We start from the raw sequence: 57210 nt of genomic DNA, 5'->3' as shown, positions 1-57210 counted from the left end.
GCATTTGTCGCCATAGTTGGGGCTGTCGAGATGCCCGCTGCGACCGCGCAAGGGCCGGCCCATGTTGGGGTCGTTGCGTGCGAGATAGACGTGCGCAATCCCCTGAAGGTTGACGGCGCCGGGCATTGCTTTGACCCTGACCAGCCAACGCCCTGGCGTTGCCAACGCCCATGGGACAGCGCCGGACATGGAGTCCGTGGATGCATGAGCGGTCGGCGAAACGGCGATTGTCGTCTGCAACTGGGTGCTGCCCGGCGGTCCGGGCACCAGCGAGGTGTTGATACTGACCACCCCGGTCGATGGGGGCGCGACGACTCCCGCGGGTGAAGTCACTTCGATGTCGACATCAGCGAGCGTGATCTGCCGTGGAAACCAGATCTCGAGGTGCGAGTACGACTGCGAATCCGCGGGGACGTACCAGTCGATCGTATGCCCGGTCGCGGTGAGCCCCTGCAGGTTGAATTCCGCGTGAGCCCGCAGCAGATGGCTATTGCCCGAAGGCAGAACGATCCGGAGAGCGTAGTTCTGCGCCTTCTGGCAGATCTTTTCGATAGCGCGTTCAACGAACGAACTGCCGTCATGCGGTCCGGTCTGGGGTCCATAGCTCAGGTTCACAACCACCCGCGTGGCTGGAGGAGAGAGAATTTTTCGCGCATAGGTGAGCACGGCGTGCAGCCCATCGAGGCCAAAATGTTTGAGCCACAGGCCTGTGGGGTCGTCGAGCGCCGCCGGCGGCAACTGCACGAAGGCGATGCCGGTCTGACCGACGAGCGCCGGCAGCGCCGGGCGGTTGTCGATCGGCCGCGCGCAACCTGCTGCGTGACTCATTACCTGGCCGCCGTGACTCGCCATGGTTCGCAGGCTCGGCAATGCTGCGAGCGTATAGGCGTGGTCTTCATCGACGCCCAGCCCCGGAGTGGTTGACGCCGCGAGCATCCCCTTGATCTTGGCCTCCAGGAACGTGGTGCCGTAACTCATCGGGGCGTTGGGGCCCGTGCCACCCTGGTCCCAGATGAATCGCACGCTCGGCGACGATCCATTGTTGGGACGGTAGGCGTAGTGGGCGAAGGGGCAGCCGTCGTCGATGATCCCGATCACCGTCGCGGGGCCATCGTGCTCGATCTCGGGCTCCGGAAAGACCTCAAACGACTCCGGCCCGAAGGGAGCCGCCAACTCGCAGTACACCGCGCCCTGTCCCTGGAGCCTGCCAAGAGCGTTGTCGAGGCTTTTGGGGGCGTCCGCGGGGACATTCACGGTCGCAAATGAGTACCCGACATAGACGTTGCTGCACCACAGGTTCATTGAGGCCAGGGTTGCGATGTCCGAATCGGTGAGGTCCTGTTGGAACTCCACCAGAAGTACCGCGCGCGTGGATATCGATGGGTCGAAGAGGCGAACCGCCGGCCTCAAGGCCCACTGCAGGTAGGCGTCTATCATCAGCCCGGATGAATGGAGGAGTGCCATCGCAATCTCCGGTGCTTACTGCAGGGCGGCCCGCTCCGCCTGACCGTACGTGTAGATCTTCGCGAGCACCGACGACGTGCCGGAAGCAGCAGCCACTGCCACAGGATTGCTGATGGTGTCGCCGATGCCGGTGCTTCCGGGCGTTTCCACGTCTTGCGTGAAGATGTCGAGTTCGAGGGTGCTGCCTATGGCAGGCGGCGGCGCGAAGCTGCGCTCCGTCACGCTCGCCTGCACGCCAAGGCGCGCAAGGATGTATTCGGCAATCGTGTGGCCAAGCATCCGGCCCGCCACGTTGTCCGCCGGGAAGTGCAGGCCTGCGATGACGCGGTTGGTGGCGATGCGCGCGGCTTGCCGGTAGAGTTGCTCGGCCGTAGAGCCGGTGGGGTTCAGATTCAGAATCCCCACGAGAAGCCGCGCCAGCATGAACGCCTGGGTCGCGTGGCCGCTCGGAAACGACCCGTGCCCAGGTGTGGTGAGCATTGGCTGCACCTGGTCCGAATACTGGAATGGTCGCCAGCAGGCCAGCACATGCTTGAACTGCATCTCCAGGAAGACCGTGAACTGGATCGCATTGGAGATCAGCTCGACGGTCCATCGATGGCGTTCAAGATGCAGGCCGGTGATCGAGGCCACGAAGGCGAACTGGTTGTCGATCTGCGAAAGGATTTCCGGCGCCCGTTCGAGCCGTAGTTGGCCCCACGCTTGCACAAGCGGGATCTGGCTGGCGAAGAAGGCGGGGGTGGGCCGGCCCAACGTGAACACCGTGGTGCCGCCGACCTGCATCTGCAGCGTCTTGGACCCGGCAACCGCTGGGTTCACGGGCGCGGAACTGCCGCTCGGCACGAAGCTGATGCCTTGACTGAGTTCCCAGAGAAGCAGTTGCGAACGAACCCAGCCTTCCCACCGCGCGCTGCTGTCCGACCAGTTGAAGCCAGGATCGCCGCGAGTGATGGGCCCGACGGTGGGATTGCTGATGCCATCCGTGCTCGTCGTCAGCGCTGTCGTGACCAGAGGGTTCGCAAACGCATCCGCCAGTGTCGGGGCACATCCGCAGCCTGCGCCGCCACCGCCCCCTCCCGAGCCGCCGCCAAACCCACCGAAGCCACCGAATCCTCCAAACCCGCCGAATCCTCCAAAACCCCCGAAACCGCCAAGTTGAGACATGTCCTTCTCCTTTCTTGTTGAACAGTCCTTCGTTTCTTGTCAGTCCTTGACCCCCGCCATCCGCAAGGCCTCGACGAGCAACCTGAACTGCTCGGGAGCGCGATCTGCGGCGGGATAGCTTTTCTTGAATCGGGTGAGCGAATAGGTCGGATCGAGACGCACCAGCCGCTCCACGGTCGCATGCGCCTCGTCCACGTGCCCCGACAGCGCCTGCGCGATCGCCAGTGCACGGTAGGTCGACGGATGAATCGCATTGCGTTGCAACGAGCGATTGGCGAGGCGGATCGCCTCTTCATAGTTGCCGTTGGCGATCGCCATCGAGGCGGACAGCGATTCGTAGTAGTAGGCGAGCGGATCAAGCGGCGACAGCGCCCGGGCACGCTCGGATGCGGACTGCGCCTGCGGTCCCTGTGCCTCGAACGCATGGATCATTCCCTTGAAGAGCCACGCGAGAGGCTCGTTCGGGTTGTGCGTGACAGCCTCGTCCAGGCGGTTCGCCGCCTTGTCGAAGTCCTTGATCAGATGGCAGTAGACGAAGCCCTCCATCGCCAGGGCAAGCGAGTTCGCAGGGTCGCTGTCGAGCGCGCGGCGGGTCTGGTCCAGGGCGCGCGTGGCATCGTCCTTGAGTGCCGTGGACAGCCCCCGCGTGGCGCACAGCACATACCACTTCGCGAGCCATGCCCGTGCCAGGGGATGACGTTGATGCCGCTCCACCAGGTGCTCCAGCACTTCGCGGCTGCGAACGAAGTCGGCATGCGCCGAGCGGTGCATCAAGGTGATGCCGCCGAGCATCAGCGAATAGCTCGACAGCGTCGGGATCGGCATGGTGCTGATCAACACCAGTTCGCTGCGGAAGATCGCGGCGTTGATCTCGGTCGCGAATTCGTCGATGGTCTCGCACCTGACCATGAACAGGTCCTCCAGGGCCGCGGTGCGGCGTGAGGCCCAGATCACGCGGCCGGATGCGGCATGCGCGAGCTCGGCGCTCATGAGGATCTGGGAACCGGCCGCGTAGTAGCTGCCCGAGAGGACGTAGTCGGCACCGAGACGGGTAGAAAGATCGTCGAGTCCGAGTTCGCGCTGGGCCAGGACACGGGTGGACAGTCGCGAGATCACGCGCAGTTGGTCGGCCTTCGAGAGCTGCGCGATGACTCCGTCCGCGATGAGGTCGCCGACGACCGACAGGGCAGCATCGCCGTTGTGGAACAGGAACGGCATCACGGCGATCGTCGGTTGCATGACCGGCGCCTTGGCGGCGCTCGCGCGAAAGGCGATGTCGCGGATCTTCCTCATGGGCGTCATGCGATAGGCACGCACCGGCTGGTCGATGTGCTTGAGCCAGCATTCCCCGAGATCCTCGAAGTTGCCATCCACCTCGTCGTCCAGAAGATCTCGCGTGGCCGCGGTGACCACAGTCTGGCCTGGTCCGGCAAGTGTCGCCACGCGCGCCGCGAGATTGACACCGGAGCCGTAGATGTCGTGCTGGTCGGTGTAGACCTCCGTGGCGTGCACCCCGGCCCGCAGATTCATCGTGTGGCCGTCTGCGAGCGGGTGACTCCGCGTCGCCATCCAGGCGTGCATCGCAAAGGCGGTGGCCGTTGCATGCCGCGCCTCATCGAACTCCAGCATCAGGCCGTCGCCGAGACTCTTCACCATGCGTCCTTCGTTGCCGGGCAGGATCGACTGAGTCACGTAGGCAACCAGGGCTTGCCAGCCCTTGATGACGCCCAACTCGTCGGCCTGCATGAGGCTCACGGACTCGACGAGGTCCACGACCAGAACCACCTTGCGGCGGCGCCGGAGGAGCAGTCCCTCGTCATCCAAGGCCGAAATGGTGTGAGGGTCTGATTCCTGCGTCATCCCCTCTCCGTGGGAACAAGCGCGACGAGGCGCGATGGGCCGGTTGTGTCACACGCACCGCCAAATGTCCATCGCTCGGACGGCGTACGCCGCGCGGACGTACGAGGCTCAGCGCACCTGGGTGGTCAGCACCGCGAGCGTGCGCCCGCCTGAATCCAGCAGCGTCATGCGCGAATTGCCCTGGAGGCGATAGCTCGCGGTGGATTGCAGCACCGCGAAGAACTGCGCTTCGTTGGCGCCGAGCGCCGGATCGGTACAGGCCATGCGGGTGGAGGCGAGCTGGTTCATCTTGAGGGCGCTACCGCTGCGCTGGAAGGTGCCCGTCACCCGGTTGCAGCCGCCCGAGCCGGTCACCTGGCCGTTGCGCCGGTCGAACTGGAGCTGCGCATCGCGCTGCGGGTCGCTGCCAGGGGCGACCGGGTTGTCGCCCAGTTGCTCGAGGCGCCAGACCGGCCCTTCGATCGGCTCGTCCAGGCTGATCCCGCTGCCGCATCCGGCCAGCAGTCCGGCGGCGAGCAGGGTGATCGCAACCACGGGCGCGGCGGATGGTCGAGCAGCGGGTCGAAAACGCATGGCCTGTCTTTCCTTTGGTAACGAAATGGATCGGCGCGACGTGGCAGTCGACGCCAGTGTCAGCTCAGGACGACGCTGCTCAGCCGTCGCCGGTAGCTTGCCACCGTCGGGTCGTCGGGGGGAATCTGCCCATCGGCCACCTTGACCTTGGGCGGCTCGATGATGTCGAGGATCGCGATGTACGTCTTGCGCGCGAGATCGTCGTTCCAGCTCTTGTCGCGCATGAGGATGTCGAGAAGCTCGTCCATCGCGTCGGTCCAGCGCTGATCGGCCATGAGCAGGCGGGTGCGGTCGAAGCGGGCCTGGAAGTCGCGCTTGTTGGTGGCGATGCGTGCGTCGAGATCGGCGATGGCCGGCGCGCCGCCGGCGGCCGGCTTCGCGAAATCGAGGGCGTCCATCCAGCGCTGGAGCGAGTCGAAGCGCCGCACCAGCGAAGTCTTGGCGATGACGGGCGCGAACGCGACCTTGGCGTCGTCGAGGCGACCTTCCTGCAGCAGCAGCTTGACGTAGTCGAAGCGGGTCTCGTCGTTGGACGGGTCGGTCGCGACCGCATGCTGCAGCTTCTCCAGCGCGCCTTCGGTGTCGCCTTCGGCCAGTGCAGCCTGCGCGGACTCCTCCTGCTCCTGCGCTTCGAGCTCGTCCGCGCCCGGCACATGTTTGTCGAGGAAGGCTCGGACCTGCTCGGGCGGGAGGGCGCCGACGAAGCCGTCCACCGGCTGCCCGTCCTTGAACATCACGCAGAACGGGATACTGCGCACGCCGAACATCTGGCTGAGCTGCTGCGAGATCTGCGGCACCTTGTCCGCGTCGAGTTTGGCAAGGGTGAAGCGACCGGCGTATTCGACCTCGAGTTTTTCGAGGACCGGGCCGAGCTGCTTGCAGGGGCCGCACCATTCGGCCCAGATGTCCAGCAGCACCGGTTGGTTCATCGAGCCTTCGATCAGCTCGGACTGGAAGTTTTCGAGGGTGATATCGATCATGTCAGTTTTTCCATTGCACTTCGCGCCACCTGCTCCCCATGAAATTGGCGCGTCCGAGTCCAGGGCACCCGCGGAACCGGCTTCGCCGGGCCGCTGGGTGCGCCTCCCTTTCGCCAAAGGCGAGAGAGGGGGGAGCCGCGAAGCGGCATGGGGGGTGTCTGTCTACGTAAAATTCGAACCATGAAGCAAGCAATTCAGGTCGGCGTGGTGATGGGCTCGAACTCCGATTGGGAGACGATGCGCAACGCCGTCGAGATTCTCCAGCAATTCGGCGTCGCCCACGAAGCGCGCGTGGTCTCGGCCCACCGCATGCCCGACGAGTTGTTCGCCTACGCCGAAAGCGCCGCGCCGCGCGGGCTGGCGGCGATCATCGCCGGCGCCGGCGGCGCCGCGCACCTGCCGGGCATGCTGGCCGCCAAGACCACCGTCCCGGTGCTCGGCGTGCCGGTCGCGAGCCGCCACCTGCAGGGCGTGGATTCCCTCTACAGCATCGTGCAGATGCCCAAGGGCGTGCCGGTCGCCACCTTCGCCATCGGCAACGCCGGGGCGGCCAATGCGGCGCTCTTCGCGGTGGCAATGCTTGCGGTCGGCGATCCGGCCCTGCGCAGCCAGCTCGACGCTTTCCGCGAAAGGCAGACCCAGGCCGCGCAGGCCATGACCCTGCCCACGGGCGAGGCGGAGCCGCTGTCGCCGTTCACCCCCCAAGGCGGGGGCGCGCTGTGACGGTCATCCTCCCGGGCGCGACGCTCGGCGTGATGGGGGGCGGGCAACTCGGGCGCATGTTCGTGCATGCCGCCCAGCAGATGGGCTACTTCACCGCCGTGCTCGATCCGGACGCCGACAGTCCCGCGGGCCGGGTGAGCCACCACCACATCCACACCGATTACACCGACGTCGACGGACTCGCCCGGCTGGCCGGCCTGTCCGACGCCATCACGACCGAATTCGAGAACGTCCCCGCGCCCTCGCTCGAGAACCTTGCCGTCACGCGGCCGGTTTCCCCGGGAGCCGATGCGGTCGCGATCGCGCAGGACCGCATCCGCGAGAAGAGCCATTTCGCGCGTTGCGGCGTCGAGTGCGCGCCGTACGCGGTCATCGAGACGGCCGACCATCTCGCCGCCGTGCCTTCGGACCTGCTGCCCGGCATCCTCAAGACCGCGCGCCTCGGCTACGACGGCAAGGGCCAGCGCCGCGTCGCCACCCGCGCCGAGCTGGAGGCCGCGTGGACCGATTCCGGCGGCGTGCCCTGCGTGCTCGAAAAGCTCCTGCCGCTCGACTTCGAATGCTCCGTGATCGTCGCGCGCAGCGAGGACGGCCAGATGGTGAATTTCCCGGCGCAGCGCAACCTGCACCGCGACGGCATCCTCGCGGTCACCGAGGTCTACCCGGACAACATTCCCAAGGCGGCCGCGCAGCGCGCCATTTCCGCGGCACGGTCGATCGCCGAGGGCATTTCGTATGTCGGCGTGCTGTGCGTCGAGTTCTTCGTGCTGGCCGACGGCAAGCTGGTCGTCAACGAAATGGCGCCTCGTCCGCACAACAGCGGCCACTGGACCATGGACGCCTGCGACATGTCGCAGTTCGACCTGCAGGTGCGCACGCTCGCGGGGCTGCCGCTCAATCCGCCGCGGCAGCACAGCGCCGCGATCATGCTGAACCTGCTGGGTGACCTCTGGTTCGTCGATGGCGGCGAGGCGGTCGAGCCGCGCTGGGCCGATGTGCTCGCGCTGCCGGGCACACACCTGCACCTGTACGGCAAGACCGAGGCGCGCCGCGGACGCAAGATGGGTCACCTGAACATCACCGGCGAAAGCATCGATGCGGTCCGCAGCACCGCCGACTTCGCTGCCGCGGTGCTCGGTCTGCCGATTCCGCTGTCCGAGTGAGCGCGATGATCCGCGACGGCCAGTCCCCCGACGCCATCGAGGAGGCGGCGCGCGTCCTGGAAGCCGGAGGGCTGGTCGCGTTCCCGACCGAAACGGTCTACGGCCTCGGCGCCGATGCGGGCAGCGATGCGGCGGTCGCCGGCATCTTCGCGGCCAAGGGGCGGCCGAGCGACCACCCGCTGATCGTCCATGTGCCGGCTGGACCGCAAGGCACCGATGCGTTGTCCCGGTTCGCCCAGCCGCTGCCGCTCTTCGCGCAGAAGCTGGTCAAGGCCTTCTGGCCCGGTCCGTTGACCTTGATCGTCGCCCGCCAGCCCGGCGTGGCGAAGGCGGCTGCCGGCGGGCAGGACACCATCGGCGTGCGCTGTCCGTCGCATCCGGTGGCGCAGGCCTTGCTCTCGGCATGTGTCGAGAACGGCGTGTACGGCGTCGCGGGACCGAGCGCCAACCGCTTCGGCCGCGTGAGCCCCACGACCGCGCAGCACGTGCGCGACGAGTTCGGCGACGGGCTTCTGGTGATCGACGGCGGACCGTGCGAGGTGGGCATCGAATCCACCATCGTCGACTGCAGCCGCGGCGTGCCGGTGCTGCTGCGTCCCGGCGCGATCACCCGTGCGCAGATCGAGGCGGCCTGCGGCGAGGCGCTGCGCGACAAGGAAGCGCTCGCGCAGCCCGATCCGCGCGCCTCCGGCACGCTCGAAGCGCACTACGCGCCGAGCGCCAAGGTGCGCCTGATGGACGCCAAGGCGCTGCAGACCGGTCTCGACGTGCTCGGCGCGAATGCGGCGCACATCGCGGTGTGGTCGCGCACGGCGCTCAAGACCCGCTCCCAGCGCGTCGTCATGCGGCGCATGCCCGACGATGCCGCGGCCACGGCGCAGCAACTCTTCGCGGTGCTGCGCGCCTTCGACGCCGAAGGCGTCAAGCTGATCTGGATCGAAACCCCGCCCGACACCCACGAGTGGGAAGGCGTCCGAGACCGCCTGCAGCGCGCTTCCGCGGCATAGGATCTCCCTCGGGCTCGCGCGCTTCGTGCCGCTTTCTCGGGCGGCCGCCAGAGGCGGCTGCCTGTTTTACCGATCAGAGACCCGCTGCCAGCACGGATTGGAAGAAGCCGCGGGCCGATGCCAGGCAGAACGGCGCCACCAGCGAGCCGTGGTAGGCCTGGGACACGGCCGCAGCCTGGTCCGTCGGCGTGCCGGGCGTCGAGGCCACGAGATTCGCCTTCGCCGTGGCGAAGCCCGCGCGCGCGGACGAGAAGGCATCCGTGCGGCTGGATTCCTCCAGATCGACGACGGTCAGCGCAGCAGAGGGCATCCCGCGCGCGGTGAAGTAGCCGGCCGTCGCGCGCGTGCTCAGGAAGTTCACGGTCGGGTCGTTGGCGCCGCCGCACATCATCATCGGCCGGGTCGGCAGCCAGTTGCGCAGGTCGTTCGCCACCGCCGCCTTGCGAAAGCCGAGCAGCGGCTGGCAGTTGAGCGGCGCGCTGGTGCCGAGCGAGCCCGCGTTCGCCGGCAGCGCGTTGCCCGGGCAGGGGGTGGCCAGCAGGTCGTTGGCCGCCTGCGTCAGGTAGCTTTGCCGGATCAGGTTGTTGGGACCGTAGAAGATCGACAGCGAAGGGTCGATCGGCCCCGGGACCGCATTCGCCGGATAGAGCGCCAGCGGCGGCAGCTTGCCCTGCGCATACAGGGTGCTGATCGGCGTGTTGCTCGGCAGGAGCGTGTCGATCCCGTTGGCGTATTGCGCCTCGTAGATGTCGCCGGTAGCCGTGTAGACGTTGCCGAACTGCTTCTGCCAGCTCGTCGACAGCAGCGGCGTGAACAGCGTCGAGCCGAGCGCGGGCCAGCCGCTGAAGCTGTAGTCCGTCAGAAGGCTGATGGCCGAGGGCGCGGACAGCGGCGCCGAGGCGGTCACTGCCTGGCCGGTGGCCTGCATCTCGCGGTGCGCGGCCATCGCGACGTAGCCGCCCTGCGAGTAGCCGGTGATCAGCAGCTTGCCGGAGTCGGTCGCCGCGATCGCAGGGAAGGTCTTGCGCGCCGCGGTCAGCGCATCGACCATGTCCTTGCCCTGCTGGTCGCCGTTGAGGTAGGGGTGGTAAGGCAGCGTGGACTTGTCGTAGCCCGCGTAGTTGGGCGCGACCACGATGTAGCCCTGCGCGGCGAACATGGCCGCGATCGACAGCCCCTCGCCGGCCGCCGGCTGGGTCGAGTCCGTCATTTGCGCGAGGTTGTAGTTGCGGGCCGGCGTCGTGCCGTGCGCGTAGAGCACGACCGGACGCGGACCGCCGCAATCCGAAGCGTCGCCGTTCGGCACCATGATCGCGGCCGTCGCGTTGGTGGCCTCGCCCTGCCCGCCGACGGTCCGGTATTCGAGATAGCGCAGATCGAAGCCGCACTTGGGCGTGCCGGCGACCTGCATCAGCGACTTGCCCTGCGCGGTCGAGTTCAGCACGGTGATGACCTGGGCGGTCGAGAGCGATGCGGTTTGCGAGGGTGGCGAGGTCACCAGCGAACCGCGGCCTGTGTCCGTGGTGCTGGGCAGGAAGAAGAACCCGCCGCCGCCTCCACCACCCCCACATCCGGAAAGCATCAGCACGGTGCCTGCGAGCGTGGCGGCGGTGAGTCTCGTCATTCGCTTGTCTCCTTTGGTTGCGGGGATCGAGGGTGAGGCATTCTGGGCAGGCACCCTGGCGAGCGCAAGCGGGGCTTGCCTGCACATGCGGGGTCAGGGGCGGGTCAGTCTTGGGCGGCCCAATCGACGAGTGCGTCGAACGCGGGACGCGCTGCGAGCGCATTGGCATGGTTCGCGATGGCGATCACCACGTAGCGCCGCCCGCTCGCCGCGTGCACATAGCCGGCCACGCCCGCCGCGTCGCGCAGCGTGCCGGTCTTGAGATGCGCCGCGCCGCCTCCGCGCAGCGCGCGCTTGCGCAGTGTGCCGTCCACACCCGAAGCGGGGAGCGAGGAGACCAGTTCGGGCATCACGGGCGAGCGCCACGCGACCTGCAGCATCTTCGCGAGTTCGGCCGAGGTGATGCGCTCGTCGCGCGAGCGGCCGGAGCCGTTGTCGAGCACCGGCTGCCCCTCGCCGGTGCCGATGCGGTCGTTCCACCACTGGCGCACGGTGGCGCGCGCGGCCTCGAAGCTGCCGCGCCGCTTCTGCTGCAGGCCCAGCGTCAGGAAGAGCTGCTGCGCCATCACGTTGTTGCTGTACTTGTTGATGTCGCGGATGACCTCGGCGAGCGGCGGCGAACTCAGCTCGAACGCCGGCCGCAGTTCCGCCGGCACCTGGCCTTCGCGCACCGCCCCCTTGATGCGTCCGCCCATCTCGATCCACAGGCCGCCGATGGCGCGCGCGGCATAGCTGCGCGGATTCGAATAGGCGACGGGCCATTCCTTCTCGCCGCAGGCCGCCGGGAAGCTGCCGGTGAAGCCGATGCGCGCCGGGTCGTTGAAATCGCCGCCGAGGCTTGTGCGCCAGTCGTTGCACTCGCCCGCCGACAGCGGCACCGTCGCCTGCATGGCGACGCCGGCGAGCGGGGGCTCGTAGGTCACCTGCGCGGTCTGCGTCGCGCGGTTCGGCACGAAGGTCATCACCACCGACTTGAAATTGACGAGCAGCGCGTCCGGCACGGCGTTGTAGGGACGCAGGCCTTCGCCATCGAAGGCGAACGGATCGGTGTCGGGCACCTCGAACGCGCTGCGGTCGAGCACGATGTCGCCCTCGATGCTGCGGATGCCCATCCCCTGAACCCGCCGCAGCAGCAGCCACAGCCGCTCGATCACCAGCTTCGGGTCGCCCTGGCCGCGGATGTAGAGATTGCCCTGGAGCACGCCGCCCTGCACCGGGCCGTCCACGTAGACCGGCGTGGTCCACACGAAGGCCGGCCCCAGCAGGTCGAGCGCTGCGTAGGTGGTGACCAGCTTCATGATCGACGCCGGATTGACCTGTGCCTGCGAACGCCAGGCGAGCCGCGGCGGCCGGACCCCGTCCGCGTCGGCCACCAGCATCGTCACCGCGTCGCGCGGCACCTTGGCGCGGGCCAGCGCCGCATCGACTTCCGGCGGAAGGCTCTGTGCGCCTGCTTGCAGCGGCGCGAGGGCGGTGAGGGCAAGAACCAGTCCGAAGAGCCGGGCAAGGAGGGGGGAGATGGGGTTGGTGTTCGATGCGGCGAAAAGCATCGCCGGATTATCCCGGCCCCCTATACCAGAAACCCCGGGGAACCGGCTTTGCCGGGCGGCCGGGGTTGCCCCCGGAGAGGGGGTGTCCGAGCCGCACGAAGTGGGCGAGGCCGGGGGTGAACCGATAATCCCGGGATGTCCGCTGCCCCCCGTTTTTCCCCTCGCACCATCGGTTTGGGCGCGGCCATCGTCACGGTCCTGGTCTGGACCGCCTTCATCGTGATCGCGCGCGCCTCCGCGGGTCGTTCCCTGACGCCCTTCGACATCGCCTTCGCACGGATCTGCGGCGCCAGCCTCGTGCTGATTCCCTGGGGCGCCTGGATCGTCGCGCGCGATCGCGATCCGGCGCGCCGCTCGATGTTCGGCCTCTCGCCCGTGCCGTTGCGCCTGACCGCGATCGCGGGCATCTTCGGCGGGCTGGCGTACGCGCTCCTGGCCTACAGCGGTTTCTTCTTCGCACCGGCGACCCACGCCTCGGTGCTCCTGCCCGGCAGCCTGCCGCTGTGGACCGCGCTGCTCGCGGCCATCGTGCTGCGTGACCGCATCACGCCGGGCCGCGCGATCGGGCTGCTGCTGATCGTGCTGGGCGATCTCTTCGTGGGCGGGGGCAGCCTGCTCCATGCGCTCGACGGCGGCGTGATCTGGAAGGGCGACCTGCTCTTCATGAGCGCCGCGTTCTGCTGGGCCGCCTACAGCGTGGTGGTGCGCAAGCACAGCCTCGACGCGGTGCGCGCGACCGTCGCGATCACCGTTTTCGCCTTCGTGACCTACCTGCCGGTCTACGCGCTGCTCACGGCAGCGGGCGTGGTCACGAGCCACCTCGCCACCGCGCCGATGGGCGAGATCGCGTTCCAGATGTTTTTCCAGGGCATCGGCTCGGTGGTGATCTCGGGCATCACCTTCACGCGGATGGTCCAGTACTTCGGGCCGGTGCGCACCACCATGATCACGGCGCTGGTGCCCGGGCTGTCCGCGCTCGGTGCGGTCGTGTTCCTGGGCGAGCCGCTGCAATGGAATCTCTTCGCGGGGCTGACGCTGGTCACGGGCGGCATCCTGTTCGGGGTTCAGCGTGTCCGGACGAGCGCGGCTCCGCAGTCGCCCGTGCCGGCGCGCGCGGCAGGAGGCGGCGCCGATGCCTGACAAGCTGCTGGCCTTCGACACCAGCACCGAGACGCTCTCGATCGCGGTGCGCCACGGCGACCTGCTGCTCGAGCACACCGGCGACGGCGGCGCGCAGTCGTCGTCGACGCTGATCCCGCTGATCCAGAAGCTGCTCGGCGAGGCCGGCCTCGTGCTGCGCGAACTCGACGCGATCGCCTTCGGTCGCGGGCCGGGCTCCTTCACCGGCCTGCGCACCGCCTGCTCGGTCGCGCAGGGCCTGGCCTACGGCGCCGGACTGCGGCTGCTGCCGATCGACACGTTGCATGCGGTCGCCGAGGAAGCCCGCCATCACTTCGGCGTGGAACAGGTGGTCGCGGTGCTCGATGCGCGGATGGACCAGGTCTACACGGCCTGCTACGACCTCGGGGTCGAAGTCGTGGCCAGCGAGACGGACTTGCTGGAGCCCGAGGGCGTGGTCGTGCCCCCCGGCTGGGCGCTGGCCGGCAATGCCTTCGCCGCCTACGGCGACCGCCTGCCGCGCGCGGCCGGACGGCACACGGTGCTGCCGACGGCTGCCGCGATGCTCCGCCTTGCGCCGGCCTTGCTCGCGGCGGGCCGCGCCGTCGCGCCCGCGGACGCATGGCCTCTCTACGTTCGCGATAAAGTGGCGCAGACTACCGAGGAGCGCGCTGCCATCAAGGCGGCCGCCGCCAACCAGCCATGAGCGCAGTTCTTCTTCAGTCGCGTGAAGCCCGGCTCGAACCGATGACGGTCGAGCGCGTCCCCGCCGTCTGCGCGATCGAGCAGACGGCCTATACCCACCCGTGGACGCAGGCCAACTTCATCGATTCGCTGGCGGCGGGCTACCACTGCCAGTGCCTCGTCGGCCCGGCGGCGGAGGGCGACGCATCGGCCCCGCCGCGCGGCGCGCGCGCCTTGCTGAGCCGTGCGCTCTCGCGGCCGGCCCCCGAAACCATCATCGGCTACTTCGTCGCCATGAAGGGCGTGGATGAAGTGCATCTGCTCAACATCACCGTCGCACCCGCCTTCCAGCGGCAGGGATGGGCGCCGCTGATGCTCGAAGCGCTGGCGGGCTGGTCGCGAGGGCAGCACGCACAGTGGCTCTGGCTGGAAGTGCGCGCAAGCAACCATCGCGCGCTCGCGATCTACGAGCGCAACGGCTTTCGCCGGGTCGGCATCCGCAAGGGCTACTACCCGGCGCATGTCAATGCGCGCGAGGACGCGGTCGTCATGAGCCTGCGACTCAATGAATCCAACAGCGCCTGGGGAGGATTGGCATGACACCCCGGCATCGCGCGATGCTCGAGGAAATGGGCATCAAGCTTTTCTGGTGGCCCAAGGAACAGGCTGGCGAAGTGCGGGCCGTGGTGGCCGAGGCGCCCGCCGCGGCCCCGGTGGAGGAACCCATCCAGGCGCCGGCCGAACACGGTCCCGCGCCCGTTCGGGTGGCACGCCCGCCCGCGTCCCCGGCGCCGACAGCGCCTGCACGCACGCCGACTGCGCCGACGCACGGCGCCACCGTGCTGGCCGACGCGCCGCGGCACCTCTACGGTGGCGAGGCCATGGCAAAGGGTGGCTGGCTGGTCGTCGCCGATATGCCGCCGGAACTCGACGGACGCCACGGCGAGCCTTTCGCGAGCGACGCGGGCCGCCTGCTCGACAACATGCTGCGCGCGCTTCAGCTTCACGGCGGCGCGGCGCCGGTGCATCTCATGCGCACGCATCGGGGTGTCGCTTCGGGCCAGCAGGGCAGTCCGCGACCGCTCGGTGACGTATTCGCCGAAAGCGCCGAGGCGCTCGCGCCCGGGCTCGTGCTCGCGATGGGGCCGTTGGCGGCGCAGAGCCTGCTCCAGAGCGGCGATCCGCTCGGCAAGCTGCGCGGACGGGCACTGCCGGTCGCGATGCTGCCGGGGTTCGATGTACCCGTCGTTGCCTCCTACCACCCGGCCTATCTGCTGCGCAATCCGGCAGACAAGGCGCGGGCCTGGGCCGACCTCTGCCTCGCTGCAGAAGAGTTCTCCCGGGGCGCTCACTAAAATCTGCCCCATGACCTTCCTGGACAAGCTGCGCGCCGCCGAGCGCCAGAACGGCTCGCTGCTGTGCGTCGGGCTCGACCCCGAGCCGACGAAATTCCCCGCCCAACTCAAGGGTGACGCCAGCAAGATCTACGACTTCTGCGCCCGCATCGTCGACGCGACCGCCGACCTGGTCATCGCGTTCAAGCCGCAGATCGCCTACTTCGCCGCCCATCGCGCCGAAGACCAGCTCGAAAGGCTCATGGAGCACATGCGCCGCAACGCGCCGCAGGTGCCGACCATCCTCGACGCCAAGCGCGGCGACATCGGGTCCACCGCCGAGCAGTACGCGCGCGAAGCCTTCGAGCGCTACGGCGCCGATGCGGTCACGCTGTCGCCCTTCATGGGCTTCGATTCGGTCGAGCCCTACCTGCGCTTCGAAGGCAAGGGCGCCTTCCTGCTGTGCCGCACCAGCAATCCCGGCGGCTCCGATCTGCAGGGGCAGCGCCTCGCCGGGTTACCGGGCGAGCCTTTCCTGTACGAGCATGTCGCGAAGCTGGCGCAGGGGCCGTGGAACCTCAACGGCCAGCTCGGGCTGGTGGTCGGCGCGACCTATCCCAACGAGATCGAGCGCGTGCGCGCGCTGGCTCCGACCGTGCCGCTCTTGATTCCGGGCGTCGGCGCGCAGGGCGGCGATGCGGTGGCGACCGTGCGTGCCGGGTGGCGCGCCGACGCGCCGATCGTGGTCAATTCATCGCGCGCGATCTGCTACGCCTCCGCAGGCGACGACTTTGCCGAAGCCGCGCGCCGCGAGGCCACGCGCACCCGCGACGCCCTCGAAGCTGCCAAGGCCTGAAGCGACATTCCGCGTCATCTCGCAAGCGGCCTGTTGCGCCGGCGTGACGAAAAAAGTCACGTTTATTGACGTTTGTAGACCTTAACGCCTCACTCCGGCGACGGCGGCACGTGCTCGTCGGCCGGCACGGCACTTGCCTCGCAGAGCCCGGCGCCGGAGCGCCGAGGAGTGAGGAATCCCATGGTGGAAGACATCGCAACCGGTCGCGCCGAGGCGACCGAGGCGTCGGTGCGCGTGAATGAAGCATCCGCGGCGGGCCAGTCGCCTCTCCAGTACAACCCCTTGCCCGTGGCGACCGCCCTGGCCGCCGCCGCTGCACTTGCCGCCTGTGGCGGTGGAGGCGGGGGTGGTGGCGGGTTCGCATTGACCGCCGCGAGCGGCTCCGGCACGCAGGCTGGATCGCTCTCCTCGCTGGCATCGACATCCACCGGGCAGACCTACGTCTACACCCAGGCCAAGAGCGACGACGAGGCCGCACGCTTTCTGCTGCAGGCGCAGTTCTCGGCATCCGACGCGGAGATCGCGGCGGTGCGCAGCAAGGGCTACCTGCCGTGGCTCGGCGAACAGGTCGACCGCGAAGCGACACAGACCGGCTGGGACTGGATCGCGAGCAAGCCCTACAACACCGTCAACGTCGACGACATGATCTGGAACCAGCTCATGACCGCGCCGGACGGCTTCCGCAAGCGCGCGGCATTGGCGCTCTCCGAGATCTTCGTGGTCTCGGCCACCGACATCGGTTCCAGCTGGCCCGACCCCATGATGGCCCAGTACTGGGACACGCTGGTGCGCGGCGCGACGGGCAACTTCCGGCAGCTGCTGGAGGACGTGACCCTCAACCCCGCGATGGGCTACTACCTCAACACCAAAGGCAACCAGAAGGAGAACGCCCAGGGCCGCCAGCCCGACGAGAACTATGCGCGAGAGGTCATGCAGCTGATGACCATCGGGCTCTACCAGCTCAATGCCGACGGCACGCTGCGGACCGGCGCCGACGGCGCGCCGCTCGACACCTACACGCTCGACGATGTCACGAACCTCGCGCGCGTCTTCACCGGCTACGACATCGACATCCGCAGCGACGAGAAGAGCGGCACCGCCGGCGCCTTCACGCCGCCGGGGGCCAGCTACACCATCGAGGGCAACGGCTGGACGACGCGGCCGATGGCGCTCGTCGCGTCGCGCCATTCGACGCTCGAAGCGAAGTTCCTCGGCGCCACGGTGCCCGGGGGCACCGACGGCAAGGCCGCGCTCAAGATCGCGCTCGACACGCTCTTCAATCATCCGAACGTCGGGCCCTTCATCTGCAAGCAGCTCATCCAGCGGATGGTGACCAGCAACCCGAGCCCGGACTACGTGAAGCGCGTGTCCGATGTCTTCGCCAACAACGGCGCGCGTGTGCGCGGCGACATGAAGAGCGTGTTCGCGGCCGTGGTGCTCGACAACGAGGCGCGCAGCCCGGCGGGACTCGGCGACCCGAACTTCGGGCGCCTGCGCGAGCCGATGCTGCGCTTCGTGCAATGGGCGCGCACCTTCGGCGCGGCATCGACCACCGGCAACTGGAAGATCGGCAATCTCTCGCGGCCCAACGACCAACTCGGCCAGAGCCCGCTGCGCTCGCCCTCGGTCTTCAACTTCTTCCGGCCGGGCTACGTGCCGCCTTCGACCGCGATCGCGAACGGGAAGATGGTTGCGCCCGAGTTCCAGCTGGTGAACGAGACCAGCGTCGGCGGCTACGTCAACTACATGCAGGGCGCGCTGCAGAAGACGACCAAGGACGTCAACGTCGCCTACGCGAGCGAGCTCGCGCTGGTGCTCGATCCGGGCGCGCTGGTGCGGCGGCTCAACCTGCTGCTCGCGGCCAACCAGCTGCCGGCCTCGACCGTGGCGCTGATCACCAGTGCGCTCAACACGCCCGCGGTGAGCGCGTCGAGCACGGACGCGGTCAAGCTCAATCGCGTCTACGCGGCGGTGCTGATGGTGATGGCCTCGCCTTCCTACCTGATCCAGAAATAAGGGAGCGCGCGATGTACCTGATCGATCCTGCCGCCCATTCCCGGCGCGCCTTCCTGCGCCGCGCGGGCCATCTTGCGATGGCGGGCACCGCGATGCCGTTCGCGCTCAACCTCGCCGCCATGGGCGAGGCCGCCGCGCAGGCGGCGCCGTCCGACGACTACAAGGCGCTGGTCTGCGTCTTTCTCTTCGGTGGCAACGACTACGCGAACACCGTCGTCACCTACGACGACGCGAGCTACAACGCCTACAGCGCCATCCGCGTGCCGCAGGCCGCCGGGGGCATCGCGATCGCCAGGGAGGCTCTGCTGCCCACGCTGCTCGCACCGACCACGGCGCTGGCCGATGGCCGCCAGTACGCGCTGCATCCGGCGATGACCGCGCTGGCCGACCTGTTCAACACCGGCGGCAAGCTGGCGGTACAGCTCAACGTCGGGCCGCTCGTGGTGCCGCTCACTCGCGCGCAGTACAACAACAGCAACAAGAAGCTCTGTCCGCAGCCGCCCAAGCTCTTCTCGCACAACGACCAGCAGTCGATCTGGCAGTCGTCCTCGCCCGAAGGCTCGACCGTCGGCTGGGGCGGCAACATCGGGGATCTCGCGCTGTCGCAGAACGGCAATTCGCTCTTCACCTGCGTGTCGGTGTCGGGCAACGCGGTGTTCCTCTCGGGCGACACCGCGCTGCAATACCAGGTGAGCACCAGCGGCGCGGTCGGCATCAACAGCGTGAAGAACAGCACCGTGTACGGCTCGGCCACGGTCAAGTCCGCGATGGCGCAACTGCTGCAGGAGGCGCGCTCGCATGCGCTGGAGAACGAATACAACCGCGTGACCAGGCGCGCGGTCGAAGCCGAAACCACGGTGACCGCGGCGATCCAGCCGGCGACGTTCACGACCGACACCTTCTTCGTGACCAACGCCGACGGCAGCAAGTCCGCCAACAACACGGGCCTCGCGAACCAGCTCAAGATGGTGGCGCGCATGATCCGCGGCCGGCTCTCGCTGGGCGTGAAGCGCCAGGTGTTCTTCGTCTCGATGGGCGGTTTCGACCTGCACGACAACCTCATCGCCAACCAGCCCGGGCTGCTCAAGCAGCTCAGCGACGCGGTGGCCAACTTCCACGCGCAGATGGAAGCGCAGGGCCTCGCCGACAAGGTGACCACCTTCACCGCCTCCGACTTCGGCCGCACCCTCGCGAGCAACGGCGACGGCTCGGACCACGGCTGGGGCAGCCATCACTTCGTCGTCGGCGGGGCGGTCAAGGGCAAGCAGTTCTACGGCACACCGCAGGTGGTGAGCATCAACAACGACCCGAAGCTGGCGGGCTACGAAGGCCATGTGGGGCAAGGTCGATTGATCCCGACCACCTCGGTGGACCAGTACGGCGCGACGCTGGCCAGGTGGTTCGGCGTGCCCGATGCCGACCTGCCGGGGATCCTGCCGAACCTGAAGAACTTCGGCGGCAACGTCAATGGCATCGACTGGCCGAAGGATGTCGGCTTCATGAGTTGAGACGCGTGGAGTAATCTGCGGGGCCGTCCGCAATCGGCCGGGCAGATAAAAGGAGACACGCGATGAAATACCAGGGCAGCTGCCACTGCGGCCGCATCGCCTTCGAGGTCGAAGGCCAGATCGACAACGCGCTGGCTTGCAACTGTTCGATCTGCCGGCGCAAGGGATCGCTCCTGTGGTTCGTGCCGCGCAGCCAGATGACGATCACCACACCGGTCGACGACAACGTGGGCGTGTACCTGTTCAACAAGCACGTCATCCGTCACATCTTCTGCAAGACCTGCGGTATCCACACGCACGGCGAGGCGCCGGACCCGAAGGGCAATCCGGTGGCCGCGATCAACATCCGCTGCATCGACGGCATCGAGCTCGACAAGGTGCCGGTGACGCACTACGACGGGCGATCGAAGTGAGCGCTGCTGCCGACGCCTTTCCCGCGGACGGCGGATGCACCTGCCGCGCGGTGCGCTATCGCATGAAGACGCGGCCGCTGTTCGTCAACTGCTGCCACTGCCGCTGGTGCCAGCGCGAGACCGGCACGGCGTTCGCGCTCAACGCGATGATCGAAAGCGACCGCGTCGAGCTGCTGCAGGGCGAGGTCGAACTGGTCGATACGCCATCGCAGAGCGGCAAGGGCCAGAAGATCGCGCGCTGCACGCACTGCCGCGTCGCGCTCTGGAGCCACTACGCAGGCGCGGGCGAGGCGGTGAAGTTCATGCGCGTCGGCACGCTCGACAACCCGGACCTGCTGCCGCCGGACATCCATATCTTCACCTGCTCCAAACAGCCGTGGGTCGTGCTGCCGCCCGACATGCCGGCGGTCGACGAGTACTACAGCCGCTCGCAGTACTGGCCGCCCGAGAGCATCGAGCGGATCAAGGCCTTGAAGAAATAGCCCCCAGCCGCTCCGACACCTGGTCCGCGCAGGCCTTGAGCGCGAGTGCGATATCGCCGTCCCAGCGGGTATCGAAGACCGCCGCCGGCCCGATGGCGGTTACCGCGAGCACGATCGCGCCGGTGTGATCGAAGACGGGCGCCGACATCGCGCTCACGCCCGGCAGGATCTCGCCCTCGGAGCGGCTCAGGCCGCGCTTGCGCACTTCGTGCAGTTGCGCCTCGAAGTCCTTCCAGCTCGGCAGCGGCTGCACCGGCGGCATGCCGCGCTGGCGCGGTTCGGCGGCGCCTTTGTGTTCGCGCAGGCGCTCTTCCTCCAGCAGGCGCTGGACCACGGCCGAATCCAGGTACGCGCCGAACAGCCGCCCGGAAGCGGTGTTGGTCAGCGAGAACACCGTGCCGTGCCGCATGTTCACGTGCAGCGGCGCGGGCGATTCCGCGAGGCGGACGATGGTCGCGCCCCGGTCGCCCCACACCGCGATCGCCACGGTCTGCCCGATCTGCTGCGCGAGTTCGGTGATCAGCGGCGTGGCGACATGCACCGGATTCGCCTGCTGCAGGCTGATCAACCCCAGTTGCAACGCGAGCGGTCCAAGCAGATAGTGGCCGCTGGTGCGGTCCTGCTCGATCAACCCGAGGCGGCCGAAGCTGACCATGTACGGATGCGCCTTGGCAGGGGACATCTCGGCCTCGCGCGCGAGATCCTTCAGCGCCATCGGCCGGCCGTGGTGGACCAGGGCGCGCAGCAGTTGGCCTCCTACCTCGATGCTCTGGATGCCGCGCTGGGCGCGATCGCTGTCGGTGCTCATGGGCTGTGCCCCTTGTTTGATCATGGAGAAAGCATTAGACATTAACTGATCATCCGAATACACTCCGCCGATTCGTTCCCTGCAAACTAGTTTGCATTAGTCAAATTCAAGGAGACTCCCGCGATGAGCCAGACCAAGAAGTTCGCCAGCCAGGCCGACCTGGAAGAAAAGAAGGTCACCTTCAGCCAGATTTCCGAGCACGCCTGGGCCTACACCGCCGAGGGCGACCCCAACACCGGCATCGTGATCGGCGACGACTGCGTGCTGGTGGCCGACACCCAGGCCACGCCGGCGATGGCGCAGGACGTGATCCGGCGCATCCGCGAAGTCACCGACAAGCCCATCAAGTACGTGGTGCTCACGCACTACCACGCGGTGCGCGTGCTCGGCGCGAGCGCCTACGGGGCCGACCACATCCTCGCGAGCCAGGACACCTACGACCTCATCGTCGAGCGCGGCGAGCAGGACAAGGCCAGCGAGATCGGCCGCTTCCCGCGCCTGTTCGCCGGCGTCGAGACCGTGCCGCCGGGCATGACCTGGCCGACGATGACCTTCACCGGCAAGATGACCGTGTGGCTCGGCAAGCTCGAAGTGCAGCTGCTGCAACTGGGCCGCGGCCACACCAAGGGCGACACCGTCGTCTGGCTGCCGGGCGAGAAGGTGCTGCTGTCGGGCGACCTGGTCGAATTCGACGCCACGCCGTATGCGGGCGACGCCTACTTCCAGGACTGGCCCCAGACGCTCGACAACCTCGCCGCGCTCCAGCCCAAGGCGCTGGTGCCCGGACGCGGCGCGGCGCTGACCACGCCGGAGGAAGTCGCCAAGGGCCTCGCGGGCACGCGCGACTTCATCGCCGACGTGTGGGCCAGCGTGAGCGAGGGCGCCAAGGCAGGGAAGGACCTGAACACGGTCTACAAGGAAACCTTCGCCAGGCTCAAGCCCAAGTACGGCCACTGGGTGATCTTCGACCACTGCATGCCCTTCGACGTGACGCGCTGCTACGACGAGGCGACGAAGTACGCCGACCCGCGCATCTGGACCGCCGAGCGCGACATCGAGATGTGGAAGGCCCTGGAAGGCTGAAGCCATGGCGGCCGCCTCCGCATCGACGGCTGAAGCGCCGGTCGACTACCAGTCGCTGCGGTTCGACTACAGGCGCCACCCCGACCAGGATGCCGCGCAACCCGTGCGTCATCCGGTCGTCGTGGTCGGCGCGGGCCCGGTGGGCCTCGCGCTCGCGATCGATCTCGCCCAGCAGCACATCCCCGTGGTGCTGCTCGACAACGACAACACCCTCTCCACCGGCTCGCGCGCGATCTGCTTCGCCAAGCGCACGCTCGAAGTCTTCGATCGCCTCGGCTGTGCGGACCGCATGGTCGACAAGGGCGTGTCCTGGAAGATCGGTAAGGTCTTCTTCAAGGACGAGCAGGTCTATCACTTCGACCTGCTGCCCGAGGCAGGCCACGAACGCCCGGCCTTCATCAACCTGCAGCAGTACTACGTCGAAGGCTATCTGTCGGAGCGCGCGGCCGAGCTGCCGCTCGTCGACCTGCGCTGGAACAACAAGGTGATCGGCATCGAGCAGGACGCCGACCGCGCGCTCGTCACCATCGAGACGCCGGAAGGCAACTACCAGCTCGAAGCCGACTACGTGGCAGCCTGCGATGGTTCCAAGTCCAACATGCGCCAGATGCTCGGGCAGGAAGCCAAGGGCCGCATCTTCCGCGACCGCTTCCTGATCGCCGACGTGAACATGGACACGGACCTGCCGACGGAGCGCAAGTTCTGGTTCGATCCGCCGTTCCATCCGGGCCAGAGCGTGCTGCTGCACAAGCAGGCCGACGACATGTGGCGCGTCGACTTCCAGCTCGGCTGGGACGCCGATCCGGTGGAAGAGCGCAAGCCCGAGAAGATCATCCCGCGCGTTCGCGCGCTGCTCGACAGCATCGACCACCACGACGTGCAGTTCACCATCGGCTGGGCCAGCGTCTACACCTTCGCGTGTCAGCGCATGGACTGCTTCCGCCATGGCCGCGTGCTCTTCGGGGGCGACTCGGCGCACGGCGTCTCGCCCTTCGGCGCGCGCGGCGCGAACTCCGGTGTGCAGGACGCGGACAACCTCGCCTGGAAGCTGGCTGCGGTGGTGCGCAACGAAGCGCCCGATGCGCTGCTCGACACCTATGCGAGCGAACGCGAGTACGCCGCCGACGAGAACATCCGCAACTCGACGCGCGCGACCGACTTCATCACGCCCAAGAGCGAAGTCAGCCGCCTGTTCCGCGATGCCGTGCTGGAGCTGTCGAAGCGCCATGCCTTCGCGCGCACGCTGGTGAACAGCGGCCGACTGTCGGTGCCTTCGACGCTCGGCGATTCGCCGCTCAACACGGCCGACGTGGATGCGTTCGCTGGCCGCATGGTGCCGGGTGCGCCGGCCGCGGACGCACCGATCGTGCGTGCCGACGGCAGCACCGGCTGGCTGCTGCGCGAGCTGTGTCCCGCATCGAAGTCGAACGCGGCAACCTGTTTTACCGCGCTGGTCTTCGGCCATGGCGAAGCGGCTGAGCGCAGTCGCGAGGTGCTCGCGAAGGCCGATGTGCCGCTGCACATCGTGAACGTCGCAGACACCGGCGAGGGTTCGCTGGCGGCGCAGCGCTACGACGCGAAGCCGGGCACCGTGTACCTGCTTCGTCCCGACCAGCACGTCTGCGCGCGCTGGCGCCATCCGACTCCCGAGGACGTGCGCGCCGCGCGCGACCGCGCATTGGCAAAGGCGTGAAGACATGACCACCGCGAACCTCATCACCACGCCGAACTTCGAGGCGCCCGACGATTTCTACGAGGCGCTGATCGAGGCCCATCAGGGCCTCGGCACCGAAGAGAGCCACGCCTACAACGCGCGACTCGTGCTCGTGCTCGCCAACCACATCGGTTCCACGGCCGTGCTCCGGCAGGCTTTCGAAGCCGCGAAATGAAGCCCACCCCCGTTGCTTGCCCACTTCGTGTAGCCGCCTCCCCCTCGAGGGGGCGCACCCGGCGGCCCGGCCAAGCCGGTTCCGCGGGTGCCCTGGGGCTTGGCTGTGCCGGGTTCAAGCGGCTTGGGTCAAGCTGCAACTGATGCAAGACTGAATCGATAGAGAGGACTCCATGACCAACGCATCCGCCGCCGAGCGCCGCTACCAGAGCGGCTTCGGCAACGAATACGCCACCGAGGCCGTGCCCGGTGCGCTGCCGCAGGGCCGCAACAGCCCGCAACGCGCGCCCTTCGACCTCTACCCCGAGCTGATCTCCGGCACCGCCTTCACCGCGCCGCGTCACGAGAACCGCCGCACCTGGGTATACCGCCGCCAGCCTTCGGTGGTCGCAGGCCGCTACAAGCCATACACGCAGCTGCTCTGGAAGACCGGCGCCGACCGCGAGATCGCGCTGCCGCCCGAGCCGATGCGCTGGGGCCCGATCCCGCTCGACAACGCGGATGTCGACGTCATCGACGGCATGCGCACGCTGGCCGCCAACGGCGATGCCGATGCACAGGCCGGCCTCGCCGCGCACGTCTACGTCGCCAGCAAGTCGATGAACCGCCGCGCCTTCGTCAATGCCGACGGCGAAATGCTTTTCGTGCCGCAGCAGGGCCGCCTCGAGATCACGACCGAGATGGGCGTGCTCGACGTCAAGCCCGGCGAGATCGCGCTGCTGCCGCGCGGCGTGGTGTTCAAGGTCGATCTGCCCGAAGGTCTCTCGCGCGGCTACGTGTGCGAGAACTACGGGGCGCAGTTCCGCCTGCCCGAACTCGGCCCGATCGGCTCGAACGGCCTCGCGAACGCCCGCGACTTCCAGGCGCCCGTGGCCGCCTATGAAGACGCGACCGTCGCCTACGAACTCGTCAAGAAGTTCGGCGGCCGCTTCTGGTCCGCGCCGACGAAGCATTCGCCCTTCAACGTGGTCGCATGGCACGGCAACCTCTCGCCGGTGAAGTACGACACCGCGCACTTCATGACCATCGGCTCGATCAGCTTCGACCATCCGGACCCGTCGATCTTCACGGTGCTGACCTCGCCGTCGGACACGCCCGGCACCGCCAACTGCGACTTCGTGATCTTCCCGCCGCGCTGGCTGGTCATGGAAGACACCTTCCGTCCGCCCTGGTACCACCGCAACCTCATGAGCGAATTCATGGGCCTGGTCTACGGCGAGTACGACGCCAAGCCCGGCGGCTTCAAGCCGGGCGGCGCGAGCCTGCACAACTGCATGGTGCCGCACGGCCCCGACGAGGAAGCCTTCGAGAAGGCGAGCCACAGCGACCTCAAGCCGCAGAAGCTCGACAACACGCTGGCCTTCATGTTCGAAAGCCGCTTGCGATTCATTCCTTCCGGGTATGCGATGCAAAGCCCGGTGCTCGACCAGAACTACGCCGACTGCTGGGCCGGCCTCACGGACAACTTCAAGCCATGACCAACGCACTCAACGCCACGCACGACCCCAAGCTCAAGAGCTGGGTGAACTCGGCCAACGAAGCCGGCTGCGACTTCCCGATCCAGAACCTGCCCTTCGGCCGCTTCCGCCCTGCCGGCAGCAAGGAGGGCTTCCGCATCGGCGTCGCGATCGGCGACCAGGTGCTCGACCTGAAGGCCGCGGGCCTCGTCGATACCGACGACATGAACGTGCTGCTCGCGCAGAGCGCCGCCGAGCGCCAGGCGCTGCGCGCCGCGCTCTCCGAAGGCCTGCGTGAAGGCAGCGCCAAGCAGGCGGAATGGAGCCGCGCCCTGCATGCGCAATCGGCGGTCGAGCTCACGGTGCCATGCCGCATCGGCGACTACACGGACTTCTACACCAGCGTGCATCACGCCACGACCGTCGGCAAGCAGTTCCGCCCCGACAACCCGCTCCTGCCCAACTACAAGTGGGTCCCCATCGGCTACCATGGGCGGGCGTCTTCGATCGGCGTCAGCGGCCAGCGCTTCAAGCGGCCCCAGGGGCAGACCAAGGCACCGGACGCTGCGGTGCCGAGCTTCGGTCCATCGAAACGGCTGGACTACGAACTCGAACTTGGCTGGTTCATCGCGCAGGGCAACGCGCAGGGAGAGCCGATTTCAATGGACGAGGCCGAAGAACACCTCTTCGGCGTGACGCTTTTCAACGACTGGTCGGCGCGCGACATCCAGGGCTGGGAGTACCAGCCGCTGGGCCCGTTCCTGTCGAAGAACTTCGCCAGCACCGTCTCGCCCTGGCTGGTCACGACGGATGCTCTGGCTCCGTTCCGCGCGGCCTTCCAACGGCCGACCGACGACCCGCAGCCTCTGCCCTACCTGGACTCGGAGAAGAACCGCTCGAAGGGCGCGATCTCGATCGAGCTCGAAGTCCTGCTGCAAACTGCAAGGATGCGCGAGGCGGGTGAGTCGCCCGTTCAGTTGTCGCGCACCAACAGCGCCCGCGCTGCCTACTGGACACCGGCGCAACTGATCGCGCACCACACGGTGAACGGCTGCAACCTGCAGCCCGGCGACCTGCTCGGTTCGGGCACCTTGTCCGGCCCTGAAGCGACCGAGGCCGGCTCGCTGATGGAGCTCACGAGCGGCGGAAAGAAGCCGATCGTGCTGCCCAACGGAGAACAGCGCACCTATTTGGAGGACGGCGACACGCTCATCATGCGCGGCTGGTGCGAGCGCGCCGGCGCGGTGCGCATCGGGCTTGGCGAGGTCAGCGGGACGGTGCTGGCTGCGGGTTGATCGGAAGCCACGCATGAACGCCGGCCCCGCTGTCGCGGAGGCCGGCGCTGAGATCGGCCCGGCGCCGCTTCTTCTTCCACTGAGAGGCGCAGCGCGCCCGCGCGATCGTCGCATCGCACGCTGACGGCGATGCGCGTGCTCAACGCTTCCCGGCCCCAGAATGCCGGCCTACGACCGACCTTCTGGAGAGGGAGACAGACCATGGTCCCTGGACCGCGCTGGCTGGCCGCACTGGCCGCTTCGCTCGCAGTACTCGCGCTCACCGCCTGCACGACTGCACCGACCGATCCCGCGCTCGCGCAGGCACACAGGCGCGGCAACCTGCCGCCGCTGGTCCCGCTGCGGCGTTTCGTCGCGAACGTCGACTACGTCGACGGGCATTCGCTCTCACCCGACGGAAAGAAGCTGCTCTGGGTGCAGACGGTCGGCACCGACGTCGGGCTTGCCGTGCGCCCCAGCGAGGCGACAGCGAGCGGGCCCGGCACCCGCGCCTTCGCAACGGGCACGCTGGCGCGTCCCTTCGTGTTCGGGCCCACTTACTCGTGGCTGCCCGACGGCCGGCACATCTCGTACATCAAGGACTTCACGGGAGACGAGAACACGCAGCTCTTCGTGCTCGACAGCGATGCGCCGGAAGCGAGACCCTGGGCGGTGACGCCGTGGCCCGGCGTGCGATCGGCCTTCGTCGCGCGGGGCGAGCCGGGCAGCGCGCGCTTCTACTTCGCGAGCAACCGGCGCGACCGCAGCAGCATGGATCTCTTCGAAGCCGACGCCGCGACGCGCACCGTCCGCGAGGTCGCGCGCAGCGAACCCGGCAGCCGCGTGGTGAGCTGGTTCATCGGCACCGATCGCCAACTCGCGGGCCGCACCCGGCAGCTCGGAAGCAACGACGGCTCGGAGCTCGCCGTCGAGATCCGCGCGGCCGACGGAAGCTGGCAGCGGCTGCGCACGGTCAAGCCTTTCGATTTCTTCGCGCTGCACCGCATCGACTCCCAGGGCGGCCGCCTGTGGGCCATGACCAACATGGGCCGTGACAAGGCCGCGCTGGTGGAGATCGATCTCGCGAGCGGACGTGAGCGCGTGCTGGCCGAGGATGCCGAGGTCGATCTCGACTATGCGCAGTACCCGCCCCTCGAAGGCGCACCCTACGGCTATGCCAAGGAGCCTGGCATGCCGCGCTTCGAGTACCTCGATGCGGCGCTCGGCGGCGAGGTGTCGAAGGCGGTGCAGACCGCGCGGAACCGGGGTTGGATCGACACCGATCCGGTGCTGACGCGCCCGCAGAGCGTGTCGGAGGAGGGACGCCGGATGGTCCTGCGCACCGTCACCGGCGACGAGTCGGTCGAGATGCTGCTCGACCGTGACACCGGCCAGCTCACGCGCCTGACGCCGGTGCGCAAGCCCGAACCCGGCTTGTTCTCTCCGATGGAGCCCTTCGCTTTCAAGACCTCCGACGGGATGACGGTGCACGGCTACGTCGTGCGTCCGCAAGGCGTGAAGGGTCCGGCGCCGCTGGTGGTCGACATCCACGGCGGGCCGTGGGCGCGGGACGCCTGGCAGGCCGCCGGATTCACCAGCACCCAGATGCTGGCCAATCGCGGCTATGCGGTGCTCAAGGTCAACTACCGGGGCTCGTCAGGCTACGGCCGCGCCTTCATGCTGGCCGGTGCGCACGAGTACAACGGCCGCATCCAGCGCGACATCGCCGAGGCGGTGCAGTGGGCGATCGACCGGGGCATCGCCGATCCGCAGCGCATCGCGGTGCTCGGCGCGAGCTTCGGCGGGTTCTCGGTGCTGGCGCAGCTGATCCAGAAGCCGCACGACTACCGCTGCGGCATCGACATCGTCGGCGTCGCCAACTGGCCGCGCGTGATCGAGAACTGGCCGCCGTTCTGGCGCAACCGCCACTACTTCGCGATGACCTTCGGCGATGTCGCCAAGCCCGACGAGCGCGCCGAGATGCTGGCGAATTCGCCGATCTCGAACATCGACCGCATCGCCGCGCCGCTCCTGGTGATCCACGGCGGCAACGACGTGCGCGTGCTGCGGCAGGACTCGGACGACGTGGTGGCCGAGCTGCGCCGCCTCGGGCGCCCGGTTCAGTACATGACCTTCCCGGACGAGGGCCACAGCGTGCGCAAATGGCGCAACCGGCTCGCGCTGTGGCGGGAAGTCGAAGACACGCTCGCCGGCTGCCTCGGCGGGCGCAGCAACGGCTTCGATCTCTATGAACTGATGCCGCGCCAGACGCGCTAGCGAACGCTGGCCGTCAGCTGCTCGCGGCGGCGGCGCGTGCGGCTTCCAGATGCGACCGGGCACGCTCGGCCAGGGCCATTTCGCCGGGGGTGCCGGGCGTGTAGGCATCCACTTCGAGCGGCCGGCCGTGCGAGTCGACCGAGACGAAGACGATCAGGCATTCGGTGGTCTTGTGCATGCCGCCGCCCTTCATGTCGCCGCTGCGCACCTCGACCGAGATGTTCATGCTGGTGCTGCCGGTGTAGGCCAGCCGCGCTTCGACTTCCACGAGGTCGCCGATCATGATCGGGCGGTGGAAGCGGATGCTGCCGATGAAGACCGTCACGCAGTAGCGCTTCGACCAGCTCGTGGCGCAGGCGTAGCCGGCCTCGTCGATCCACTTCATGACGGTACCACCGTGGACCTTGCCGCCGAAGTTGACGGTGCTGGGTTCGGCCAGGAAACGAAGGGTGATGGCGGACATGGTGCGATGTGGAGTTGATTGCTGCGAATTATGCGAGCGCCGTGCCCGTTTGGGGGCCGAAGCACTCAGGAGCCGGACAGCCGCGCCACCATGTCGCGCGTGATGCCCAGCCGGGCTGCCAGCCGCCTTGGAGACGCTGCCGGTCTTGAACGGACTGCGGTCCCGCCCAACAATCCCATCATCGGCCTTGCCGCCAGGAGACAAGCTTCATGAACACCGCCACCCGGGTTGCGCACCGCGACGCAGCCGAACGCCGCGCCTACTACGAGCGCATCCGCCCGCTGAACCTCACGCCGCTGTGGGAATCGCTGCATGCCCTGGTGCCCCGCGAGCCGCAGACGCCCTGCGTGCCGGCGCTCTGGCGCTATGACGAGATCCGACCGCTGCTCATGGAGTCGGCCGACCTCATCACCGCCGAGGAGGCCGTACGCCGCGTGCTGGTGCTGGAGAACCCGGCGATCCCCGGCCGCTCGTCGATCACGCAGTCGCTGTACGCCGGGCTGCAGCTCATCATGCCGGGCGAAGTCGCGCCTTCGCACCGTCATGTGCAGTCGGCGCTGCGCTTCATCGTCGACGGCAAGGGCGCCTACACCACCGTGGGCGGCGAGCGCACCACGATGTATCCGGGCGACTTCATCATCACGCCCTCCTGGGCCTGGCACGACCATGGCAACGAAGGCATCGAAGGCGTGAGCGAGCCGGTGGTCTGGCTCGACGGACTCGACATCCCCATGGTGCGCTTCTTCGATGCCGGCTTCGCCGAGAACGACGACGCGAAGGTGCAGCATGTCTCGCGGCCCGAAGGCAACAGCCTCGCGCGCTTCGGCCACAACATGGTGCCGGTGCGGCACGACCACGCGAGCCCGACCTCGCCGATCTTCAACTACCCCTATGCGCGCAGCCGCGAGGCGCTCGCGCAACTGCAGAAGCAGGAGGCGCCCGATGCCTGGCTCGGCCACAAGCTGCGCTACATCAATCCGCTGACGGGCGGCTCGCCGATGCCCACCATCGGGACGAACCTGCAATTGCTGCCGAAGGGCTTCGCGGGCAAGACGCACCGGGCGACCGACGGCGCGGTCTACAGCGTGGTCGAAGGTCACGGCACCGCAGAGATCGCCGGCCAGCGCTTCGGCTTCGGCCCGCGCGACACCTTCGTCGTGCCGTCGTGGGCGCCGCTGCGCCTGTCGGCCAGCGAAGAGGCGGTGCTGTTCAGCTTCTCCGATCGACCGGTGCAGCAGGCCATGGGCGTTCTGCGCGAAAGCTTCCTCGCGGATTCCTGATCGGTGCGATGCGCGGGCGGTTCGATGGGGCCGCGGAGGGCTATATCGGCTTGGCGTAACGACTGGTCACAGGTGGGGCTATCCTTGTGGCCCCTTCCTTTTTCTTCCCCCCGTTTCGCTATATGCACGCATCCAAGAGAGCTCTTCTTGCAGTCGCCTGCGGCCTCGTCGCAGGCGCCTTGCCTTTTGGCGCCATGGCGCAGGCCGCCGCATGGCCCACGAAGCCGATCCGGCTGCTGGTGGGCTTCCCCGGCGGATCGACCCCCGACATCGCGGCACGCACCATCGCCGAGCCGCTGTCGAAGGCCCTGGGCCAGCCGGTCGTGGTCGACAACAAGCCGGGCGCGTCGGGCAACATCGCGGCCGACCAGGTGGCCAAGGCCACGGACGACCACACCCTCGGGATCGTCATCAACGGCAACCTGACCTCGTCGAAGATGCTGTATCCGAAGCTGCCCTACGACCCGGGCCGGGACTTCACCTACCTGTCGCTGATCGCCACTGCGCCGCTGATGCTGGTCGCGCCCGCGAACCTGCCCGGCGGCACTGCCTTCTTCGACGCTGCGCGCAAGGCCGGCGACACCTGGAGCTACGGCTCCGTCGGCGTGGGCTCGGTCGGCCATCTCGGCATGGAGCAGCTCAAGAGCCGCGTGCCGGGCATGAAGGCGATCCACGTACCCTATCAGGGCAACCCGCAAGTGGTCACCGGGCTGATCGGCGGCCAGGTGCAGATGGCGCTGATCCCGCCGGGCGTGGCGCTGCCGCAGGTCAAGGCCGGCAAGCTTCGCGCCGTGGGACTCACCAGCGGACGCAGCACGCTGGCGCCCGAAGTGCCGTCGCTCTCCGAAGCCGGCGTGAAGGACTTCAACCTCGAAGTGTGGACGGCGCTGCTCGGACCGGCGAACCTCTCGAAGGCGGCCCAGGAGCGCATCAACAAGGAACTCGCGATCATCATGAAGTCGCCCGAAGTGCGCCAGAAGCTGTTCGATCAGGGTTGGCAGGCGGTCGGCACGTCGCCCGACGGCATGCGCGCACGCGTGAAGGAAGAGGCGGCGATCATGTCGAAGATCATCCAGGCCAACAACATCAAGCTTCAATGACCGCAGCGACAGTCATCGAGCCGCAGCGCGAGCTGCCCGTCTTCGGCGAATACGACGTCGTCGTGGTCGGCGGCGGCCCGGCCGGCATCGCGGCCAGCGTGAGTGCCGCGCGCCACGGCGCGCGCACGCTGCTCGTGGAGCGCTACGGCTTCCTCGGCGGCATGGGCACGGCCGGCGGCGTGACCAACTTCGCGGGCCTCTACGGCAAGCGCGACGGCGAAATGACGCAACTGGTGCACGGCGTGGCCGACGACCTGCTCGACCGCATCGACGCGCTCGGCGGTCTCAACAAGCCGCAGGACGGGATGCAGGGCCGCATCCGCGTGCGCTCGTACGACACCTCGGTCTACAAGTGCGCGGCCGACCAGTTGCTGCTCGCCGCGGGCGTGCACCTGCTCTTCCATGCGCTCGCCGCATCGGTGGTGATGGACGGCGGGCGCATCGCCGCGCTCGTCGTCGAGACCAAGTCGGGCCGGCAGGCGATCCGCGCCAATGCCTTCATCGACGGCAGCGGCGATGCCGATGTCGCGGCCTTCGCGGGCGTTCCGTTCGCGGTCGGCGACGGGCATGGCAGCGGGCTCTTTCCGTCCACCATGTTCCGCGTCGGGCATGTCGATGCCCAGCGCGCGCTGGCGGCGGTGGGCGAGTTCAAGGCGATCAACGACCTGATGGCGAAGGTGCGCGAGCGCGATCCGGATGCGTATCGATTTCCGCGCGAGGGCGCGATCCTGCGCCCGCAGATCGACCCGCGCGAATGGCGCGCCAACGTCACGCAGATCCGCAATGCTGCGGGCGATGCGATGAACGGCGTCGATGCGCGCGAGCTCAGCGACGGCGAGATCGAAGGCCGCCGGCAGATCGCCGAGTACTTCCGCTTCCTCAAGGCGGAAGTACCGGGCTTCGAGCAGTCGGCCATCGTCGAGATCGCGCCGCAGGTGGGCATCCGCGAGACGCGGCGCATCGAGGGGCTCTACGCGTTGACCGGCGAGGACATCCTCTCGTCCGCGCGCTTCGACGACAGCATCGGCATCAACGCCTGGCCGATGGAGATGCACGCGGCAGGGCGCATCGAATGGGCCTTCCCGCGCGACGAGCGCCGCACCTACAACCAGCTGCCGTGGCGCATGGTCGTGCCGCGCGGCGTGGACAACCTGCTGGTCGCCGGCCGTTGCGCGTCGATGACGCACGAAGGCCAGTCCGCGGCGCGCGCGAGCGGCGGCTGCTTCGTGATGGGGCAGGCGGCGGGCACGTCGGCGGCTTCGCTGGGCGCCGGCCGCTTCGCGGCGGTCGATGTGCCGGCGCTGCAGAGCAAGCTGGTCGCGGACGGGGTGGATATCGACCACTGAGCTGACAGCAAGGAGACAGCGCGGCGGCTGTCTCTTTGCTATCGTTGCGGGCTCGTTTCCGCGCTTCCCACCATGACCGACCCCGCGACCGCCGCCCGCCTCGTCAACGACCTCGTGGAGCTGATGCACCTCGAACCCCTGGGCAATGACCGATTCCGCGCACAAAGCGAAGACATCGGCACCCCGGCCGTCTACGGCGGCCAGGTGCTCGGCCAATCGCTGATGGCGGCATGCAGCACCGTCGGCGCCGATCGCCCGGTGCATTCGATGCACGCCTATTTCCTCCTGCCGGGCGAGCATGCGCCGATCGACTACGCGGTGGACCGCGTGCGCGACGGCCGCAATTTCACCGCCCGGCATGTGGTCGCGCGGCAGGGCGACCGGATCATCTTCGAGATGTCGGCCTCGTTCCAGACGGTCGACAAGGGCATCGAGCACCAGCTCGCCATGCCGCAACTCGATGGCCCCGACGGCCTGCCGAGCGAGCTCGACCAGCGCATCGCCCTCGGCGACCGTCTTCCGGAGTACTTCCGCCCCAAGGGCCTGGCGCCACACGGCATCGAATACCGCCGCGTCGAGCCCGACGATCCGCTGGACCCGGCCCCCCGCCCGTCCGAGAGCGCACTCTGGATGCGTGCGATCGCGCCGCTGCCGGACGACCCGCTGGTGCATCGCGCGCTCCTCGCCTACGCATCGGACCACGGCCTGCTGCGCGCAGCGATGCTGCCGCACGGCCTGAGCTTCATGAGCGGGCAGGTGCGCCCCGCGAGCCTCGACCACGCGATGTGGTTCCACCGCGACTTCCGCATGGACGAATGGCTGCTCTACGTGCTGGATTCGCCCAGTGCGGGCGGTGCGCGCGGCTTCTGCCGGGGCAGCGTCTTCACGCGCGACGGCCGGCTCGTCGCCTCGACCGCGCAGGAAGGGATGCTCCGCATCCTGCCCAAGGGAAGCCTGCTCTCCAGCGCGGGTCGCGCGGCGCCCGTCTGAACCCTCGTCTCCTTCCGACGGCGTAGGCTGCCCGGTCGATTGCCGGAACGGCGGCCTTGCCGCATCATTGCCGCCACCCCATCTTTGCCGGCCATTGGCAGGAGGAGCGCATGGCGGATGCACTCGTGAAGGCACTGAACAGGCTGGGCTATCAGCCGGTGTTTCTGCCCCGCAGCGGCGTGAAGCCGCCGGAGGTCTACCACTACCTTCGCGACGATGCCCGGCTGGTGCGCATCGGCGAACTCGTGAATTTCCTCCCTGCCGCCGCCGGGCTGGCGCCGACGGAGGGCAAGCTGGGCGACATCAACTACAGCTACACCTCGGGCAAGAAGGTCGATGCGGCGGTGTCCTTTCTCGAACAGGCGCTCAAGTGCATCGGCATCGATGCCGTGCCGAAGATCGACCTCGGTTTCACGGGGGCGAAGGAGTTCAGCTTCGCCTTCACCGACGTGCATTACCTCAGCGTCGATCCGGCGCGGCTTCTGTCGCTGATCAAGGATTTCTCGACCGACGGCATTCCGCACGAATACGTGGAAGACGGGCGCCTGCACCTGGCCTACGAATACGCCTATGCGCGCGAACTGGTCATGGCGCGCGGCGATCGGCAGGCCTTCGACCACGACATCAGCGGCAAGGTCGGCGCGTATTTCGATGTCGGCACCAAGGGCTCGGTGTCGGTCGCGAGCGCCACCACGATTTCGTTCAAGAACGCCAACGACACCTCGGTCGCCTTTGCCTACAAGGCCGGGCAGCTCATGCGCGAGAAGGGCAAGTGGGTGCTCTACCCCGAGGAAGTCGATCGCAACAATCTGCTCGAAGAGCGCCGGCCCTTCGTGCCGCAGCGGGCCATCGTGCTCTCGGTCGAATGAGGCGGCCGGCTCTAACACAGGATGCGGACACTCAAGATCAGCATCGCAGCCCCCCGCAAGCCGGGCGAGGACTTCCCGGTCACGCTCTGGTCTTGTGACGACGATCCGCCCGAGGTCTTCGTGCAGGTCCGGGGCGCGACGTCGTCCATTCCGGCCGGCCTCGCACCGGACGAGCCGGTCGACGATCCCGGCCAGCCCGGCACCGCGCTGACGGCCGCGCGCGTCATCGAACTCCACGCGGCGGCGGCCAAAGGCGCGGGCGTCCAGAAAGAGGTGGGCATCTACCTGCGCGCCCTGCTCGCGCGAGGCAAGCTCCGCACCGTGTGGGACGACCTGCGCGAGCAGGGCGCCTGCCGCACGCTGATCGACATCGCGCCCGACAAGCCCGTCGAGAAGGCCTCCGACCGCGTCATGCATGCATTGCAACTGCTGCCGTGGGAACGCCTGCGCACGCGCGACCAGGCATTCATGTTCCTGGAGGCGGGCTCGCCCATTTCGCGCGGGATCGGCGTGGCCAGTCTCGCGCCGCCCACCGATTGGCCGCTGCGCGTGCTCGTCGTGAATTGCGCGGAGCCCGACAAGAAGGGCGCGGCCGGCGGCGGCATCGGTGCCGACGAGGAGGTGAGCGCGCTGGAGCGGCTCTTCGGATGCCGGGAGTTCCGCTACAACGTGGAGTTCGACGTGCTGGAGAACCCCGGTCCGGCCGAGATCGTGGCGGCATGGAAGAGCATCCAGCCGCACATCCTCCACTTCATCGGCCACGGCGTGGGCGGTGCCGATCCGGACCAGCACGCACTGCTGCTCTACCAGCCCGGGCCCGGCGCCGGCGAGTACAAGTTCGTGCCCTGGCGGCTCAACGACATCCGCGCGCAGTTCAAGAGCCGCGACGACCTGGTCGCGCCGCGGCTGGCTTTCCTGAACGCCTGCCGCACCTCCGGCCGCGATCCGGGCGCGGAGCCGGCGCCGATGTCGAGCATCTCGGATGCCTTCCTGCGCGCCGGCTCGCTCGCGACCATCGGCATGCAGGGCGACGTCGCGGGCGACCTGGCGGCCGTCTTCGCGCGCGAGTTCTACATGGGACTCATGGGACCGGGCGACCATCCGATCGACAGCGCCGCGCAGGCCGCGCGCCTGGCGATGTCCGGCCACCGGCCCACGGCCGACGTGCTGATCGACCCGGACTGGTCGTACCCAGTGCTCTCGCTGCGCGCGCTGCCGCACCAGGTGCTGCCGAAGTCGCCCGACGTCCTCGGCGAACTGCTGGCCGAACGCTTCGTCGCCCGTGTCGCGCAGCGCCGCCGCGTGCACGAGGCCATCCGCTGCTCCAAGGCGTTCACTGCCGCCAAGCCGGGCGCCGCGCCGCACATGGTCGTGATCGTGGGCGACGTGCGCAGCGGCAAGTCGCATCTGTCGAGCTGGAGTGCACAGGCCTGCCAGCGCGCGGGCTTCACGGTGGCGCGCGTGGGCTTCGGCGAGGACGAGCCGGTGGACTGGCTGGACGCGATGCGCTGGATTCGGGACGGCAAGCGGCGCACACCGTCCGAGTTGCCCAAGCGCGCCGACAGCGGCAGGTTGCCCGCCTCTGCCTTTCGCGATTTCAATTGGGGGCTCAACCATCGCCAGCGCGGCCTCACGCACTTCGAGCCCTACACGGGAAAGGACGACGTGCAGGACCTGGGTGTCGGCCTCGCCGAGCAGAGCGACATTCCGGAAACTTTCTTCGAGGACACGGCGGCCCAGTTCCGCGACGCGCTGGTCAAGTGCGCGACGCCCAACGGCCTCGTGCTGGTGCTCGACCAGCTCGAGGGGCTGGAGCCCAACACCCTCTCGAAGTGGCTGCCCAACGGGCTCCTCAGGCCCATCGCCATGGGCAGCGTCAAGGGGGTGCGACTGATCCTCGTGCTCAGCGGCGAGCAGTACGAGGCCTGCCGGAGCGAACTGGAGCGCCTCACGCGCGTGCCCGAGGTGGTGCGGCTCGAATACTTCGCACGGGCGGACGTCCACCGCATCGCACGCCATCTGTGCCGTCAGTGGGCCAAGCAGATCTGCGACGAGGTGTGGTATCCGCCCATGCTGCAGACCCTGCTCGACCAGCACCGGCGCAACGACACCTGGAATGCCGAGCTGCTCAAGTCGGTGGACAACCTATGCAAGCAGTTCAACCCCTAGAGGTACCCCTGCCGCCGGAGGTGCAGGCCCTGATCGAGGCGGCGATGGCCGGCCGCGACCTTGCCACGGTGCTGCTGGGATCGGGCGATCTGCGCGTGCTGCGGCGGTGTGCTTTCGTGCGCCGGTTCAACGCCGAGCTCTTCGCGCAGATCCTTCGGCCGGCCGCGCGGGTCGATGCGCAGGCCTGGCCGTTCGAGCGGGTGATTGCCTTGCCCGGGATCCGGCCCAGTCCGGGGCGGCCCGGCTGGTATTCGCTCGATACCCGCCGGCGAGAGATGTTGCAGAGGCGGTGGATGTCGCCTCGGCGCATCGTCTTCTTCCAGCGCCTGAACCGGCGCATCGCCGCCTGGTTCAAGGGGCGGGGCAGCGACGGTGAACTCGAAGTGCTCTATCACCGCCTGGCATGCAACAGCGCGGCAGCCGAAGCGGCCTGGCGCCGGGACTACGCCGCCGCGCGCGACCGATTCGATCTGGCGCGCTGCACCTCGATGCTGTCGCTGCCGGCCGAAGTCGCCCGTTTCGTGAGCCCGGCGCTCTCGACCTTCATGACCCAGGAGCAGGGCCTGCTGCAGGCCCGGCGCGCCTTCGCCGACGACTACTTCCGCACCGGCCGCTACCTGGAGCGCCGCAAGGTCTTCGACGATTTCGAGACCCTGCTGCGCGACGACCGGCATTCGATCATGGTGCTGCATGCGCCGGGCGGCAGCGGCAAGACGATGTTCCTGCGCTGGCTGGCCGCGCGCTACTGCCTGCCGCGCGGCATCCCGATCTCGCGCATCGATTTCGATTTCTTCGACCAGCCGGAACAGGAGCTGGCACCCGTCTTCTTCCTCGCCAAGCTGGCCGAGCGGTTGAACGCGCAGATCGCGGGCGGCCCGTTCCACGAGATGCTTCGCGCCGTGGCGGAGCTTCGCGGGCTGGTGTCGTCGCGGCTGGCCGAGGGGCACTCGGGCAGCAGCAGCGAAAGCGCGCGCCGCCTGGAGGCCGAGATCACGGACCGCTTCGTGCACACGCTCATCGAGCGTTGCGCGGGACTCCCCGTCGTGCTCGTGTTCGACACGCTGGAGGAGGCCGCGCTCAGGCATCGCGTGAACATGCATGCCGTCGTGACGGCCATCGAGGCCGTGCGCAGCCGGCTCGAGGAAGAGACCTCGCCCCCCGCGACGCCACGGCTGATCCTCATCCTGTCCGGGCGCTATTCGCTCGAAGAGCAGTTCGGCGAGGTGGAGAAGGACTTCGGCGACCGCATCAACCCCTGCGAAGTCGCGCCCTTCGACGATGCCGAATCGCGGGCCTATCTGCAGCGGCGTCTCACCGGCATCGCGACGCCGCCGAACGAGGCCGTGATCGCGGGCGTCGTCCAGCGCGCCGGCGGCAGTCCGTTCAAGCTGGCGCTCTATGCCGACATCCTGCTCGCCACGCCCGGCATCCGGGTCGAGGACCTCGGCCGTGGCGTCGACGTGGACATGCTCTACCTGATCGAGCGCGTGATGAAGCGCATCGCCGACCGCCGCATCTACCTGCTGCTGCGCTACGGCGTGCTCGCGCGCAGGCTGACGCGCAACTTCGTCGAGAACGTGCTGGGCAAGCCGATGCGGCTGGTCGCGCGCGGCGACCGGCGCGCCGACGATCCGGCTCAGGACGCGGTGTCCCACAAGGACTGGAAGACGCTCTGGGCCTCGATGGAACCGCTGGACTACGACGAGATGTGGAAGGGCCTGCGGGACTTCGCGGGCGCGTCGTCCTGGGTGTCGGTCGACACCGAGATTGGCGATTCCGTCGTCATCCAGCCCGTGGTAAGCCACCCGATGCGCCGCGCGCTGCTGAGCGCCGAGCGGCCGGTGGTCGCGCAGATCCATCGCGCGGCCATCCGCCACGCGCGCAGCGAGCTGCGCAACAGGACGCGTCCGGCGGCCGAATCGCTGGCCATGCTGACCTACCACGACTTCCAGTTGCGCGGCGCCCATGCGACCCCCGACTGGGAGCGGCGGCTGCGCGAGTATGCGAACGATGCGCACGCGCTGCGCAGCCTCGCCTCGATCGTGCTCTCCGAAGACCTCCGCGAGAGCGAGGCCGGCTCGGCGGTGGCGCGCGAGGCGGTGCGCCTCGTGCCGAACCGCGTGGCGGCCCACGCGCGCTTCGTGCTGGCGCAGACGACTTTCGAAGAGAGCGAACGCTGGTCCGCGAAGGAATCGCAGGCCCGGCTTCTCGACGAGGCGCGCAGGCAACTGGCGCGCTACGACGATCTGGTCGGGACGGCCGAGCATCCGGTGCCGCCCGACGTCGAAGGGCGGTTGCGCTATGCGCTCGCGGTCGATGAAGCCGCGGCAACGCGCGGACTCGACCAGATGGCGTCCGGGCTCGGCGGGCGGCTGTCCGGCGATCACCGGGCCGGACTGCTGCTGGCGCTCGAACGCGGCTACGCGCAGCGCGATCCGGAGCTGGCCCGCAGCTTCGGCGTCGCCTGGGGCAAGCTCGCCTGGCAGCGCGGCGAGGCCGAGTCGTATGCGGAGGCGGTGGTCGCATCGATCGCCTACCGCATCCAGCAGGGGCAGCGCGCCGGCGCGATGCGCGAGTGCCTCGACCGCATGAAGGAACTCAGCCGCACGAACCGGCGCTGGGTCGATGCGGACGAAGCGACGGCCGGCCGGCGGCTGGTCGCGCGGGAACAGCCCGTGCTGGAGGCCTGGTGCGGCCTGCTGCACGCGGCGATCGTCCGGCGTGGCAAGGCGCTGGAAACGCCCGGGGCGGACACCGACGATGCCGAGGAACTGGTGCGAACCGCCGCGCTGCATTCGTGGGCCGGCGAGGCGAAGCAGGCGATCCAGTTGGCCGAACAGGCCGCGCAGCGCATCAAGGAGCGGCTGCGCGCGCTGCGTCTCAAGCCGCATGCGGAACGCAAGCTGACGGCGCTGCGACTGGAGGGCCTCGCGACGCGGGCCCATGCCTCGCGCCGGCTGATGGAGTTCGGTGCCGCGCTCGACCTGCACCAGGAAGCGATGGAGCTGTACGCGCAGCGGTCCGACCACCAGAGCGAGGTGCTCGCGCGCCTGCAGAAGGCGCGCGTGTACCTGCTCGACATCGGCCACCTGGGGCAGGCCGCCGAGCACCTCATCGACAGCGACGATGCCCTGGCCGACGAAGTCGCGCGGGTGCGCATCGAGCACACGCTGCTGCGCGCCGTGCTGCACGACCGCCGCGGCGACCCCGCCACCGCGCTGCAATTGCTGCATCGGGCCGAAGCCCTGCGGCCGGAACTGCGTCACAACGCGATCAACTGGCGGGTCGAGCTCGCCGTGGCGGCGCTGGCCCTGCACGTGCCGGACGACCGCGTGCCGTTCCTGGATGCGCTGCACGAGGCCTTGAAGACGCTGGACTGCAGCGGCGCGCGCCTGACGCTGCTGCGCGGCCTGCGCTATTGCGCGCCGGTCGCCGGTGTGTCGAAGGCGACCGCCAAGGCACTGGACGTGCTGACGCGCGTGAAGCCGCTCGACCTCCCGGGCTACATGAGGCTGCATCCGGGCGACCGCCTGCGCTTCACGCTGTTGCGCGCCGAACTGCTGCGCATCGTGGGACTCGGCGACAAGGCCGCGGACGAGCTCCGGGCCCTGCGGCTGCGCCAGGCCGAGGAGGCGCCTGCGGAGCTGTGGCACCGCGATCTCGCGCTCGCTTGCGACCGGCTGGGCATCGATCCCGGCGAGGCGCTCCCGCAGCGATGGCTGATCGCCTTCGTCGCGAAGTTCAGGCCCCACCGGACCTTGTGCGCGGCGGTTCAGGTCGACCAGGCCAGGCGCGACATCGCGGCGGGGCTCACCAGGCGCGCGTTGCAGCTGCTGCGCAGCGCACAGCGCGCGCTCGACCGGCCGGATGTGCCGCGCTCTGAACTCGACATCCGCGCGCTGACGTTGCAGGCCCGCCTCGCCCGGTCCGGCGCGGACGCGTGGGGCGAGGCGAGCCCGGTGGAACTGCTGGACCGCGCGCGGCGCATCCGCACCGAACTCGGCCTGCCCGAAGGGGACGAGGACGCGGCGCAGGCCGAGGTCTCCACCGCGCCGTCGTCGCGCGTACCACTGCTGGATGGGGGCGACGAGCGGCTCACGTTCGGGCTGCGCTTCGAGCGGCCCGATTCGGTGACGCTGTTCGATTTCACGCCGAGCCGGATCGCACGCAACCTGATCGACTACACGGTGCGTTCGCCCATCAACGGGCTGCTGGCCGAGTTCGCCTCGGGCCGCTTCGGCGAAGGCGCGGCCCACGAGGCCACCGCGCTCGGCGTGGAGGCCGGCATGCGCTTCGGCCGCCTGATGGCCGAGAGCGTGCTGCCGCCTTCATTGCGCGACGTGCCCGTGCTCGACCTCGTGCTCGAATGCGTGCAGCCGGGCATGCAGGCGCTGCCGTGGGAGCTGATGGTGCATGTCCCCAATGGGCAGTTGCCGCTCTCGATGGACCCGCGCGTTCGGGACTTCTGGCGCGCACCCTACCGTGCGACGCCGCGCGACCGTGTCGCGTGGGCCCAGCGGGCGCTGTCCCGCCTAATGGGTGCCAAGGTGGTGCCAGACGGCTTGCACGGGCCCGCGACGGCGGCCGCGCTCGGCCGGTTCCAGGCCGCCGAAGGGCTGCCGGCGGATGGTCGCCTCGACCGCGCAACGCTGGTGCGCCTGCAGGCCCGAATGGCGCAGCAACAGGCGCCGCAAGGACTGCGTGCCACCCACGTGCTGCTCATCACGCCCCATGCCGACGTCCAGGTGGCCGCGCAACGAGGTCTCTCCGCGAGCGGAACGGACCTGGCCCAGCTCTATCTCCAGCATGGCCTGAAATGCGACGTGCTCGAAGTCCCCGATCCGTCCCGCCTGCGCGAGATGCTGGGCGCGCATCCCTCGGTGATCCACATCGCGGCGCCGATCTCGCAATCGCGCTCCAGCCGTGAACTCGGCCTCCAGTTCGCCGCCGGCTACGAGGACCTCGGCAGCCAGGGTTTCGGCGCGAGTCCGCTCGCGCGCTTCATCGCCGAGCGGCCACCGGAGGCCGGCATGCCCCTCGTGATCGTCGACACGCCGCGCCCTTACAGCCGCGACGAGACATTCCGGCAACTGCTGCTGCGCAATGCGTTCGCGGCGCAGCTCTTCGCCTACGGGCCGCTGCCCACCGTGATCGCCACGGGCCTGGGGATGCCCGGTGAGCAGCGGGTGCTGTCCGAGCGGCTCACGAGGGGCATCGCGGAAGGCCTCGTGCCGGGCAAGCTGGTGCGGCAGTTGCGTTCCGTGGCGGATGCGGACGGCGGCGACCCGTGGCTGCCGGTCGCCAGCGCCGGCATCGCACTGTTCGCCGTCGACCCGGCCTTCGATCCGCTGCTGGCAGGCGTGCCGCGATGAAGGCGGCGGCCATGCATCGGGAGGGAGTCGCCCGATGAGCGACATCGATAGCCTATCCCGCCGCGTGCTCGCGCTCGACGCCAAGCTCGCCACCCTCAGCGGCGAGACCTCCGCCTGGCGCGAGGAGAGCAAGGATGCGCAGGCGCGCTTCGCCTGGCACCGCTCGCAGATCGCGGAGGTCTGCGGCGACCTGGAGGAAATGCATGCGGTGATCAGCGGCGAGCTGGCCGAACTGCGCAAGGCGCAGCCCCTCACCGTCGCGGCGATCGAGCGGCTCGAGCGGCGCATCCTCGCGGCGCTGCAGATCTGGGAGTGCTACCGGAGCAAGTTCGCGGTGCGCATCGAGGCACGCCTGCGCGAATCGCTGATCCTCATCGACGACCTCGCCTGGCAGGCGTACCGGCCGGCGCACGACCGCGCGGTGGCCAGCGGCCGCCTGCCCGCGGAGCGCGCGCGGCTGCCGCCGCTGGTGTTCCCGAACGCGCGCTGGAGCCCGTTCGCGCGCTCGCGCGAGCAGGCCTACGAACTCGACGAAGCCACCGGCGTGCTGCGCACCATCGACGACTTCGAAGACTACCTGCGCGCCATCCCCGTGCCGCTGATCGGCATCCCGTGGTACCAGGTGAGCCATCTGCCCGATGCTGTGTTCGTCGGCCACGAGGTCGGGCATCTGGTGGAAGAAGACCTGGGGCTGGAAGAGGATCTGCGCCAACTCGTCCTGACGGCGCTCGGTGCGGTCGACGAAGAGCGCCGGGCGGCCTGGTCGGGCCGCTGGCGCAGCGAGGTCTTCGCCGACATCTATGGCGTGCTGGCGACCGGGCCAGCCTTCGTCGGCACGCTGATCGACGTGCTTCGCGGTGCGCCGGACATCGCGACCGAATCGCAGCCGGATGCGGCCGGGCGCTGGCGTGCGTATCCGACGCGCGCGCTGCGCGTGCGGCTGGTGTGCGAGGCCTTGCGTCAGTTGGCCGCCGATGAGCCGGCGAAGGCGCGATTCAGCCAGATCGCGGACGATTTCCAGGCTGCCTGGACCGCGACGTATCCGGCCCATGCGTTGCCCGCGTACGAGGACGATGTCCCGCGCGTCGTCCACGCGCTGATGCATGCGCCGCTCGAAGCACTGGCGCGAAACAAGGGGGGTGCCGGCGAGAGCCTTTCCAGCGTCCTCGGCTTCACCGATGCGATGCAGTCGAGCGCGAAGGCCGATGCGGATCGCGCCAACAAGGCGGAGGACCCCACGGGCAAGGACGTACGCACGCTCTTCGCGGCGGTGGCACTGGCCTTCAGGCAGGACCCGGGCCGGTACGCTGCGGAGGGCGCTCAGAACCGCTTTCGCCGGCGTCTCCTGAATCTCCCGATGGAGCGCGTGAGGGCCTTCTCGGGCGCGGCACCGGCTGCCCCCGAGGCCGATCGCCGCAAGGCCGCGGCGCGCTGGCTGTTCGACCGCATGGAGGCCGGGCGCGTCTGACGCCCGGCGGGGCCTTCAGCCCTTGAACGGGTTGGCCGTGGCGAACCACAGCCCGATGCCGGTCGCGATGATGAACGCCGCGTCCGTGACGCCCGCGATGAGGAAGAACTGCGTCTGCAGAGTGTCCTTGAGTTCCGGCTGGCGCGCGGTGCCTTCGAGCAGCTTCGAGCCGACGATGCCGATGCCCAGGCACGAGCCCACGGCGGCGATGCCGATGAGGAGACCTGCGGCGAGGGGGAGGGAGTCGAAGCCGTTCATGATGCTCTTTCGTTGGCCTTGGAAGTTCGGCCTAGTTGCTGCCGGCGCCACCTTGGCTCCGGCTTGCCTCCAATGTCTTCGAGCAGGCGAATGGCGTCGATGACCTCGCAGGTCATGTCGCGGCGGCTTCGTCAGCCGGGCAGCAAACGCTTGAGATAGCGCCCGGTGTGGCTCGCCTCGTTCGCGGCGATCGTCTCTGGCGTGCCCACGCCCACCACCGTGCCGCCACCGGCGCCGCCTTCCGGGCCCATGTCGACGAGCCAGTCCGCGGTCTTGATCACATCGAGGTTGTGCTCGATCACCACGATGGTGTTGCCGGCGTCGCGCAACTGGTGCAGCACCTTCAGCAGCAGCTCGATGTCCGCGAAGTGCAGGCCGGTGGTCGGCTCGTCGAGGATGTAGAGCGTGCGGCCGGTGTCGCGTTTGCTGAGTTCGAGCGCGAGCTTCACACGCTGCGCTTCGCCGCCCGACAGCGTCGTCGCGGCCTGGCCCAGCTTGATGTAGCTCAGGCCGACGTCGAGCAGCGTGCGCAGCTTGCGTTCGATGGTCGGCACCGCCTTCAGGAAGTCGTGCGCGGCCTCGACCGTCATGTCGAGGATCTGCGCGATGTTGCGGCCCTTGTACTGCACCTCCAGCGTCTCGCGGTTGTAGCGCTGGCCGTGGCACACCTCGCAGGGCACGTAGACGTCGGGCAGGAAGTGCATCTCGACCTTCACCACGCCGTCGCCCTGGCAGGCCTCGCAGCGGCCGCCAGCGACGTTGAAGCTGAAGCGGCCCGGGCCGTAGCCGCGTTCGCGCGCGGTGTTGGTCTCGGCCATCAGTTCGCGGATCGGCGTGAACAGGCCCGTGTAGGTGGCCGGGTTGCTGCGCGGCGTGCGGCCGATGGGCGACTGGTCGACGTTGATGACCTTGTCGAAGTACTCGATGCCCTCGATCGCCTCGTGCGCGGCCGGCTCCTCGTGTGCGCGGTAGAGCGTGCGCGCCACCGCGGCGTAGAGCGTGTCGTTGACCAGCGTGGACTTGCCGGAGCCGGAGACGCCGGTGACGCAGGTCAAGAGGCCGACCGGAAAGGCCACGTTCACGTTCCTGAGGTTGTTGCCGGTCGCGCCGACGACGCGGATTTCCTGCACGTCGGTCTGCGTCGCGAGGTGCGCGGCTTCGCGTGCGGCGCGTCGTTCGGCCGCGGCGCTCGGCGGGAAGCGCGAGGCTTTCTTCGCCGTCTCCGGCGCGTCCTTCGTCACCACCGGCAGCCATGGCGTGCGGCGCGCCGGGACGGCGATCTTCTTCTCGCCCGAGAGGTACTGGCCGGTCAGCGATTCCGGAGCACCCGCGACCTGCGCGTAGGTGCCCTGCGCCATCACGCGACCGCCATGCACGCCCGCGCCGGGGCCCATGTCGATGATGTGGTCGGCGGCATGGATCATGTCCTCGTCGTGCTCGACCACGATCACGCTGTTGCCGATGTCGCGCAGGTGCTTCAGCGTGCCGATGAGGCGGTCGTTGTCGCGCTGGTGCAGGCCGATGCTGGGCTCGTCGAGCACGTACATCACGCCGGTGAGCCCGGAGCCGATCTGCGAAGCCAGGCGGATGCGCTGCGCCTCGCCGCCGGAGAGCGTCTCGGCGCTGCGGTCCAGGCTCAGGTAGTTGAGCCCGACGTCGTTGAGGAACTTGAGCCTGAGACCGATCTCGCGCACCACCTTGTCCGCGATCTCGGCCTTGGCGCCGCGCAGGTGCAGCGCGCGGAAGTAGTCGAAGCTCTCGCGCAGCGTGGCGCGGCTGATCTCGTAGATCGCCATGCGGCGCGGTTCCGGGCCCGCGTCGTCGACCAGGAACACGTTGCGCGCCTCGCGCCGCAGGCGCGTGCCTTCGCAGTCGGGGCAGGGCTGGAGATTGCGAAAGCGCGAGAGGTCCTCCCGCACCATCGCGGAGTCGGTCTCGCGGTAGCGCCGCTCCATGTTCGGGATGATCCCTTCGAAGGGGTGCTTGCGCACCAGCTTCTTGCCGGCCTGCTGGCCGCTCTCCATCACGTAGGTGAACTTGATCTCTTCCTGCGCCGAGCCGTTCAGCACAGCCTGCTGCACCGACGCGGGGAGCTCTTCGAAGGGCTTGTCGAGGTCGAACTTGTAGTGCTTGGCGACGCTCTCCAGCATGCTGAAGTAATAGCCGTTGCGGCGATCCCAGCCCTTCACCGAGCCGCTGGCGAGGCTCAGGGACGGAAAGGCGACCACTCGAGCGGGGTCGAAGAACTCCCGGTTGCCGAGGCCGTCGCAGGTCGGGCAGGCACCCACCGGCGAATTGAAGGAGAACAGCCGCGGTTCGAGTTCGGCCAGGGAGTAGTGGCAGATCGGGCAGGCGAACTTCGCGTTGAAGAGGTGCTCGCGCGCGGGCGGCAGTCCGGATGCGGGCGCCTCGGCCGCCGGCGCATCCATCTCGAGCGCGATTGCGCGGCCATCCGCCAGGCGCAGCGCGGCCTCGAAGCTCTCCGCGAGGCGCTGCTGCATGTCGGGGCGCGCGCGCAGGCGGTCGATCACCACGTCGATGTCGTGCTTCTCGGTCTTCTTGAGCTTGGGCAGGTCGTTGTATTCGTAGGTCTGCCCGTCGACGCGGAACCGGATGTAGCCCTGCGCCTGCATCTCCGCGAAGAGCTCGAGGAACTCGCCCTTTTTGTCGCGCGCGACCGGCGCCAGGATCATCAGGCGCGGCTCGTCGGGAATCGCGAGCACCGCATCCACCATCTGGCTCACCGTCTGCGCCTGCAGCGGCAGGTCGTGGTCGGGGCAGTAGGGCGTGCCGGCGCGCGCGTACAGCAGGCGCAGGTAGTCGTGGATCTCGGTCACCGTGCCCACGGTGGAACGCGGGTTGTGGCTGGTCGCCTTCTGCTCGATGCTGATCGCCGGCGAGAGGCCTTCGATGACGTCGACGTCCGGCTTGTCCATCAACTGCAGGAACTGGCGCGCATAGGCCGAGAGGCTCTCCACGTAGCGGCGCTGCCCTTCGGCGTACAGCGTGTCGAACGCGAGGCTCGACTTGCCCGAGCCCGACAAACCGGTGATCACCACCAGCTTGTTGCGCGGGATGTCGAGGTCGACGTTCTTGAGGTTGTGCGTGCGAGCGCCGCGAATGCTGATGCGCTGCTGCGCAAGCACGGCACCGAGGTAGGCGTCATCGGGGGTGGGATTCACAGGACGGTCGATTCTGGGCAACCGGACATGATAAGTGCCCGTGTTCTTCGGGGTACACGCCGGGATTTCGGCACGGACGCGGTCTGCCCCGGCAAGAAAACGTCCTCCGCGGACAAGAAGATTCTGAAAAATGCCCCGCTATTTAGGAAAGGTCGCTGATCCCAGCGGTGCGCCGCTATCCTCCGCCGCTGATGTCAACGAAAGGGAGAAACATGCATTCAGTCGTCGTCGTCGACGGTCATCCGGCGATCCGCCTGGCGGTTCGCACCGCACTGACAGGCACCCATCAGTTCGAGGTCATCGGCGAGGCCGGGGACGGCCCTTCCGCGCTCGAGATCATTCGCGAACTGGAGCCGGAACTGGTGGTTCTCGATCTCGAACTGCCCCGGCTGAACGGGCTCGATGTGATCGAACGGGTGCGCAAGGCGCTGCCCAAGACCAAGCTGGTCGTGCTGTCGGGCCAGGAGGAATCGATCTTCGGTGCCCGGGCGGTCAAGGCCGGCGCGAATGCATTCATCAGCAAGTCCGAGGATCTGCAGCGGCTGATCCATGCGGCGCATGCGGTCCTCGCGGGCTACAGCATCTTCGCGACATCGATCCTCGCTTCGCAGTCCACGCTGCTGGACGGCTCGCGCCCCAATGCCTTGATACGCAGGCTGTCGGACCGGGAGCTCACGGTTCTCCAGCATCTCGCGCGTGGGCTGAGCAACAAGGAAATCGCCGAAATCCTGCTCATCAGCAACAAGACCATCAGCGGCTACAAGGCACGGATCTTCGAGAAGCTGAATATCTCCAGCCTGGTCGAGCTGGTCGATTTTTCTCGCACCCACCGCCTCGTGACCTGACGCACCGCCAGCTCATGCTTGCAAGCGGGCCGACGCCGTCGCCCGCTGCACGACGATCCGGCACGGATCGAAATACCAACAACAGGTGCACGCGCCGCGCAGTGCATCAGGGAAACAACATGACTGCATCAGTGGCCCAAGGTCGGGCCTTGCCGACCGCATTTCCATCTCTCCGGGATCACATTCCCGTTCGATGCCAGGCGCTGCCTGGCTGTGCGCGCGGACGTCGATCCGCTCTCGCGCGCTGAACGGGGGCGCATCATCATGCGTTGTTCCGCCGCCCGCCGGCGAGTCGGTGTGCTCGCCTATTCCCTGCGTTCGCGCGAGTTCGCGCGCCGCGTCTTTCGCGCCGCCGGCCATGCGCCGCTCGTGTTCGTCAGCCTCGATGAGCTGGCCGACTTCGGCCCCGATGCATCGACCCTCGAGATGCTCTTGATTGGCGAAGCGCCAGTGGCGGACAGCCTCGGGCGGCCGGTCCTGCAGAGCGTGCGAGAACTCGTCGGCCCGGAACTCCCTTTGCTGCTCGTCCAGTTCGACAGGGACGCCGGGCCGGTTCCGCCGACCGCCAACCTCGTCGTCGCCGCGCCCCGGGACTTCTCGGACCTTTGCGCGGCCGTCCTTTCGCTGCTCAGTGCCGTCGGCGCCGACAACGCGCCGCTCAAGATGACCTGGGGCGACTACACCTTCGAGCCGGCGAGGCGGGTCGTTGCTTTCGACGGTCGTCAGACCGGGCTCGACCCGGTCGCCTTCGACATCGCGCTGGAGCTCTTCTTCCGCGCCGGTCAGCTCGTCCCCAAACGAACCCTGACCCTGATGCTGCCGCCGGACGAAAAGGGGCCGGCGCGGCGCCGGATCGACAACATCGGGACTGTCATCAAGGAGCTGCGATCCGCGCTTCGGCTGCGCGGCCAGCACGGCTGGCATCTCGAGACGCGGCCTCGCCTCGGCTACCGCCTGGTGCAGACGGGGCGCTCCGGCAAGCCCGCCGGCGTTGGCGTGGCCGTCGACGGGCCCTCGGCGCAGGTGTTTTCCCCAGCCTGTTGAAGCGCCGACCCGCACGGCGGGCGGCGGGCGCGGCGAGTTAGACTCGATCGATTGGAAAAGCCGCGCCGGCGCGCCTGCGACTGCGCGGCTTTGGCTTCCGAGCCGCAGGAGGGGCTTCCTGCGACTCCAATCTCATTTCTGTCACCAGGGGCAGTACACATGGCATCGGTCAACAAAGTCATTCTCGTCGGCAATCTCGGACGCGATCCGGAAACACGCACCTTCCCCAGCGGCGATCAGGTGTGCAATGTCACCCTCGCCACCACGGACAAGTGGAAGGACAAGCAAAGCGGCGAAATGCGCGAGGCCACCGAGTGGCACCGTCTCGTCTTCAACGGCCGGTTGGCCGAGATCGCCGCGCAGTACCTGCGCAAGGGTTCCCAGATCTACGTCGAGGGCCAGATCCGCACCCGCAAGTACACCGACAAGGACGGCGTGGAGAAGTACGCCACCGACATCCGTGTCGACCAGATGCAGATGCTCGGCAGCCGCCAGGGCCAGGGTGCGCCTTCGGGCGATGACGATGGCTACGGTGGCGGTGGCGGTGGCGGTGGCGGTGGCGGTGGCGGTGGTGGCTACGGCGGCGGTGGTGGTGGTGGCTACGGCGGCGGTGGTGGTGGTGGCTACGGCGGCGGTGGTGGTGGTGGCTATTCGCGTGCGCCGGCGGCCGCTCCCCGGGCACCGGCACCTGCGCCGCGGCAGGCGCCTTCCAAGTCGTCGACTGGATTCGACGACATGGATGACGACATTCCGTTTTGATACGACTGTCGCGATCCGAATCCGGGGCCGGTTTCCTTGAGGAGACCGGCCCTTTTTCATTGGGCGGGAATCGGCACCTCGTCGAAGCGCTTGAACTCCTGCAGTGAAAAGCTCGTCTGCACGTGCCGCACGCCCGGCAGCCGGTGCAGCTTGCTCTGCAGCAAGTCCGAATAGGCATCGAGGTCGCTGGCAATCACCATCAGCAGGAAGTCCGCCGATCCGGTGATGCCGTGGAACATCACGACCTGCGGGATCGCGCGCACCGCTTCCACGAACTCGACCGACCGCGCCTCGTTCTGGAAGTCGATGCTGATGCTGACGAACGCGACCACGCCGTAGCCGAGCGCCCGCCGGTCGAGCCGCGCGTGATAGCCGTCGATGAGGCCCGATTCCTCCAGGCGCCGGATCCTGCGCCAGCAGGGCGACTGCGACAGCCCCGTCATCTGGGCGAGCTCGCCGGTGGTGAGCCGGGCGTTCTCCTGGAGCGCCGCCAGGAGTTGCCGGTCGGTGTTGTCCAGATCGATGGGCATAAAAATTCCTCAAATTGATCGTGTGGAGGAAAAATTATGCGACCCGAAAAATTCCGTTGGCAAGGATGACCCAATCAAGAAAAATCCGCCACCTTCCCTAGCCAAGACGAGTGCCCCATGACCACAGCGACCCCCTCCCTGTTCGACCACGTTCCCGTCTATGGGGGCGATCCCATCCTTTCGCTGATGGAGTCGTTCCAGAAGGACCCGCGACCCGAAAAGGTCAGCCTCAGCATCGGCGTGTACTTCGACAACGAAGGGCGCCTGCCGGTGATGTCGTCCGTGCGCAAGGCGGAGACCGCGCTGCTGCAGGATCTCGGCCCGCGCCCCTACCTGCCGATGGAAGGCCTGGCCGATTTCCGCAGCGGCGTGCAGCGCCTGCTGTTCGGCGCCGAACATGAAGCGGTGAAGAGCGGCCGCGTCGCGACCCTGCAGACCCTCGGCGGCTCGGGCGGCCTCAAGGTCGGCGGGGATTTCCTGCACCGCTATTTCCCCGAAAGCGGCATCTGGGTCAGCGATCCGACCTGGGAAAACCACCACGCCATCTTCGAAGGCGCGGGCATCGAGGTGAAGACCTACCCCTACTACGACCCGAAGACCGGCGGGCTGCGTTTCGACGACATGCTGAGCACCCTGCGCGACCTGCCGCGCCGCAGCATCGTGCTGCTGCATGCGAGCTGCCACAACCCGACCGGCGTCGACCTCACCATTGCCCAGTGGCAGACGCTGATCCCGGTGCTGCGCGAGCGCGAGCTGATCCCCTTCATCGACATCGCCTACCAGGGCTTCGGCGACGGCCTCGACGAGGATGCCTTCGCGGTGCGCGCGATGACGGAGGCGGGGCTGCAGTTCTTCGTCGCCAACTCGTTCTCGAAGAACTTCTCGCTGTATGGCGAGCGCTGCGGCGGCCTGAGCGTGGTGTGCGTGAACCGCGAGGCCGCGGACCTGGTGCTCGGCCAGCTCAAGGCCACGGTGCGCCGCAACTACTCCACGCCGCCCACGCACGGCGGCCGCGTCGTGGCGCGCGTGCTGCAGGACCCGGCGCTGTTCGCCGAGTGGGCGAACGAAACGGCGGAGATGCGCAAGCGCATCCGCGCCATGCGCGAGCGCCTGCATGCGGTGCTCACCGAGAAGTTCCAGGGCCGCCGCAACTTCGACTACTTCCTCACCCAGCGTGGCATGTTCAGCTATACCGGCCTGAGCGAAGCGCAGGTCGACCGGCTGCGCGAGGAGCACGGCGTGTACCTCGTGCGTTCCGGCCGCCTGTGCCTGTCGGGCCTGACGACGAGCAACGTGGACCACGTCGCGCAGTCGATGGCCGCCGTGCTGGGTTGATCCGCATGACCGCGCAGGCCCCCGGCTCGATGACCGAGCACATCGTTCACGAAGAGAAGGCGCAGCTCGACTTCAGCCGCTCGATGAGCTACGGCGACTACCTTCATCTCGACGAGATCCTTCACGCGCAGAGCCCGCTGTCTCCGGCGCACGACGAGATGCTGTTCATCGTGCAGCACCAGACCAGCGAGCTGTGGATGAAGCTCATGCTGCACGAGCTGGGCGCCGCGCTGCGCTGCATCGCGAGCGACGAGCTCGACGCCGCGTTCAAGATGCTCGCGCGGGTGTCGCGCATCATGGAGCAGCTCGTCCATGCCTGGGACGTGCTCGCCACCATGACGCCGCCCGAGTACACCGCGATGCGCCCGTACCTCGGCGCATCGAGTGGCTTCCAGAGCTACCAGTACCGCTGCATCGAGTTCTCGCTGGGCAACAAGAACCCGGCGATGCTGAAGCCGCACGAACACCGCTCCGACCTGCTCGAGCGCGTGCGTATTGCCTACGAATCGCCTTCGCTGTACGACGAGTCGCTGCGGCTCCTGGCGCGGCGCGGTCTCGCGATCCCGGCGACGCATCTGGCGCGCGACTGGACCCAGCCCTATGTCGCGAGCCACGACGTCACGCAGGCCTGGCTCGAGGTCTATCGCGACCCGCGCACGCACTGGGACCTCTATCAACTGGCGGAAGAACTCGTCGATCTCGAGGATGCCTTCCGGCTCTGGCGCTTCCGCCATGTCACCACGGTGGAGCGCGTCATCGGCTTCAAGCGCGGCACCGGCGGCACCGGCGGCGTGAGCTATCTGCGCAAGATGCTCGACGTGGTGCTGTTCCCCGAGCTCTGGCGCGTGCGTACCGAGCTTTGAGCGACGACATGCCGGTGCTTTCCCTGGAAGACCGCGAGCGGGAGTACTCGCCGAGCTCGTGCATCGGCGGCGACTACGTCCCGTTTCTTCGTGCCTATGCGGATCAGAGCGCGGCGGCGCTGCAGGGGCGTGTCGTGCGGCGCGACCTGCCTTACAGCGACAAGCCGTCGCAGCGGCTCGACCTTTTCGTTCCGCCCGGCAGGCGAGGCGAGGCACTGCCGCCCCTGCTCGTCTTCATCCACGGTGGGTACTGGCAGGAGCTCTCGAAGAGCAGCTCGCTGTTCGGCGCGCCCGGCGCGATCGACGCCGGGTTTGCCTACGCCGCCATCGACTACACGCTGGCGCCGCACGCGAACATCGGTGACATCGCGCTCGAGTGCAGGAACGCGCTGCGTTGGCTGCACGCGCACGGCGCCGAACTGGGCTTCGATCCTTCTCGCATCGTGGTCGCCGGAAGCTCTGCCGGCGCGCATCTCGCCGCGATGTGCTGCGTGCGTGGCTGGACCGAAGACCGCGACCTGCCCGCGGGCCTTCCCGCCGCATGCGTGCTGGTCTCGGGCGTGTACGAGCTGGCGCCGCTGATCGGCACTTCGATCGACCAGGCGCTCTCGCTCACGCCGGGCGATGCGGCGAAGTGGAGCCCGATCCGCCTGCCGCTGGGTGGATTCCCGCCGAGCATCGTCTGCTGGGGTGAAATCGAAACCGCCGAATTCAAGCGCCAGAGCCGGGCATTTGCCGGCGCCATCGGAGCGGCTGGCGCTCCCATGCTCGAACACTTCGAAGTTCCGTCGCGCAACCATTTCGACGTCATCCTCGAACTGTCGCAGCCCGGCACGCTGCTCGGCGACGCGACGCTTCGTATCCTCGAATCCCTGTGAGACCGCACCCCATGAAGGAAATCATCGACACCGGGCTGCCGCCGCTCAAGCAGCCGTTCTCGTGGGCCGTCAAGGCATCGGGCCTGCTGTTCACCGCGCACGGACCCGTGCGTACCGACGGCAGCATCGACACCGGCCCGATCGCGGCGCAGGCGCGCCTGACCTTCGCCAATCTCCAGCGTGCGGTCGAAGCGGCCGGCGGCAGCCTCGTCGATGTCACGCAGGTCCTGATCTACATGACCGACGTGAAGGACATGCCGGTCATCGACGAGGTCTACCGCGAGTTCTTCGCGGCGCCGTACCCGAACCGCTCCAGCATGGGTGTCGCGGGCCTCGTGGTGCCCGGCATGAAGATCGAGATCGTGGCCTACGCGGTCATCGGCTAGAGCGGCAGCAGCCAGGGCACGAGGGCGATGGAGAGCAGCAGCGTGAGCAGCACCAGCGGCACGCCGACGCGCACGAAGTCCATGAAGCTGTAGTCGCCCGGCCCCACGACGAGCGTATTCACCGGCGACGACACCGGCGTCGTGAAGGCCGCGGACGAGGCCAGCGCCACGATCATCGCGAAGGGCAGGGGCGATGCGTTCAGCTGCTGCGCGATGGCGATCGCGACCGGCGCCATCAGCACCGCCGTCGCGGTGTTGGAGATGAACATGCCCAGCAGCGCCGTGACGATGAAGACGGCGGCCAGCACCGTGCGCGGTCCCGCTTCGCCGATCGCGTCCACGAGCGTCTGCGCGGCGATGTCCACGCCGCCGGTGCGCTGCAGCGCGAGCGAAAACGGAAGCATGCCGACGATCAGCAGCAGGCTCTGCCAGTGCACCGAGCGGTAGGCGCTCGGCAGGTCGATGCAGCCGAAGAGGCCCATCAGCAGGCAGCCGATCAGCGCGGCGTGCACATTGGGCAGCACGCCGCTCACCATCAGCGCCACGACCAGCGCGAGCGAGAGCAGCGCGAACGGCGCGCGCGAAGCGGCCGGCGCGATGTCGTCGAACTCGGACGGCAGGTTGAAGACCACGAGGTCCATGTCCGATCGGAGCTTGCTGATCGCCTTCCAGAGACCGACCACGAGCAGGGTGTCGCCCGCTTCGAGGCGTTCGGGACGCGGGCCATCCACGCTCTCGCCACTGCCGTGCCTCAGGCCGATGACGGACACGTCGTGTGCGTCACGCAGGCGTGCCTCGGGGATCGTCTTGCCGACCAGCGCGGAGCCGGGCGGGATCATGACTTCGGCCATGCCGATGTCCTGCGCGTGCTCCGAGAAGTACGCGCCTGCCAGCGGCAGACGGCTCACGCCGAAGCGCCGGGTGAGCCCGTCGGTGTCGATTTCGGGATTCGACACATCGACGAACAGAACGTCGCCCGCCTGGATCCGCGTGCTGGGCGGCAGCAGGTGGGTCGCGAAGCGCGTGCGACGCTCGACCGCCAGCAGATTCACGCCGGGGAGAGGCTCCAGCGCCAGCTCTTCGAGCGTCTTGCCGGCCAGCAGCGAGTCGGCGGATACCTCGAACCGGTGCTCGCGCCCTGCGAGTCCGTATTCCTCGATCCATTCGCCGAGCCCGGTGCGCTGGCTCGGCGGCGCAGCGCTCGAAGCCGGCGACCGGCCGAGCCAGCTTCGCGCGAGAAGCATGTAGACGATCGCCACGGCCAGCAGCGGCAGGCCGAACGGCGTGATGCTGAAGAAGCCGAAGCCCGCGAAGCCTTCGCGCACCAGTTCGCCGTGGATCACGAGGTTCGGCGTGGTCGCCACCAGCGTCAGCGTGCCGCTCACGAGCGCGGCGACGCAGAGCGGCATCATGAGCCGGCCCGGCGCGAGCCCCGTGTTGTGCGCGATGCGCAGCACGATGGGGATGAAGATCGCGACCACCGCGGTCGAGCTCATGATCGAGCCGACCAGCGCCACGATGACCATCAGCATCACGACGAGGCGCGTCTCGTTCGAGCCGGCCCGTGTCACGAGCATGTCGCCGAGCCGCCGCGCGACGCCGGTGCGCACCAGCCCCTGGCCAATGACGAACAGCATCGCGATGAGGACGACGTTGGGATCGGCGAAGCCGGCAAGCACCTCCTGCATGGTCACCACGCCGGTGAAGGGCAGGGACGCCATCATGATGAGCGCGACCGCGTCGGTGCGCGGCCGGTTCAACGCGAACATCGCGATCGCCGCGGCGAGCAGGAGGAGGACGAGGCCGAGCTGGACGGTCATGGCAAAGGGGGCGCGGGCTGAATGCCTCGTGCCCCGGACATCGAGTCCCGGCGGATGCTAGCGGCCTTCGCCGCGATCAGAAAGACCGGGTGATCCCAGTGCCACTTACTGCGGAACCACGCGCGCGGCGTCGCCCTTGCCCTGGATGAACACGCGCTGCCCGACGCGCAGGCCAGGTGTCGTGGGCTGCGTCACTTGCACCAGAACACCGCTGTTGGTTCGCACGAAGATCTCCTGGCCTTCGAGCGGCCGGTCGTAGCGGCGCGCCACTTCGGCGCCGCCGATCGTGCCGCCGATCGCTCCGACCACCATGGCCACGTCGCGCCCGGTGCCGCCGCCGATCAGGCTGCCGATGCCCAGGCCCGTGAGGCCGCCCAGCACCGCGCCCACGCCGGTGTGGACGTTGCTCTGGATCTGCGTCGGATTGATCTGCTCGATGACGCCCTGTCGGATCGCCATGTCGTCGGGCTGCGAACCGGTCGAGGCGCAGGCAGCGAGCACCAGCGCCATGGCCATGGCGGCGATGCGGGACAAGAGCTTGAGGGTCATCGGATGCCTCCTTCCATGGGTTGATGGGGTCCGAAAAGATGATCGCAGGCGTCGCAAGCGAGGCAATTGGCCCAACGTGCAGCGCCGCTTGCACCTTCGGGCATTGGATGCCCGAGGCCGGAGCCGCAAGCATTCTTCGTCGGCTTGACAAAGTTTTTATGCCCACCAATGCTAGGTCGGCGACATCGAGCGGTGACCCGCAGGTCACCCGTCCCGGCGCACGATCGACAACAACCGCGGGTCAGTGACCGCTGAGAGGAGACGGATGGCTTCCACAGAGCAAAAGATGTCCCGCATGCAGCTCACCGCGATGGTGGTGGGCGGGATGGTGGGCGCGGGGATCTTCTCGCTGCCGCGCACCTTCGCCGGGGCGACGGGGCCGTTGGGGGCGGTCATC

The 57210-nt window shown here is 68.3% G+C and carries 47 protein-coding genes (1 of these 47 only partly in view); 33 read left to right on the top strand and 14 right to left on the bottom strand.

Annotated elements, in window-relative coordinates; genetic code table 11:
* The 5 genes from WKW77_RS12720 to WKW77_RS12700 form a co-directional block, all read right to left on the bottom strand.
* On the bottom strand, positions 1-1464 hold the 5' portion of the coding sequence (locus WKW77_RS12720) for a S8/S53 family peptidase (protein WP_340357211.1). The gene continues 390 nt to the left of window position 1, outside the view; 1464 of the gene's 1854 nt are visible here — the first part of the coding sequence; the start codon lies at positions 1462-1464; its stop codon lies off the left edge, out of view.
* Between the two features lie 15 nt (positions 1465-1479).
* Positions 1480-2628: a phosphatase PAP2 family protein gene (locus tag WKW77_RS12715; protein WP_340357210.1), complete on the bottom strand. Its 1149-nt coding sequence runs from the start codon at positions 2626-2628 to the stop codon at positions 1480-1482.
* 39 nt (positions 2629-2667) lie between these two features.
* On the bottom strand, positions 2668-4488 hold the full coding sequence (locus WKW77_RS12710) for a tetratricopeptide repeat protein (RefSeq protein ID WP_340357209.1): 1821 nt from the start codon (positions 4486-4488) through the stop codon (positions 2668-2670).
* Between the two features lie 108 nt (positions 4489-4596).
* On the bottom strand, positions 4597-5061 hold the full coding sequence (locus WKW77_RS12705; RefSeq protein WP_340357208.1) for an META domain-containing protein: 465 nt from the start codon (positions 5059-5061) through the stop codon (positions 4597-4599).
* A 59-nt stretch (positions 5062-5120) separates the two neighbouring features.
* The gene (locus WKW77_RS12700) at positions 5121-6041 is read right to left on the bottom strand and encodes a tetratricopeptide repeat protein (protein WP_340357207.1); all 921 of its coding nucleotides are present in this window, start codon (positions 6039-6041) and stop codon (positions 5121-5123) included.
* 180 nt (positions 6042-6221) lie between these two features.
* On the opposite strand from WKW77_RS12700, the gene purE reads away from it, so the two are divergent.
* Genes purE through WKW77_RS12685 form a run of 3 tightly spaced genes read left to right on the top strand, consistent with a single transcriptional unit; the run spans position 6222 to position 8934 of the window.
* Positions 6222-6764, top strand: a complete 543-nt coding sequence (purE, locus tag WKW77_RS12695) for a 5-(carboxyamino)imidazole ribonucleotide mutase (protein ID WP_340357206.1) — start codon at positions 6222-6224, stop codon at positions 6762-6764.
* Positions 6765-6796: 32 nt separating this feature from the next.
* Positions 6797-7927, top strand: a complete 1131-nt coding sequence (locus WKW77_RS12690) for a 5-(carboxyamino)imidazole ribonucleotide synthase (RefSeq protein WP_340357564.1) — start codon at positions 6797-6799, stop codon at positions 7925-7927.
* A gap of 5 nt (positions 7928-7932) precedes the next feature.
* Positions 7933-8934, top strand: a complete 1002-nt coding sequence (locus WKW77_RS12685; RefSeq protein WP_340357563.1) for an L-threonylcarbamoyladenylate synthase — start codon at positions 7933-7935, stop codon at positions 8932-8934.
* Between the two features lie 73 nt (positions 8935-9007).
* On the opposite strand, the gene WKW77_RS12680 is transcribed toward WKW77_RS12685, so the two are convergent.
* Together WKW77_RS12680 and dacB are read right to left on the bottom strand one after the other, a co-directional pair.
* Positions 9008-10558 (bottom strand): alpha/beta hydrolase family protein, encoded by a 1551-nt coding sequence (locus WKW77_RS12680; RefSeq protein WP_340357205.1) that lies wholly within the window; start codon positions 10556-10558, stop codon positions 9008-9010.
* 104 nt (positions 10559-10662) lie between these two features.
* The gene (dacB, locus tag WKW77_RS12675) at positions 10663-12108 is read right to left on the bottom strand and encodes a D-alanyl-D-alanine carboxypeptidase/D-alanyl-D-alanine endopeptidase (RefSeq protein ID WP_340357204.1); all 1446 of its coding nucleotides are present in this window, start codon (positions 12106-12108) and stop codon (positions 10663-10665) included.
* A 135-nt stretch (positions 12109-12243) separates the two neighbouring features.
* Here dacB and WKW77_RS12670 point away from each other — a divergent pair, with 135 nt between their 5' ends.
* The 9 genes from WKW77_RS12670 to WKW77_RS12630 all read left to right on the top strand — a co-directional run bounded on the left by WKW77_RS12670 (position 12244) and on the right by WKW77_RS12630 (position 20520).
* A complete protein-coding gene (locus WKW77_RS12670) occupies positions 12244-13248 on the top strand; it encodes a DMT family transporter (protein ID WP_340357203.1) in 1005 nt (334 codons plus the stop codon).
* Positions 13241-13933 (top strand): tRNA (adenosine(37)-N6)-threonylcarbamoyltransferase complex dimerization subunit type 1 TsaB, encoded by a 693-nt coding sequence (gene tsaB, locus WKW77_RS12665; protein ID WP_340357202.1) that lies wholly within the window; start codon positions 13241-13243, stop codon positions 13931-13933. The genes WKW77_RS12670 and tsaB overlap by 8 nt, the downstream gene beginning before the upstream one ends.
* Positions 13930-14511, top strand: a complete 582-nt coding sequence (locus WKW77_RS12660; protein ID WP_340357201.1) for a GNAT family N-acetyltransferase — start codon at positions 13930-13932, stop codon at positions 14509-14511. The genes tsaB and WKW77_RS12660 overlap by 4 nt, the downstream gene beginning before the upstream one ends.
* Complete coding sequence (locus WKW77_RS12655) at positions 14508-15266, top strand: uracil-DNA glycosylase family protein (RefSeq protein ID WP_340357200.1); 759 nt, start codon at positions 14508-14510, stop codon at positions 15264-15266. The genes WKW77_RS12660 and WKW77_RS12655 overlap by 4 nt, the downstream gene beginning before the upstream one ends.
* Before the next feature lie 10 nt (positions 15267-15276).
* Positions 15277-16101 carry an orotidine-5'-phosphate decarboxylase gene (gene pyrF, locus WKW77_RS12650; protein ID WP_340357199.1) on the top strand — a complete coding sequence of 275 codons (825 nt, stop codon included), beginning with the start codon at positions 15277-15279 and terminating at the stop codon, positions 16099-16101.
* 180 nt (positions 16102-16281) lie between these two features.
* Entirely contained in the window at positions 16282-18117 is a 1836-nt protein-coding gene (locus tag WKW77_RS12645; protein WP_422823182.1) for a DUF1800 domain-containing protein, read from the top strand.
* Positions 18118-18128: 11 nt separating this feature from the next.
* A complete protein-coding gene (locus WKW77_RS12640) occupies positions 18129-19625 on the top strand; it encodes a DUF1501 domain-containing protein (RefSeq protein ID WP_340357197.1) in 1497 nt (498 codons plus the stop codon).
* A 62-nt stretch (positions 19626-19687) separates the two neighbouring features.
* A complete protein-coding gene (locus tag WKW77_RS12635; protein ID WP_340357196.1) occupies positions 19688-20038 on the top strand; it encodes a GFA family protein in 351 nt (116 codons plus the stop codon).
* On the top strand, positions 20035-20520 hold the full coding sequence (locus WKW77_RS12630; RefSeq protein ID WP_479694169.1) for a GFA family protein: 486 nt from the start codon (positions 20035-20037) through the stop codon (positions 20518-20520). The genes WKW77_RS12635 and WKW77_RS12630 overlap by 4 nt, the downstream gene beginning before the upstream one ends.
* Here the strand turns inward: WKW77_RS12630 and WKW77_RS12625 are convergent.
* Positions 20501-21328, bottom strand: coding sequence for an IclR family transcriptional regulator (locus tag WKW77_RS12625; protein WP_340357195.1), 828 nt, complete (start codon positions 21326-21328; stop codon positions 20501-20503). The genes WKW77_RS12630 and WKW77_RS12625 overlap by 20 nt on opposite strands.
* 123 nt (positions 21329-21451) lie before the next feature.
* Here WKW77_RS12625 and WKW77_RS12620 point away from each other — a divergent pair, with 123 nt between their 5' ends.
* The 6 genes from WKW77_RS12620 to WKW77_RS12595 all read left to right on the top strand — a co-directional run bounded on the left by WKW77_RS12620 (position 21452) and on the right by WKW77_RS12595 (position 29307).
* A complete protein-coding gene (locus WKW77_RS12620; protein WP_340357194.1) occupies positions 21452-22411 on the top strand; it encodes an MBL fold metallo-hydrolase in 960 nt (319 codons plus the stop codon).
* A gap of 4 nt (positions 22412-22415) precedes the next feature.
* On the top strand, positions 22416-24104 hold the full coding sequence (locus tag WKW77_RS12615; protein ID WP_340357193.1) for an FAD-dependent oxidoreductase: 1689 nt from the start codon (positions 22416-22418) through the stop codon (positions 24102-24104).
* A 4-nt stretch (positions 24105-24108) separates the two neighbouring features.
* Positions 24109-24300, top strand: a complete 192-nt coding sequence (locus WKW77_RS12610) for a DUF2783 domain-containing protein (RefSeq protein ID WP_340357192.1) — start codon at positions 24109-24111, stop codon at positions 24298-24300.
* A 172-nt stretch (positions 24301-24472) separates the two neighbouring features.
* A complete protein-coding gene (gene hmgA, locus WKW77_RS12605; RefSeq protein ID WP_340357191.1) occupies positions 24473-25777 on the top strand; it encodes a homogentisate 1,2-dioxygenase in 1305 nt (434 codons plus the stop codon).
* Positions 25774-27051, top strand: coding sequence for a fumarylacetoacetase (fahA, locus tag WKW77_RS12600; protein ID WP_340357190.1), 1278 nt, complete (start codon positions 25774-25776; stop codon positions 27049-27051). Before hmgA ends, fahA begins: the two co-directional genes overlap by 4 nt.
* A gap of 201 nt (positions 27052-27252) precedes the next feature.
* Positions 27253-29307, top strand: a complete 2055-nt coding sequence (locus WKW77_RS12595; RefSeq protein ID WP_340357189.1) for a S9 family peptidase — start codon at positions 27253-27255, stop codon at positions 29305-29307.
* A gap of 13 nt (positions 29308-29320) precedes the next feature.
* On the opposite strand, the gene WKW77_RS12590 is transcribed toward WKW77_RS12595, so the two are convergent.
* On the bottom strand, positions 29321-29770 hold the full coding sequence (locus WKW77_RS12590; RefSeq protein WP_340357188.1) for an acyl-CoA thioesterase: 450 nt from the start codon (positions 29768-29770) through the stop codon (positions 29321-29323).
* 209 nt (positions 29771-29979) lie between these two features.
* Between WKW77_RS12590 and gtdA the strand changes: the two genes are divergently transcribed.
* The 8 genes from gtdA (at position 29980) to WKW77_RS12550 (ending at position 44364) form a co-directional block, all read left to right on the top strand.
* The gene (gene gtdA, locus WKW77_RS12585; RefSeq protein WP_340357187.1) at positions 29980-31050 is read left to right on the top strand and encodes a gentisate 1,2-dioxygenase; all 1071 of its coding nucleotides are present in this window, start codon (positions 29980-29982) and stop codon (positions 31048-31050) included.
* A 122-nt stretch (positions 31051-31172) separates the two neighbouring features.
* The gene (locus WKW77_RS12580) at positions 31173-32150 is read left to right on the top strand and encodes a Bug family tripartite tricarboxylate transporter substrate binding protein (protein WP_340357186.1); all 978 of its coding nucleotides are present in this window, start codon (positions 31173-31175) and stop codon (positions 32148-32150) included.
* A complete protein-coding gene (locus tag WKW77_RS12575; RefSeq protein ID WP_340357185.1) occupies positions 32147-33496 on the top strand; it encodes an FAD-dependent oxidoreductase in 1350 nt (449 codons plus the stop codon). Before WKW77_RS12580 ends, WKW77_RS12575 begins: the two co-directional genes overlap by 4 nt.
* 72 nt (positions 33497-33568) lie before the next feature.
* A complete protein-coding gene (locus tag WKW77_RS12570; protein ID WP_340357184.1) occupies positions 33569-34486 on the top strand; it encodes an acyl-CoA thioesterase in 918 nt (305 codons plus the stop codon).
* 110 nt (positions 34487-34596) lie between these two features.
* On the top strand, positions 34597-35355 hold the full coding sequence (locus tag WKW77_RS12565) for a gasdermin (RefSeq protein ID WP_340357183.1): 759 nt from the start codon (positions 34597-34599) through the stop codon (positions 35353-35355).
* A 21-nt stretch (positions 35356-35376) separates the two neighbouring features.
* Positions 35377-37524 carry a CHAT domain-containing protein gene (locus tag WKW77_RS12560; RefSeq protein WP_340357182.1) on the top strand — a complete coding sequence of 716 codons (2148 nt, stop codon included), beginning with the start codon at positions 35377-35379 and terminating at the stop codon, positions 37522-37524.
* The gene (locus WKW77_RS12555) at positions 37503-42896 is read left to right on the top strand and encodes a peptidoglycan-binding protein (RefSeq protein ID WP_340357181.1); all 5394 of its coding nucleotides are present in this window, start codon (positions 37503-37505) and stop codon (positions 42894-42896) included. Before WKW77_RS12560 ends, WKW77_RS12555 begins: the two co-directional genes overlap by 22 nt.
* 34 nt (positions 42897-42930) lie before the next feature.
* Entirely contained in the window at positions 42931-44364 is a 1434-nt protein-coding gene (locus tag WKW77_RS12550; protein ID WP_340357180.1) for a hypothetical protein, read from the top strand.
* A 15-nt stretch (positions 44365-44379) separates the two neighbouring features.
* Here WKW77_RS12550 and atpE read toward each other — a convergent pair whose 3' ends face one another.
* The gene (atpE, locus tag WKW77_RS12545; protein ID WP_340357179.1) at positions 44380-44622 is read right to left on the bottom strand and encodes a F0F1 ATP synthase subunit C; all 243 of its coding nucleotides are present in this window, start codon (positions 44620-44622) and stop codon (positions 44380-44382) included.
* Between the two features lie 131 nt (positions 44623-44753).
* Positions 44754-47804 (bottom strand): excinuclease ABC subunit UvrA, encoded by a 3051-nt coding sequence (uvrA, locus tag WKW77_RS12540; protein ID WP_340357178.1) that lies wholly within the window; start codon positions 47802-47804, stop codon positions 44754-44756.
* 212 nt (positions 47805-48016) lie between these two features.
* Between uvrA and WKW77_RS12535 the strand changes: the two genes are divergently transcribed.
* The 3 genes from WKW77_RS12535 to ssb all read left to right on the top strand — a co-directional run bounded on the left by WKW77_RS12535 (position 48017) and on the right by ssb (position 50452).
* Complete coding sequence (locus tag WKW77_RS12535; protein WP_340357177.1) at positions 48017-48649, top strand: response regulator; 633 nt, start codon at positions 48017-48019, stop codon at positions 48647-48649.
* 297 nt (positions 48650-48946) lie between these two features.
* Positions 48947-49693, top strand: a complete 747-nt coding sequence (locus tag WKW77_RS12530) for a winged helix-turn-helix domain-containing protein (RefSeq protein WP_340357176.1) — start codon at positions 48947-48949, stop codon at positions 49691-49693.
* 159 nt (positions 49694-49852) lie between these two features.
* A complete protein-coding gene (ssb, locus tag WKW77_RS12525) occupies positions 49853-50452 on the top strand; it encodes a single-stranded DNA-binding protein (RefSeq protein ID WP_340357175.1) in 600 nt (199 codons plus the stop codon).
* Positions 50453-50508: 56 nt separating this feature from the next.
* Here the strand turns inward: ssb and WKW77_RS12520 are convergent, their stop codons facing one another.
* The gene (locus tag WKW77_RS12520; protein WP_340357174.1) at positions 50509-50982 is read right to left on the bottom strand and encodes an Lrp/AsnC family transcriptional regulator; all 474 of its coding nucleotides are present in this window, start codon (positions 50980-50982) and stop codon (positions 50509-50511) included.
* Positions 50983-51120: 138 nt separating this feature from the next.
* Here WKW77_RS12520 and WKW77_RS12515 point away from each other — a divergent pair, with 138 nt between their 5' ends.
* From WKW77_RS12515 to WKW77_RS12500, 4 genes are read left to right on the top strand one after another with little or no spacing between them, the layout of a single operon-like run.
* Positions 51121-52317 (top strand): amino acid aminotransferase, encoded by a 1197-nt coding sequence (locus WKW77_RS12515; protein WP_340357561.1) that lies wholly within the window; start codon positions 51121-51123, stop codon positions 52315-52317.
* Between the two features lie 5 nt (positions 52318-52322).
* The gene (gene kynA, locus WKW77_RS12510) at positions 52323-53180 is read left to right on the top strand and encodes a tryptophan 2,3-dioxygenase (RefSeq protein WP_340357173.1); all 858 of its coding nucleotides are present in this window, start codon (positions 52323-52325) and stop codon (positions 53178-53180) included.
* A gap of 8 nt (positions 53181-53188) precedes the next feature.
* Positions 53189-54058, top strand: coding sequence for an alpha/beta hydrolase (locus tag WKW77_RS12505; RefSeq protein ID WP_340357172.1), 870 nt, complete (start codon positions 53189-53191; stop codon positions 54056-54058).
* 11 nt (positions 54059-54069) lie between these two features.
* Entirely contained in the window at positions 54070-54444 is a 375-nt protein-coding gene (locus tag WKW77_RS12500; RefSeq protein ID WP_340357171.1) for a RidA family protein, read from the top strand.
* On the opposite strand, the gene WKW77_RS12495 is transcribed toward WKW77_RS12500, so the two are convergent.
* Together WKW77_RS12495 and WKW77_RS12490 are read right to left on the bottom strand one after the other, a co-directional pair.
* On the bottom strand, positions 54441-56264 hold the full coding sequence (locus tag WKW77_RS12495; RefSeq protein ID WP_340357170.1) for an SLC13 family permease: 1824 nt from the start codon (positions 56262-56264) through the stop codon (positions 54441-54443). The two genes, WKW77_RS12500 and WKW77_RS12495, sit on opposite strands and share 4 nt — an antisense overlap.
* 105 nt (positions 56265-56369) lie before the next feature.
* Positions 56370-56813 carry a hypothetical protein gene (locus WKW77_RS12490; protein WP_340357169.1) on the bottom strand — a complete coding sequence of 148 codons (444 nt, stop codon included), beginning with the start codon at positions 56811-56813 and terminating at the stop codon, positions 56370-56372.
* Positions 56814-57210 lie beyond the last annotated feature (397 nt).

This window comes from Variovorax ureilyticus (genome assembly GCF_037889935.1).
In the GTDB taxonomy this organism is placed as follows: domain Bacteria; phylum Pseudomonadota; class Gammaproteobacteria; order Burkholderiales; family Burkholderiaceae_C; genus Variovorax; species Variovorax ureilyticus.
Note: the sequence above shows the minus strand (reverse complement) of the source record. Positions and strands in the feature narration are given on the sequence as shown.

Bases quoted from the DNA above. Each gene is read 5' to 3' on its own strand.
- WKW77_RS12570 (WP_340357184.1), top strand. From the start codon at position 33,569: ATGACCGACCCCGCGACCGCCGCCCGCCTCGTCAACGACCTCGTGGAG.
- WKW77_RS12555 (WP_340357181.1), top strand. From the start codon at position 37,503: ATGCAAGCAGTTCAACCCCTAGAGGTACCCCTGCCGCCGGAGGTGCAG.
- WKW77_RS12700 (WP_340357207.1), bottom strand. From the start codon at position 6,041: ATGATCGATATCACCCTCGAAAACTTCCAGTCCGAGCTGATCGAAGGC.
- WKW77_RS12580 (WP_340357186.1), top strand. From the start codon at position 31,173: ATGCACGCATCCAAGAGAGCTCTTCTTGCAGTCGCCTGCGGCCTCGTC.
- WKW77_RS12690 (WP_340357564.1), top strand. From the start codon at position 6,797: ATGGGGGGCGGGCAACTCGGGCGCATGTTCGTGCATGCCGCCCAGCAG.
- WKW77_RS12680 (WP_340357205.1), bottom strand. From the start codon at position 10,558: ATGACGAGACTCACCGCCGCCACGCTCGCAGGCACCGTGCTGATGCTT.
- WKW77_RS12560 (WP_340357182.1), top strand. From the start codon at position 35,377: ATGCGGACACTCAAGATCAGCATCGCAGCCCCCCGCAAGCCGGGCGAG.
- tsaB (WP_340357202.1), top strand. From the start codon at position 13,241: ATGCCTGACAAGCTGCTGGCCTTCGACACCAGCACCGAGACGCTCTCG.
- WKW77_RS12535 (WP_340357177.1), top strand. From the start codon at position 48,017: ATGCATTCAGTCGTCGTCGTCGACGGTCATCCGGCGATCCGCCTGGCG.
- WKW77_RS12590 (WP_340357188.1), bottom strand. From the start codon at position 29,770: ATGTCCGCCATCACCCTTCGTTTCCTGGCCGAACCCAGCACCGTCAAC.
- dacB (WP_340357204.1), bottom strand. From the start codon at position 12,108: ATGCTTTTCGCCGCATCGAACACCAACCCCATCTCCCCCCTCCTTGCC.
- WKW77_RS12520 (WP_340357174.1), bottom strand. From the start codon at position 50,982: ATGCCCATCGATCTGGACAACACCGACCGGCAACTCCTGGCGGCGCTC.
- WKW77_RS12490 (WP_340357169.1), bottom strand. From the start codon at position 56,813: ATGACCCTCAAGCTCTTGTCCCGCATCGCCGCCATGGCCATGGCGCTG.
- WKW77_RS12655 (WP_340357200.1), top strand. From the start codon at position 14,508: ATGACACCCCGGCATCGCGCGATGCTCGAGGAAATGGGCATCAAGCTT.
- WKW77_RS12565 (WP_340357183.1), top strand. From the start codon at position 34,597: ATGGCGGATGCACTCGTGAAGGCACTGAACAGGCTGGGCTATCAGCCG.
- atpE (WP_340357179.1), bottom strand. From the start codon at position 44,622: ATGAACGGCTTCGACTCCCTCCCCCTCGCCGCAGGTCTCCTCATCGGC.
- WKW77_RS12575 (WP_340357185.1), top strand. From the start codon at position 32,147: ATGACCGCAGCGACAGTCATCGAGCCGCAGCGCGAGCTGCCCGTCTTC.
- WKW77_RS12635 (WP_340357196.1), top strand. From the start codon at position 19,688: ATGAAATACCAGGGCAGCTGCCACTGCGGCCGCATCGCCTTCGAGGTC.
- WKW77_RS12550 (WP_340357180.1), top strand. From the start codon at position 42,931: ATGAGCGACATCGATAGCCTATCCCGCCGCGTGCTCGCGCTCGACGCC.
- purE (WP_340357206.1), top strand. From the start codon at position 6,222: ATGAAGCAAGCAATTCAGGTCGGCGTGGTGATGGGCTCGAACTCCGAT.
- WKW77_RS12645 (WP_422823182.1), top strand. From the start codon at position 16,282: ATGGTGGAAGACATCGCAACCGGTCGCGCCGAGGCGACCGAGGCGTCG.
- ssb (WP_340357175.1), top strand. From the start codon at position 49,853: ATGGCATCGGTCAACAAAGTCATTCTCGTCGGCAATCTCGGACGCGAT.
- WKW77_RS12640 (WP_340357197.1), top strand. From the start codon at position 18,129: ATGTACCTGATCGATCCTGCCGCCCATTCCCGGCGCGCCTTCCTGCGC.
- WKW77_RS12710 (WP_340357209.1), bottom strand. From the start codon at position 4,488: ATGACGCAGGAATCAGACCCTCACACCATTTCGGCCTTGGATGACGAG.
- WKW77_RS12670 (WP_340357203.1), top strand. From the start codon at position 12,244: ATGTCCGCTGCCCCCCGTTTTTCCCCTCGCACCATCGGTTTGGGCGCG.
- WKW77_RS12620 (WP_340357194.1), top strand. From the start codon at position 21,452: ATGAGCCAGACCAAGAAGTTCGCCAGCCAGGCCGACCTGGAAGAAAAG.
- WKW77_RS12685 (WP_340357563.1), top strand. From the start codon at position 7,933: ATGATCCGCGACGGCCAGTCCCCCGACGCCATCGAGGAGGCGGCGCGC.
- WKW77_RS12625 (WP_340357195.1), bottom strand. From the start codon at position 21,328: ATGAGCACCGACAGCGATCGCGCCCAGCGCGGCATCCAGAGCATCGAG.
- fahA (WP_340357190.1), top strand. From the start codon at position 25,774: ATGACCAACGCACTCAACGCCACGCACGACCCCAAGCTCAAGAGCTGG.
- WKW77_RS12715 (WP_340357210.1), bottom strand. From the start codon at position 2,628: ATGTCTCAACTTGGCGGTTTCGGGGGTTTTGGAGGATTCGGCGGGTTT.
- WKW77_RS12615 (WP_340357193.1), top strand. From the start codon at position 22,416: ATGGCGGCCGCCTCCGCATCGACGGCTGAAGCGCCGGTCGACTACCAG.
- gtdA (WP_340357187.1), top strand. From the start codon at position 29,980: ATGAACACCGCCACCCGGGTTGCGCACCGCGACGCAGCCGAACGCCGC.
- WKW77_RS12705 (WP_340357208.1), bottom strand. From the start codon at position 5,061: ATGCGTTTTCGACCCGCTGCTCGACCATCCGCCGCGCCCGTGGTTGCG.
- kynA (WP_340357173.1), top strand. From the start codon at position 52,323: ATGACCGCGCAGGCCCCCGGCTCGATGACCGAGCACATCGTTCACGAA.
- pyrF (WP_340357199.1), top strand. From the start codon at position 15,277: ATGACCTTCCTGGACAAGCTGCGCGCCGCCGAGCGCCAGAACGGCTCG.
- WKW77_RS12500 (WP_340357171.1), top strand. From the start codon at position 54,070: ATGAAGGAAATCATCGACACCGGGCTGCCGCCGCTCAAGCAGCCGTTC.
- WKW77_RS12610 (WP_340357192.1), top strand. From the start codon at position 24,109: ATGACCACCGCGAACCTCATCACCACGCCGAACTTCGAGGCGCCCGAC.
- WKW77_RS12595 (WP_340357189.1), top strand. From the start codon at position 27,253: ATGGTCCCTGGACCGCGCTGGCTGGCCGCACTGGCCGCTTCGCTCGCA.
- WKW77_RS12505 (WP_340357172.1), top strand. From the start codon at position 53,189: ATGCCGGTGCTTTCCCTGGAAGACCGCGAGCGGGAGTACTCGCCGAGC.
- WKW77_RS12660 (WP_340357201.1), top strand. From the start codon at position 13,930: ATGAGCGCAGTTCTTCTTCAGTCGCGTGAAGCCCGGCTCGAACCGATG.
- WKW77_RS12495 (WP_340357170.1), bottom strand. From the start codon at position 56,264: ATGACCGTCCAGCTCGGCCTCGTCCTCCTCCTGCTCGCCGCGGCGATC.
- hmgA (WP_340357191.1), top strand. From the start codon at position 24,473: ATGACCAACGCATCCGCCGCCGAGCGCCGCTACCAGAGCGGCTTCGGC.